The organism is Salinibacillus xinjiangensis (assembly GCF_009649735.1).
In the GTDB taxonomy this organism is placed as follows: domain Bacteria; phylum Bacillota; class Bacilli; order Bacillales; family Alkalibacillaceae; genus Salinibacillus; species Salinibacillus xinjiangensis.
Genome location: NZ_WJNH01000001.1, coordinates 230,687 through 288,357 on the forward strand (window position 1 = coordinate 230,687; position 57,671 = coordinate 288,357).

The 57,671-nt window shown below is 40.1% G+C and carries 57 protein-coding genes (2 of these 57 running past the window's edge); 3 read left to right on the forward strand and 54 right to left on the reverse strand.

The window, feature by feature from the left end:
* The 9 genes from GH754_RS01030 to GH754_RS01070 form a co-directional block, all read right to left on the reverse strand.
* Nucleotides 1-16, reverse strand: the 5' end (the start) of a protein-coding gene (locus GH754_RS01030) for a thiamine pyrophosphate-binding protein (RefSeq protein WP_153726877.1). It extends 509 nt beyond the left edge of the window; only the first 16 of its 525 coding nucleotides appear in the window; its start codon is at nt 14-16; its stop codon lies off the left edge, out of view.
* Nucleotides 17-29: 13 nt separating this feature from the next.
* A complete protein-coding gene (locus tag GH754_RS01035; RefSeq protein WP_228550087.1) occupies nt 30-800 on the reverse strand; it encodes an RraA family protein in 771 nt (256 codons plus the stop codon).
* A gap of 34 nt (nt 801-834) precedes the next feature.
* A complete protein-coding gene (locus tag GH754_RS01040; protein WP_153726879.1) occupies nt 835-2,229 on the reverse strand; it encodes a hypothetical protein in 1,395 nt (464 codons plus the stop codon).
* A 53-nt stretch (nt 2,230-2,282) separates the two neighbouring features.
* On the reverse strand, nt 2,283-3,485 hold the full coding sequence (locus tag GH754_RS01045) for an acyl-CoA dehydrogenase family protein (RefSeq protein WP_323741791.1): 1,203 nt from the start codon (nt 3,483-3,485) through the stop codon (nt 2,283-2,285).
* A 186-nt stretch (nt 3,486-3,671) separates the two neighbouring features.
* Nucleotides 3,672-4,316: an aspartate/glutamate racemase family protein gene (locus GH754_RS01050; RefSeq protein ID WP_153726880.1), complete on the reverse strand. Its 645-nt coding sequence runs from the start codon at nt 4,314-4,316 to the stop codon at nt 3,672-3,674.
* A 71-nt stretch (nt 4,317-4,387) separates the two neighbouring features.
* Complete coding sequence (locus GH754_RS01055) at nt 4,388-6,085, reverse strand: IlvD/Edd family dehydratase (RefSeq protein WP_153726881.1); 1,698 nt, start codon at nt 6,083-6,085, stop codon at nt 4,388-4,390.
* A complete protein-coding gene (locus GH754_RS01060) occupies nt 6,086-6,484 on the reverse strand; it encodes a MaoC/PaaZ C-terminal domain-containing protein (protein ID WP_153726882.1) in 399 nt (132 codons plus the stop codon).
* Nucleotides 6,465-6,938 (reverse strand): MaoC family dehydratase N-terminal domain-containing protein, encoded by a 474-nt coding sequence (locus GH754_RS01065; protein ID WP_153726883.1) that lies wholly within the window; start codon nt 6,936-6,938, stop codon nt 6,465-6,467. The genes GH754_RS01060 and GH754_RS01065 overlap by 20 nt, the downstream gene beginning before the upstream one ends.
* A 2-nt stretch (nt 6,939-6,940) precedes the next feature.
* Entirely contained in the window at nt 6,941-7,615 is a 675-nt protein-coding gene (locus GH754_RS01070; RefSeq protein ID WP_153726884.1) for a GntR family transcriptional regulator, read from the reverse strand.
* A 176-nt stretch (nt 7,616-7,791) separates the two neighbouring features.
* On the opposite strand from GH754_RS01070, the gene GH754_RS01075 reads away from it, so the two are divergent.
* Nucleotides 7,792-8,769, forward strand: coding sequence for a 2-hydroxyacid dehydrogenase (locus GH754_RS01075; RefSeq protein WP_153726885.1), 978 nt, complete (start codon nt 7,792-7,794; stop codon nt 8,767-8,769).
* A gap of 33 nt (nt 8,770-8,802) precedes the next feature.
* On the opposite strand, the gene GH754_RS01080 is transcribed toward GH754_RS01075, so the two are convergent.
* From GH754_RS01080 to GH754_RS01115, 8 genes are read right to left on the reverse strand one after another with little or no spacing between them, the layout of a single operon-like run.
* Nucleotides 8,803-10,101 (reverse strand): (Fe-S)-binding protein, encoded by a 1,299-nt coding sequence (locus GH754_RS01080; RefSeq protein WP_153726886.1) that lies wholly within the window; start codon nt 10,099-10,101, stop codon nt 8,803-8,805.
* Entirely contained in the window at nt 10,094-11,509 is a 1,416-nt protein-coding gene (locus GH754_RS01085) for an FAD-binding oxidoreductase (protein WP_153726887.1), read from the reverse strand. Before GH754_RS01085 ends, GH754_RS01080 begins: the two co-directional genes overlap by 8 nt.
* A 34-nt stretch (nt 11,510-11,543) precedes the next feature.
* Entirely contained in the window at nt 11,544-12,902 is a 1,359-nt protein-coding gene (locus GH754_RS01090; protein WP_153726888.1) for an SLC13 family permease, read from the reverse strand.
* A 53-nt stretch (nt 12,903-12,955) separates the two neighbouring features.
* Nucleotides 12,956-13,747: an SDR family oxidoreductase gene (locus tag GH754_RS01095; RefSeq protein WP_153726889.1), complete on the reverse strand. Its 792-nt coding sequence runs from the start codon at nt 13,745-13,747 to the stop codon at nt 12,956-12,958.
* A gap of 35 nt (nt 13,748-13,782) precedes the next feature.
* Entirely contained in the window at nt 13,783-14,652 is an 870-nt protein-coding gene (locus GH754_RS01100; protein ID WP_153726890.1) for a fumarylacetoacetate hydrolase family protein, read from the reverse strand.
* Nucleotides 14,653-14,683: 31 nt separating this feature from the next.
* Nucleotides 14,684-15,754 carry an Ldh family oxidoreductase gene (locus GH754_RS01105; protein ID WP_153726891.1) on the reverse strand — a complete coding sequence of 357 codons (1,071 nt, stop codon included), beginning with the start codon at nt 15,752-15,754 and terminating at the stop codon, nt 14,684-14,686.
* Between the two features lie 31 nt (nt 15,755-15,785).
* Nucleotides 15,786-16,955, reverse strand: a complete 1,170-nt coding sequence (locus GH754_RS01110) for a UxaA family hydrolase (RefSeq protein WP_153726892.1) — start codon at nt 16,953-16,955, stop codon at nt 15,786-15,788.
* The gene (locus GH754_RS01115) at nt 16,952-17,257 is read right to left on the reverse strand and encodes a UxaA family hydrolase (protein WP_194841248.1); all 306 of its coding nucleotides are present in this window, start codon (nt 17,255-17,257) and stop codon (nt 16,952-16,954) included. The genes GH754_RS01110 and GH754_RS01115 overlap by 4 nt, the downstream gene beginning before the upstream one ends.
* A gap of 590 nt (nt 17,258-17,847) precedes the next feature.
* Between GH754_RS01115 and GH754_RS19770 the strand changes: the two genes are divergently transcribed.
* Nucleotides 17,848-17,970, forward strand: coding sequence for a hypothetical protein (locus GH754_RS19770; RefSeq protein ID WP_267206645.1), 123 nt, complete (start codon nt 17,848-17,850; stop codon nt 17,968-17,970).
* A 67-nt stretch (nt 17,971-18,037) separates the two neighbouring features.
* Here the strand turns inward: GH754_RS19770 and GH754_RS01120 are convergent, their stop codons facing one another.
* From GH754_RS01120 to GH754_RS01260, 29 genes are all read right to left on the reverse strand, one after another.
* On the reverse strand, nt 18,038-18,619 hold the full coding sequence (locus tag GH754_RS01120; RefSeq protein ID WP_153726894.1) for a uridine kinase family protein: 582 nt from the start codon (nt 18,617-18,619) through the stop codon (nt 18,038-18,040).
* A gap of 25 nt (nt 18,620-18,644) precedes the next feature.
* Entirely contained in the window at nt 18,645-19,568 is a 924-nt protein-coding gene (locus tag GH754_RS01125; protein WP_153726895.1) for a DMT family transporter, read from the reverse strand.
* Between the two features lie 234 nt (nt 19,569-19,802).
* Nucleotides 19,803-21,491: a serine hydrolase domain-containing protein gene (locus tag GH754_RS01130; RefSeq protein WP_153726896.1), complete on the reverse strand. Its 1,689-nt coding sequence runs from the start codon at nt 21,489-21,491 to the stop codon at nt 19,803-19,805.
* Between the two features lie 348 nt (nt 21,492-21,839).
* Nucleotides 21,840-22,682 carry a MurR/RpiR family transcriptional regulator gene (locus tag GH754_RS01135; protein WP_153727177.1) on the reverse strand — a complete coding sequence of 281 codons (843 nt, stop codon included), beginning with the start codon at nt 22,680-22,682 and terminating at the stop codon, nt 21,840-21,842.
* A 149-nt stretch (nt 22,683-22,831) separates the two neighbouring features.
* On the reverse strand, nt 22,832-23,671 hold the full coding sequence (locus GH754_RS01140; RefSeq protein WP_323741792.1) for a carbohydrate ABC transporter permease: 840 nt from the start codon (nt 23,669-23,671) through the stop codon (nt 22,832-22,834).
* An 18-nt stretch (nt 23,672-23,689) separates the two neighbouring features.
* The gene (locus GH754_RS01145) at nt 23,690-24,583 is read right to left on the reverse strand and encodes a carbohydrate ABC transporter permease (protein ID WP_153726897.1); all 894 of its coding nucleotides are present in this window, start codon (nt 24,581-24,583) and stop codon (nt 23,690-23,692) included.
* Between the two features lie 118 nt (nt 24,584-24,701).
* On the reverse strand, nt 24,702-26,081 hold the full coding sequence (locus GH754_RS01150) for an ABC transporter substrate-binding protein (protein ID WP_407690643.1): 1,380 nt from the start codon (nt 26,079-26,081) through the stop codon (nt 24,702-24,704).
* 84 nt (nt 26,082-26,165) lie between these two features.
* Nucleotides 26,166-27,080, reverse strand: a complete 915-nt coding sequence (gene murQ, locus GH754_RS01155) for an N-acetylmuramic acid 6-phosphate etherase (protein WP_153726898.1) — start codon at nt 27,078-27,080, stop codon at nt 26,166-26,168.
* A 5-nt stretch (nt 27,081-27,085) separates the two neighbouring features.
* The gene (locus GH754_RS01160) at nt 27,086-28,066 is read right to left on the reverse strand and encodes an N-acetylglucosamine kinase (RefSeq protein ID WP_153726899.1); all 981 of its coding nucleotides are present in this window, start codon (nt 28,064-28,066) and stop codon (nt 27,086-27,088) included.
* A 310-nt stretch (nt 28,067-28,376) separates the two neighbouring features.
* Nucleotides 28,377-28,550 (reverse strand): hypothetical protein, encoded by a 174-nt coding sequence (locus GH754_RS01165; RefSeq protein WP_153726900.1) that lies wholly within the window; start codon nt 28,548-28,550, stop codon nt 28,377-28,379.
* Between the two features lie 269 nt (nt 28,551-28,819).
* Nucleotides 28,820-29,902 carry an SGNH/GDSL hydrolase family protein gene (locus tag GH754_RS01170; RefSeq protein ID WP_153726901.1) on the reverse strand — a complete coding sequence of 361 codons (1,083 nt, stop codon included), beginning with the start codon at nt 29,900-29,902 and terminating at the stop codon, nt 28,820-28,822.
* An 812-nt stretch (nt 29,903-30,714) separates the two neighbouring features.
* Nucleotides 30,715-31,467, reverse strand: coding sequence for a glucosamine-6-phosphate deaminase (nagB, locus tag GH754_RS01175; protein WP_323741793.1), 753 nt, complete (start codon nt 31,465-31,467; stop codon nt 30,715-30,717).
* The gene (gene nagA, locus GH754_RS01180; protein WP_153726902.1) at nt 31,468-32,664 is read right to left on the reverse strand and encodes an N-acetylglucosamine-6-phosphate deacetylase; all 1,197 of its coding nucleotides are present in this window, start codon (nt 32,662-32,664) and stop codon (nt 31,468-31,470) included.
* Nucleotides 32,665-32,699: 35 nt separating this feature from the next.
* Nucleotides 32,700-33,455 (reverse strand): SIS domain-containing protein, encoded by a 756-nt coding sequence (locus GH754_RS01185; protein ID WP_153726903.1) that lies wholly within the window; start codon nt 33,453-33,455, stop codon nt 32,700-32,702.
* Nucleotides 33,456-33,457: 2 nt separating this feature from the next.
* Nucleotides 33,458-34,168 carry a KDGP aldolase gene (locus tag GH754_RS01190; protein ID WP_153726904.1) on the reverse strand — a complete coding sequence of 237 codons (711 nt, stop codon included), beginning with the start codon at nt 34,166-34,168 and terminating at the stop codon, nt 33,458-33,460.
* Nucleotides 34,161-34,898: a creatininase family protein gene (locus tag GH754_RS01195; protein WP_153726905.1), complete on the reverse strand. Its 738-nt coding sequence runs from the start codon at nt 34,896-34,898 to the stop codon at nt 34,161-34,163. The genes GH754_RS01190 and GH754_RS01195 overlap by 8 nt, the downstream gene beginning before the upstream one ends.
* Before the next feature lie 18 nt (nt 34,899-34,916).
* Nucleotides 34,917-35,909, reverse strand: coding sequence for a phosphotriesterase family protein (locus tag GH754_RS01200; protein WP_153726906.1), 993 nt, complete (start codon nt 35,907-35,909; stop codon nt 34,917-34,919).
* An 86-nt stretch (nt 35,910-35,995) separates the two neighbouring features.
* Nucleotides 35,996-37,288: a PTS ascorbate transporter subunit IIC gene (locus tag GH754_RS01205; protein ID WP_153726907.1), complete on the reverse strand. Its 1,293-nt coding sequence runs from the start codon at nt 37,286-37,288 to the stop codon at nt 35,996-35,998.
* Between the two features lie 29 nt (nt 37,289-37,317).
* Entirely contained in the window at nt 37,318-37,584 is a 267-nt protein-coding gene (locus tag GH754_RS01210; RefSeq protein WP_153727181.1) for a PTS sugar transporter subunit IIB, read from the reverse strand.
* A gap of 2 nt (nt 37,585-37,586) precedes the next feature.
* On the reverse strand, nt 37,587-38,024 hold the full coding sequence (locus tag GH754_RS01215; RefSeq protein ID WP_153726908.1) for a PTS sugar transporter subunit IIA: 438 nt from the start codon (nt 38,022-38,024) through the stop codon (nt 37,587-37,589).
* Between the two features lie 27 nt (nt 38,025-38,051).
* Nucleotides 38,052-40,175 (reverse strand): BglG family transcription antiterminator, encoded by a 2,124-nt coding sequence (locus GH754_RS01220; protein ID WP_153726909.1) that lies wholly within the window; start codon nt 40,173-40,175, stop codon nt 38,052-38,054.
* A 558-nt stretch (nt 40,176-40,733) separates the two neighbouring features.
* Nucleotides 40,734-41,513 (reverse strand): acetylglutamate kinase, encoded by a 780-nt coding sequence (gene argB / locus GH754_RS01225; RefSeq protein ID WP_153726910.1) that lies wholly within the window; start codon nt 41,511-41,513, stop codon nt 40,734-40,736.
* 11 nt (nt 41,514-41,524) lie between these two features.
* Nucleotides 41,525-42,763: a bifunctional glutamate N-acetyltransferase/amino-acid acetyltransferase ArgJ gene (gene argJ / locus GH754_RS01230; RefSeq protein WP_228550089.1), complete on the reverse strand. Its 1,239-nt coding sequence runs from the start codon at nt 42,761-42,763 to the stop codon at nt 41,525-41,527.
* A gap of 250 nt (nt 42,764-43,013) precedes the next feature.
* Nucleotides 43,014-44,051, reverse strand: a complete 1,038-nt coding sequence (gene argC / locus GH754_RS01235) for an N-acetyl-gamma-glutamyl-phosphate reductase (protein ID WP_228550090.1) — start codon at nt 44,049-44,051, stop codon at nt 43,014-43,016.
* Nucleotides 44,052-44,226: 175 nt separating this feature from the next.
* The gene (locus GH754_RS01240; RefSeq protein ID WP_194841249.1) at nt 44,227-45,540 is read right to left on the reverse strand and encodes a M14 family zinc carboxypeptidase; all 1,314 of its coding nucleotides are present in this window, start codon (nt 45,538-45,540) and stop codon (nt 44,227-44,229) included.
* 305 nt (nt 45,541-45,845) lie between these two features.
* The gene (locus GH754_RS01245; protein WP_153726914.1) at nt 45,846-46,421 is read right to left on the reverse strand and encodes a DUF6241 domain-containing protein; all 576 of its coding nucleotides are present in this window, start codon (nt 46,419-46,421) and stop codon (nt 45,846-45,848) included.
* Nucleotides 46,422-46,577: 156 nt separating this feature from the next.
* Nucleotides 46,578-47,810: a dicarboxylate/amino acid:cation symporter gene (locus tag GH754_RS01250; protein WP_153726915.1), complete on the reverse strand. Its 1,233-nt coding sequence runs from the start codon at nt 47,808-47,810 to the stop codon at nt 46,578-46,580.
* 81 nt (nt 47,811-47,891) lie between these two features.
* Nucleotides 47,892-48,284 carry an aspartate 1-decarboxylase gene (panD, locus tag GH754_RS01255; protein WP_153726916.1) on the reverse strand — a complete coding sequence of 131 codons (393 nt, stop codon included), beginning with the start codon at nt 48,282-48,284 and terminating at the stop codon, nt 47,892-47,894.
* A gap of 538 nt (nt 48,285-48,822) precedes the next feature.
* Nucleotides 48,823-49,437: an NUDIX hydrolase gene (locus tag GH754_RS01260; RefSeq protein WP_153726917.1), complete on the reverse strand. Its 615-nt coding sequence runs from the start codon at nt 49,435-49,437 to the stop codon at nt 48,823-48,825.
* 124 nt (nt 49,438-49,561) lie between these two features.
* Between GH754_RS01260 and proC the strand changes: the two genes are divergently transcribed.
* A complete protein-coding gene (gene proC / locus GH754_RS01265) occupies nt 49,562-50,368 on the forward strand; it encodes a pyrroline-5-carboxylate reductase (RefSeq protein ID WP_153726918.1) in 807 nt (268 codons plus the stop codon).
* Between the two features lie 93 nt (nt 50,369-50,461).
* Here proC and GH754_RS01270 read toward each other — a convergent pair whose 3' ends face one another.
* The 8 genes from GH754_RS01270 to allD form a co-directional block, all read right to left on the reverse strand.
* Nucleotides 50,462-51,112, reverse strand: coding sequence for a bifunctional 4-hydroxy-2-oxoglutarate aldolase/2-dehydro-3-deoxy-phosphogluconate aldolase (locus GH754_RS01270; RefSeq protein ID WP_153726919.1), 651 nt, complete (start codon nt 51,110-51,112; stop codon nt 50,462-50,464).
* 35 nt (nt 51,113-51,147) lie between these two features.
* Complete coding sequence (locus GH754_RS01275) at nt 51,148-51,996, reverse strand: SDR family oxidoreductase (RefSeq protein ID WP_153726920.1); 849 nt, start codon at nt 51,994-51,996, stop codon at nt 51,148-51,150.
* A 1-nt stretch (nt 51,997) separates the two neighbouring features.
* The gene (uxuA, locus tag GH754_RS01280; RefSeq protein ID WP_153726921.1) at nt 51,998-53,071 is read right to left on the reverse strand and encodes a mannonate dehydratase; all 1,074 of its coding nucleotides are present in this window, start codon (nt 53,069-53,071) and stop codon (nt 51,998-52,000) included.
* 40 nt (nt 53,072-53,111) lie between these two features.
* Complete coding sequence (locus tag GH754_RS01285; protein ID WP_153726922.1) at nt 53,112-54,128, reverse strand: zinc-binding alcohol dehydrogenase family protein; 1,017 nt, start codon at nt 54,126-54,128, stop codon at nt 53,112-53,114.
* An 18-nt stretch (nt 54,129-54,146) separates the two neighbouring features.
* The gene (locus GH754_RS01290; protein WP_153726923.1) at nt 54,147-55,421 is read right to left on the reverse strand and encodes a TRAP transporter large permease; all 1,275 of its coding nucleotides are present in this window, start codon (nt 55,419-55,421) and stop codon (nt 54,147-54,149) included.
* A complete protein-coding gene (locus GH754_RS01295) occupies nt 55,418-55,924 on the reverse strand; it encodes a TRAP transporter small permease (protein WP_153726924.1) in 507 nt (168 codons plus the stop codon). The genes GH754_RS01290 and GH754_RS01295 overlap by 4 nt, the downstream gene beginning before the upstream one ends.
* A 73-nt stretch (nt 55,925-55,997) precedes the next feature.
* Complete coding sequence (locus GH754_RS01300) at nt 55,998-57,017, reverse strand: TRAP transporter substrate-binding protein (protein ID WP_153726925.1); 1,020 nt, start codon at nt 57,015-57,017, stop codon at nt 55,998-56,000.
* Between the two features lie 67 nt (nt 57,018-57,084).
* Nucleotides 57,085-57,671, reverse strand: partial view of an ureidoglycolate dehydrogenase gene (gene allD / locus GH754_RS01305; protein ID WP_153726926.1) — the 3' portion only. 424 nt of this gene lie beyond the right edge of the window; the window shows 587 of its 1,011 coding nt (coding positions 425-1,011); the start codon falls outside the window, past its right edge — the gene reads right to left on this strand; its stop codon occupies nt 57,085-57,087.

Consider the following 57,671-nt stretch of genomic DNA (forward strand, 5'->3'; position numbering starts at 1 on the left):
CCTGAAATTTGGCCATGAACGGTACCTCCTTACCATTTACTAGGCGGTAATATTTTACTTATTTCCTCAATTGATGCCCCACTTTCAAATAACTTAAGCACCTCATCTTCCTTTTTGACCGCTTCCTTTGTTTTCTCTAAAACAACCTCAATTTTTTCAAAAGGTACAACAACTACACCACTATCATCGGCAATGATTAGATCCCCCGGATTCACTCGGACATCTGCAATCGTAATTGGGCCATTGATTTCCATTGCCTCTACCCTATACTTTCCTGTTATCGGTGTTTGGCCTGTACTCCAGACTGGATAATCTAGTTTATATATCGTATCAATGTCTCGAACACCACCATCCACGATATTTCCTGCCATTCCCCATTTTTGAGCTACAAGAGTGGACATTCCGCCTTGAACAGACACATCTCCAAGGCTTTTAGCATCAAATACAGGTACATCTCCCTCCTCCCCTAACGCATACACATCTCGGTCGGCAAGCTTAGCACGTTCCTTTTGTAAGTATCCGTAATCAGGTGTAATGCTTTCGGGAATATAACGAATGGTTATTGCCGGTCCTACAATCTTTTTCCCCTTTACAACTGGCTTAAGACGACTTGCGGAAATCGCTCCTTTGATTCCAAGCGAATCCAATACATCTGAAACTGTAGGTGTTAGCCCTTCAAACTCCTTAAAAGCCTCGACAAGCTCCTTTGGGGGTCTCGGAAAATCTACCTTTTGAATTCTCTCAGGGGGAATCAATCCCATTAATTTCTTTTCATATTTATTTAATTCGTCTACCTTCATTAACATCACCTCGCAAAATATTTTCAAAATACAATTAAATTGGAATTTCATTCATAATCGAAATCGTGATGGAAGCTATGACTATAAGTATTAGGACATATTTTATATTCCAAATTCCTATTTCAAATGCTTTAGTGTGAAAGAGATTACCCGTTATTAGGTTTGCGCCAGAAACTGGGGATAGTAACGGAATAATTCCCCAACTTAAAACAAGCGTTAACACTAGCAATTCTGGCTTTAAGCCAATAACTTCAGGTGATAATGTCGTAGCAAAAATCGATACGGGAAGTATTTGATGGATAAAGAATGCGATGATTACAGAACTTACTAGAATAATAAGGACAGTAAAAATAACGGAATATTGACTTATGCTAAGGAAAAACTGAGATAAATAGTGTGGCAAACTCGTAAGCTGGATCATTTGTGAAAAAAAAGTAGCGGAAATAATCATGATGGATTCGTTATGGACATTAGGAACAACTTGAACAACATAATCTTTCATAGAAAAGAATAACTTTTTTATCTTCCCGATTAAGAGTGACCAGATTAAAGGGTATGTAAAGGCAACCATTGTAATTAATAGTAGGACATTGTACGGTAACCATCTTTCCAAAAAGAATAAAGCTAGGAATAATCCAACAAATACTACAATTAGTTCTACCCCTTTTTTATGCTTGATTTTGGGTATTACTTCTGTCTTTTCCTCATAAGTAGCTGCCATGAACTGGTAGGAACCATTCTTTTTTTCATAATTAATATAGAGAAAGTTTAAGAAAAATGATGTGACATAACTAATCACAACCATACTCAAACCATACCCCATAAATGAAACAAAGCTAACCCCGACTAAATGTAGCGTAATGGCAACTCCCGCAAAATAAGGGGACCAAAAGGCCGCTAGCGAAAAACCCTGTATGAGACTTTTGGCAAAAATTTTATGAGCATGTTCAAATCGGTTGGCAAACAGATCGTATGTAACCCTTAACGATCCCATATTTAAAAACGAACTGATAATACAGGTAATAGCGGTAACAAACGCTACAATCTTAATATCTTTTTTTAAGTAATTTCGAATAAAATCATTCATGTATGCAATATAGCCGCCGTGGCGAAGCGGATAAGACAAAAGTGGTACAGAGATGAATAACGCCACTAAACCAACATTGCTAAGTATAGCCTCCTCCCAATACATGGTGCTTTCCCCATAGAAGTAGAAAAGAACATTTCCCAATATGACGAGGATACCGCTCATGACCTTTGGAAAAAGTGCCATACTTGGCCATGATATAAGGAAGGTCACGACAACCAAACCAACGAGGATATGGGTTAGATCCATACTTGTTACCGAATACAGTATATAGACAAAAGCGACTAGCAGTAATAACAATCCCCGCAGAAGAGTAGTCGTTCCCTTTAAATGCTGCATCATATTCTCACTGTCCTAACAATATGATTTTGTTCAAAACCGAACACTGAACTAAATTATTGAATATCACTACTCAATGTAAATTTCCGTTTGATATGGTGTCGATTTGCATTTTTGTATCCTAACGCATCATCCGCAATTAATATGCGTTGGATATTAGCCGATCCTTCCCCAAAGTGGAGCATGTTTGCGTAATTGACATACTTCATAATCGGGTATTCATCTGTTATCCCTACTCCTCCAAATATTTCAAGAGCCATTCGTGTCGCCTTTGCCGCAACCTCAGAAGCAAAATACTTAGAGTAAGCGCTTTCCCTCGTGGCAGTCTCTCCTTTATCCTTTAAATAAGCACTTCTGTATGTTTGGAGTCTTGCCGCATCAGTTTCAACGGTCATATCGGCAATAAGATGCTTAATCATTTGGTATTCACCAATCGGATTGCCACCGACCACTCGTTCATTGCAATACTGAATCGACTCTTCTAGACAGCCTTGGGCAATTCCTACGAGTCTCGCCGGTACCGTCAAACGACCGTAATCCAGTGCATTCATAGCAATCTTAAATCCTTCTTCTTCTTTCCCTAGCAAGTTCTTTTTTGGGATTCGATAATCCTCCAGGAAGACCTCACAGCTTCGCATCATATTCCCTAATGAAGTGATGGGAATCGGTTTCGCTTCAAATCCTGGGCGATCCGTTTCAATAATAAAAGCAGAAATTCCCTTATGTCCCGCATTCAAGTCCGTTTTAGCAAACAATACCCCTACATCTGCTTCATTTGCAAAGGTAATAAATGTTTTGGAGCCATTTAACACATACTCGTCTCCCTCGAGTCTTGCTGTCGTTTTCATCGAGCCTGCTGCATCAGAGCCACCACCTGATTCCGTTAATCCAAACATCCCAATAAAATCTGCTTGAATTAAACGTGGAACATATTTCTCAATTTGCTCTTCAGTCCCCCAATTCAAGATGGTAAACGGACAGGTCATAGCTTGCATATTAAAGGCATAACCAAATGCAGGATGGGCTTTTGAAATTTCCTCAGCTAATATAGCAAGATTCAAGAACCCTAGTTCAGACCCGCCGTACTGTTCGGGGAAACAAGCACCAAACATCCCTGTCTCACCCATTTTTCTTAAAATTTCTTTTGGGAATTTTCCAGCTTGTTCATATTCTTTTACATGTGGAAGAATTTCTTTTTCGGCAAAGTTACGCGCCATTTCTTTTACTTGAAGGTTCTCATCACTTAGGTCAAAATTCACTTGAATCAATCTCCTATCCCTATGATTTTTGATAAGGAAATGTATTGTTCATGAATCTTGTATTATGTAGTAGAAGATTATAATGGGGAAAATAGATGTGTATTTATTATTATGAATTATTAGAATATTTATTAAATTAAATGTTATTATAAAACCTAATTTTTTTCAACTTTTTTATAGAAATTTTTAATTTTTATTGACTGGTTGTAAGTATCTGAGGCAGCGTTTAGCACTTTCTTTTGGTCCTGTAAGGATTGGGATTGAGCTCTCCACTTTTGTAGCCAGATGTGAAAGACTGTATTGAGACAGAACAATCGCATCGACCTCAGGTTCCAGCTGTTTCATCATGTCTAGGACTAGCTCATCATGATTGTCTTGATCTCCTCTGTTTAAAGCTTGTAGTCCCTCTGTATTCACCATCGTTTGTATTTCTATGCTAGGTTTCCTTTGACGTAAGTAATGAATAAGAACAGGTGGTGTTTCCTCAACGGTTGAAATAAGGCCAATTCGCTCATATTGTAGGGCTACATCTAACATGGCCTCATCGGAACGAAATAGTCTAACCTCCGACATTGGCTGAAAAATGGTTGTTAAATTATTAAAAGCAGAACATGTAAATTGTATACAATCTACCTTAGATTCTGTTACCAAATGGATGAGTTTAGAAAAACGACGAATAATTTGTGGGCTTTGCGTTTGTTCTCGCTTGATCATGGATAATAATTCCGTATCCATCACATGCACCAATTCCACTTCAGGCGCTATTTCATAAAATGCCTTTTCGATTGGGGGTACCGAAGAAGTTAAGGCATGGATTAGTCCAACCTTCATGAAAATCCCTCCAAATTTTTATTCAAAAAAAGAACCCCCAACCACAATGGGGAAAAAGAATCATAACTATTTTACTCGTTCTCTGCCTTCACCAAGAAATCGAAATCACAGCCTTCATCAGCCTGTAACACATGCTGCTGATACAACCTAGTATAACCTCGTTCAGCTAAAGGTCTTACTGATTTTAAATTGGCTTTTCGTTGATTGAGTTCCGTATCCGAGATATCCAATGCTAGTTTTCGAGCTTCCACGTCCAGCTCAATCATATCCCCAGTTTCAACAAGGGCTAATGGACCTCCAACCGCAGCCTCAGGTGCCACATGTAAAACAACGGTTCCAAAAGCCGTACCGCTCATGCGACAATCAGAGATACGCACCATATCCCGTACCCCTTGTTTTAGCAGTTTTTCTGGGATTGGCAGCATCCCCGCCTCTGGCATTCCTGGTGCACCAACTGGACCTGCATTTTTCAACACTAAAATATCATCCTTGTTCACATCCAAATCTGGGTCGTCGATTCTCTCCTCCATATCCTGAATAGAAAAAAATACAACCGCCCTACCTTTATGTTTCAATAAATCCTTAGATGCAGCCTTAGGCTTAATGAGGGCTCCATTCGGCGCTAAGTTTCCCTTTAATACAGCAATCCCTTCACCTTTATGTAAAGGCTGTTGAACAGGATAAATAATATCCCGATACACATCAGAAACTGCTTTGACTCCCTGTAAATTTTCTCTGATGGTATTACCCGTAACCGTTAGTTCATCTAAATGAAGATAATCCTTTAATTCTTTCATAACAGCCGGGGCTCCGCCAGCATAATAAAGTTCCTGCATCTGATATTTACCTGCTGGACGTAAATTTGCAATAAACGGCGTCTCTTTCCCGATTTGATCAAATAAGTCCATTGGTAGTTTAATGCCTAGTCTACCCGCAATCGCTACTAAATGGATAACCGCATTCGTGGAACCCCCAATGGCCATAATCATTCGAATGGCGTTTTCAAAGGCTTCCCTTGTCATAATTTGAGACGGTGTGATGTCCTTAGATACAAGCTGCACAATCTGTTTTCCCGTTTCCTGAGCCGCTGCCAGTCGCTTATTTTCCGTAGCAGGTATCGCCGCTGCTCCTGGAAGCATCATCCCCAGTGCCTCAGATACAACAGCCATCGTACTTGCACTGCCCATCACCATACAGTGTCCTGCCGTTGGGGCTAGGGATTCATTGATTTCCTCCAGCTGTTCATCATTAATGGTCCCACTACGGTATTCCTGCCAAAAAAAGCGGCAATCTGAACAGGCACCTAACGTTTGTCCTTGGTATTCTCCATTTCCCATTGGTCCACCTGTAAACATAATGGCAGGGATGTCGGCACTCGCTGCTCCCATTAATTGAGCGGGGGTCATTTTGTCACAGCCACCAATTAAGACGACTCCATCTAACGGCTGGGCTCTCACCATTTCTTCTGTATCCATCGCGGCTAGATTACGAAATAGCATGGTTGTAGGTGTCGTAAAGCTTTCCCCTAGAGAAATCGTTGGGAACTCAAGAGGGATTCCCCCTTCCATAAGCACTCCTCGTTTGATTGCCTCTACTATTGGCCCAAAATGAGTATGACAGCGATTGACTTCACTTTCGGTATTACATATGCCAATGACAGGCTTTTTAAAATCCTCCGTACTATGGCCAAGATGACGTGCAAATGCCTTCCGTAAAAATTGACTAAAGCCCGCGTCCCCATATGATGCTACCTTTCTTCGCTCAGTCATCTAATCTCCCCCTTTAGATAAACATTTTATGTTTGCATATCCAGTTGCAACTTCATCCTGATGCTGGTTAAAAACAGAAATTTGAACATCATCTGTTTCGGATGGCATGGCTTTTACGGTTAATGAATCTCCCTCAAACACTTTGGCTTTAAAACGGGCATGGAAGTCTTGAACCATGCCACCCCTTTCTAATACTGGGGTGAAGATTTTACTCATAAAAGCCATCGTGAGCATGCCATGAGCAATCACACCTAGTAGTCCAAATTCTCGAGCTTTTTGATCATCAATATGGATGGGGTTAAGGTCTGTAGAAGCTTCTGCATATTCGCTTAATTGTTCCTTTGTAATGGGTGGCAACTGGATTTCTTTTTGAAGTCCTTCAGGTAGATGGTTTTTCATTAGCCTCCACCTCCTTAAGTACTTTCTCTGTGAAAATTAATGTTCGAATAGAGGTGAAGATTTGCTCTTCTAACTTTTGATCCTTACATCCATACTGCTTGACCTTCAATATCCCCAAAGCTCCCTTTTTACCCTGCTTTCTATCAAATGAGTAAAGCTCATAACAACAATAAATCTCATCCCCAGCATACAAGGGGCGCTTATAATGAAAGGTTTGTTCCCCGTGAAGCATTCCCTCTTTTGGAAACTCCACTCCTTCAATTTGCCCGTAATCCAATGTTCTTGGAAAGGTAGGTGGAGCTATAATTTGCCCATGTGGGGACGTTTTAGCATATTCTTCGTCCAAGTAAATGGGTGAATCATCCCCAATGGCTCTAGCAAATCGTTTAATAGATTTGGCTTCAATTACATTTTTAACAGGCTGGGAACGAATTCCGAAAAATGATTCCCACATCATCATCCCTCTTTTCCATTCTTACTTTTATCCATCACAGACAACAAACTGCTTTTGTTACGTTGGATATGGTAGCGTAATGTTAGCTTTACCATCTCAGGCTCTCTTTTTTTCACAGCCTCAAAAATCATCCGGTGCTCATCTTTAGCCTGATCATAACAATGGGATAAAATATTTGGACTAGAAAATGGCAAAAAGCCTAGCCAGAGCATATCAATCTGTTGCTTTACTCTGACCCATGGACACCTCTCTCTGAGCAGTTTGTGAAAATCATTATTTAATTGGATATAGTCCTTTACATTCTCATTAGTAATGGTTAAGCCTTCCATTTTTAATAATAGTTGCTCTAATTTCTGTTCATCCTGTTTCGTAATATAAGGCAAAGCTTTTTCAACGGCTAATACTTCTAAAAAGGATCGGACTGTATAAATCTCCTGAATATCATGACTCGTAATAGGAGTCACAATGGCCCCTTTTCGAGGTTCAACCTTGACTAATCCTTCTAATTCAAGCTGTTTCAACGCTTCTCTAATCGGCATCCGGCTCACGCCTAGCCTTTCCGCCCACTCCTCTTGTATTAGCCGCTCTCCCTCGGTAAAAATCCCTTGAAAAATTGCCCTTCGTAGCTCATTGGTTACACGCAACTGAATGGTTGATTTGTTTTCTTTTGTTGTCAATTACCCTTCACACTCCTTTCAGTTATGATGTAGCGTAATGTTTAGGACTCGCCTCCTTCTGAAATGCTCGATTATGTGTTTGAATTTTCACTATATTTGAATTCTAAATCAAGAATAAATGTGATAGTCTATTAAAGTAGAGGATAAAATCTATGAAAAGGAAGGAGCAATACTAGTTGAAGCCTAAAATTTTAATTAATGACCATATTCCTGAAGCAGCACGTGAACTCCTTAAAAAAGAATGTACGGTTTTTGAAACTGACAATTTGGATATGGAAAACGAACAACATATTCAGATGTTACAAGATATTGAAGGTATCATCGGGCCTAAGCCCAAAATCACCGAAGAACTCCTCAAGTACACCCCAATGTTAAAGGTTGTCAGTACAGTTTCCGTTGGCTATGATAATTTTGATATAAAGGCTATGACAGATAGAAAAGTAATAGCCACCAATACCCCTGGCGTTTTAAATGAAACAACAGCAGATACTATTTTTGGTTTATTACTTACTACAGCTAGACGGTTTAGTGAGATGGATTCTTACGTCAAACAAGGCCATTGGACCACAAAGGCAATCCCTGAATCTCTTTATGGTGTAAATGTCCATGGAAAAACGTTAGGAATTGTAGGGTTGGGAGGAATTGGTGAAGCTATCGCGAAAAGAGCTAATAAAGGCTTTGATATGAACATCCTTTATCATAATCGTTCTCGGAATGCGAAAGCCGAAGCTGAATATGGAGCAAAATACCTTCCCCTCGATGACCTACTTCGGGATTCTGATTTTGTTTGTGTGATGACTCCACTTACTCCTGAAACCAAAGGCCTGTTTGGCGAGCGAGAATTCCGCGTCATGAAGCCTTCCGCTATTTTTGTTAATGGCTCTCGTGGAGAAGTGGTAAACGAAGCAGCGCTATATCACGCCCTACACGATCAAGAAATTTTAGCAGCCGGATTGGATGTCTACTCCAAAGAACCTATTGACACAACAAACCCATTGTTGACACTTAAGAACATCGTTACTTTTCCGCATATTGGCTCCCGAACGCTTGAAACGAGGGAAGCCATGGGATTGCTGGCTACTGAAAATCTATTAGCCGCCTTGCGTGGAGAGCGCCCACCTAATGCTATCAATCAGGAGGTATTTCAGCCCTAGACTTCTAGGCTGAAATCCTTTTTTTTGGATGATTTATAATCCACAGGCCTCCCCTAACAGCTCCACAAGATGATAAACTTTGATTTGATCTGATTTTCCTTCGCGTTCCACTCCTAGCTTCATTTGTAGATGACAGCCTGGATTTGTGGTGACAATTCCATCTACTGAAACTTGATTCACATCTTTCATCTTTTCATCTAAAATATCCATTGATTCATCGTAATGAACAAGATTATAGATGCCAGCAGACCCGCAGCACTTGTTGGGTTTTTCCATGGGGATGAAGGTAATCCCTGGAATGGACTTAAGTAGAGCTAATGGCTCATCAGTGAGCTTTTGAACATTGGTCATATGACAGGAAGGCTGGTACGTTACCGTTAATTGTACATCTTTTTTAAAGGGTAGCTCTAGCTGAGAAAGCACATAGCTGATATCCTTTGTTTTTGAAGCAAATGCCTTAGCCCGCTCATACCATTCCATATCATCTTCAAATAAGTGATGATATTCCGACAGCATGGCCCCACATCCACCGATACTGTTTACGATGTAGGCGAAATCTTCCCGTTCAAATGCTTCTATATTTTGCTTCGCCAGCTCCTTGGCTGTCTGCCGATCGCCTCGATGGCTATGTAAGGCCCCACAGCAGGTTTGTTGATCCACAATCTCCACTTCACATCCAGCTGCTTGAAGAAGCTTCATGCTCATATTATTGATATCCCGAAATACGGTATCCATAATACATCCAGGAAAGAAACCAACTTTTAGAACAGGCTGATTCTTTGGAAGTAAATGGTGTTCTCGTCTCCGCTGAAAAGGTCCTGCTGGCTTTGGAGTGATTTTGTCAAACTTGCTAAGACGCTCTGGGAGGACATTGATTAATTTCGTTGCGTGCAATGCCTTTTTCATTCCTGTAAGTTGATAGAAAAACATGGAGGAGCCTATTTTATTCAGTCTACTAGGGTACGGAAATATATGATTAAATAGGAAGTCTTCTGCACGTGCAGATACCCCTTTTCTTTCCTCCTTCTTTTCTTCAAATAGAACTACCTTGGCTGATTCTAATATTTTCCCGTATTGAACATTGGTCGGACAGGCTGGCTCACATGCGCGGCAACCTAAGCATAAATCAATTGGTTCCTCTAATCGTGAAAGTGGGATTTTGCCCTCTGCTGCTAGTTTGACAAGATTAATTCGTCCTCTTGGTGAATGGGATTCCTTTCCCATCGTCTGATAAGTGGGACATGCAGGTAAACAATACCCACACTGCACACAGCTAAAGGTTTCGTCGTAAGCTAATTTATCTTTAAGATTTTGTTTCGCTACTTTAGTCATTTCTTAACACAAGCCTTTGTCCTGGACTCGGAAATATTTTGCCAGGGTTCATAATGTGGTTGGGATCCCAGCTCTCCTTTATACGTTTCATCATCTCTAAACCAACCTCCCCTAATTCCATTTCCATAAAAGGAGATTTCATCGTTCCTATACCATGCTCACCAGAAAGAGTTCCACCAAGCTCTACAGCTGCATGGAAAATTTCTTCTACCGCTTGTTCCACACGTTCCATTTCTTCATGATCACGAATGTCCGCAATGATATTGGGATGAAGATTACCATCTCCTGCATGGCCAAAAACGACGAGGTGAAGGTGATATTTTTCTCTAATTTCTTTTAATCTCTCAAACATGGCTGGAATTTGACTCCTTGGAACAGTGGCATCCTCAGAAATTTTCGTAGGTTTGATTTTAACAATTGCAGGAGAGACAAGCTTTCGGGCTTTCCATAATTCCAATGCCTCTTCCTTGCTCTTGGCCACCTTAACCTCCTTCGCACCCATTTCTTCACACGTTACTCTGACCTTTTCAATTTCTTCTTTAATGGCCACTTGATGGCCGTCCAGTTCAATTAATAGAATGGCTTCCACATCCGTTGGCAGTCCTAGTGGCTGATAGTCTTCCACCGCCCTAATTGAAGCTTGGTCCATCATCTCCATCTTAGCAGGAACAATTCCCGTCTGAAGAATGGTAGAGATTGCTTTCCCCGAGTCCACAATATCGTGAAAGGTTGCCATTAAGGTTTCTGTTGCCTGTGGCTTTGGAATTAAACGTAAAATCGCCTCTGTAATAATGCCTAACGTACCCTCTGAACCTACAATAAGCTTAGTTAAATCATACCCTGTCACATTTTTAACCGTACGTCCGCCCGTTTTAATAATATCTCCCTCTGGCGTTACAACCTCTAATCCAATCACATAATCCTTCGTTACTCCATACTTTAACCCCCGAGGACCACCCGAGTTTTCGGCTAAATTCCCTCCAATTGTGGATACGTTTGAACTACTAGGGTCTGGCGCATACATAAGGCCGTACTGATTGGCTTTCTGGTCAATAGATGACGTTAATACCCCAGGAGAAACGACAGCAATCATGTCTTCAGGATAAATTTCAAGTTTTTGATTCCACTGTGAGCAATCTATCACCGCTCCCCCTTCAACTGGTAGTGGACCTCCACTTAAACTGGTTCCTTGTCCCCTCGGATAGATGGGAACGCCATATTTATTGGCTAGCTTCACCAAAGTCGCTACTTCCTCTGTTTCCGTTGGCTGGATCACGACATCTGGCAAATACTGACCAAAGGAAGCATCATAGGAATAACAGTAGCGGTCCTCTTCCTTTGTTAAAACTTTTCTATTGTCGATTGCATGGGATAGCTCCTTTAAGAAGCCATTTAAGAGTTCAATCATTCTATCGACCTCCTTTCTTAAAAGCGTACCTTATCTACAAAAATAGTTGCAATCCTATGAGTCTCCAATAAGGTAGAATAATTACGAAAACCACTACAATTAATAGGAAGAACATCGCCACACCCATCTGAGCAATATCCCTAACCGTAAATTCATTTTTGTCATACACCATTAAAATTGGAGTTGATTGTGCAGGATAAAATTTCACTCCATCAACCGTGAGCGCAACTAACAGGGCGATGAGAATAGGATTTAGCCCTACCGACTCCGCGACTTCACTGAATAATGGAACGAGTATGGAAATACAAACCACAATACTAGGGATAAAAATATTAAAAATCATCGTAAATATAATGACGATGACAACAATCATGATATAGCTCCACTGATCAGAAAAAACATGAGTAATTAATTGTGATAGATCAGTAAACACCCCATAATCACTGACAACTTCAATTAAAGACAGCATAGAACCAATGATGATTAAATTTTCAAAGGCATTGGACTGTTTGATATCCTCCCAATTTAAATTGGGGGTAAATATAAATAAAAGGACTGCCCCTAATAATGCACCCACGACAGGAGGAAATTGATGAACTGAATCACTCATCCAAAACCCTACGACAAATAGCAGAATCCCAATCATTTTCCAGTCATCTCGTGAAAATTCAGGTGGTGCCAGTCTTTCAATTTGCCTAACATCCATACTCTCAGTATAGGTTTGTTTCAACGGATATCGAATCAAAATATATCCTAAGCCAACAAACAAAACTGTATAATAAGGAATCGCCATCATCAAAAACCATGACCACCAAGTGATTCCCCCTAATAAACTAGCTGTTAAAATAGAAGATAGTCCCCCTGTTAAAAGAGCGGAGGAAACTAATGGGTTTAGCATACCTAGTGTTAAGCCAATCCGTTTTTCTTCCTTTTCTAACCCTCTAGCTTTTATGAATGTTTTCAAAAGGGGATGAAGCATGGCATTTCTAGTAATGGATGACGGTAAAAATAATGAAAGGGGTATGAGTGTGATGGTTAACATTAGCGAAAAAGGTAACATCAATTTCGTCATAACCCTATCAAGCAAATACATAAATCCCTTCCCAATGCCTGAATTGGCTACAGCAATGCCAATCCCAATGACACCAATGAGAAAGAAAAGAATTTGGGATTGGAAACCGGCCAAAATGCGATCCTGCATTTCAACCGGAACGTGGATAAACAGCAAAAACAATAAGAGAAAGCTAGTATAAATCGGAGGAATAAGCTCAGTCGCATAAAGGAGGACTGATGTTATTAAGATAAGGAATACGGCTTCTCTAGAATGTAGAAAAAAGGCATACAGATTTAAGGAAAGTAAGATGAAAATTACAATCTTTCGCCAAACATTCATTAGATTCCCCCGCCCTATATAGCACCCATGAACTCCAATCCCAAAATTTCCTATTATAAGGCTTTTACAAGTCCCCCATCCACAAGCAAGGACTGACCTGTAATATACGTGTTAGCACTGGAGCATAGGAAGACAACTAACTTCCCGAATTCCTCTGGCTTCCCATATCTTCCAATCGGAATGTTTTGCTCAGTGGACGATTTAACTTCTTCATACGTTACACCTAACTTGTCAGCACGAATGGCATCCAATTGAGCTACACGGTCGGTGCCGATTCTACCTGGCCCAATCGTATTTACTAAAATATTATCCTTTGCCAACTCTTGGGACAGGCTCTTCGCTAACCCAACCACACCCGCTCGGTATGTATTGGATAAAATTAAATTATCTAATGTCTGTTTAATAGAAGAGGAGGTAAAGTTTGCAATGTGACCTCCGCCGCTGTTTCGCATGTATGGCAATACTTCTCGAACTAAACGGGTGAAGCTTAATAGATTTAACTCGAAAGCCTTTTGCCATTGTTCATCAGTCAAGCTATCAAATGTGCCTGCAGGTGGGCCGCCAGAATTATTGATTAATACATCAACAGTGCCATGCAGCTCTACCGTTTTTTCTACTAGGTTTTTTATCGAATTGTAGTCGGTAATATCACAGGGAACATAGTGGACGTGATCATTTCCACTCACGCTCTTTAATTCCTCTGCGGTTTTCTGCAATTCTTCTTCATTTCTACTAGAGATCACAACTTTTGCGCCTTCCTTTGCGAATTCTAAGGCTGTTGCTTTTCCTAATCCTTTACTTGAAGCAGTTACTAGAACTGATTTTCCTTTTAATTGAAGATCCATGTTTAGCCTCCTAGTTTATTTATGAATATATTCATCTATGCTTTTAAGTCTTTCACATGATTCTTAAGCGTCTCGAATCCATCAATCTGGCATTCTACGACATCGCCATCGCGAATGACAATTGCTCCTGGGGTACCGGTTGATATAATATCCCCGGGCTTTAGGGTCATGACCTTGGAATGGAAGGAAACGAGATACCAAGGACGAAACGTCATGTTGGAAACCACATTTTTCCGATGAATCTCTCCATTAATAACGGTTGCGACATTTAAATCATGAACCTCCTCCACCTCATCCGGTGTAACAAGCTGTGGACCGAAGCTGAAAAAGGTATCAAAGCTTTTCGCACGAGTTAAGTATCTAGGATTTTTTTGCAAAATGTCTTCAGCAGTCATGTCAATGATAGTCGTAAACCCAGCAATCACATCTTTTGCATTTTCCTCTGAGACATTTTTGCATTCCTTGCCAATAATAATCCCGAGCTCAGATTCTGCGGTAGTTCGCTCCGATTGGTGGGGAATTTCAATTGTTTCATCTGGGCCAACGATCGCTGTATCTGGTTTCATAAAGCTTGCTGGTTCTGTATTTGGGGCCTTTTCACATAAATCTGTGGCATGTTCCACGTAGTTTAAACCAATTCCCCAAATTTTATGGGGATGTCGGTATAAGGGACCGTAGCTTACTTCATTCGCTTGGATAGCAGGAAGTGAAGCTAACTCCTTACTCCCTTTTGTATCATACCAATCCCTCATCCCTTCAAGCTCACCGTTTTGAATTACATCAAAGACAGGGGTTGACCAGTTCGTACCAAGAGAAGCATTTACCGTTTCTAAAGGGTAAACTTTCTGGTTATCGACGATGGCTCCCATCTCATGATTATCTTGCAAAATAGTAGCTAAACGCATCATATCCTCTCCTTTTTTCTTAATAAATGGATTATGGTTTGCTAGATTCTAGAGGGTTTGAAATATTGAGTTGATTAGCTATACTAGATAATTCGTCTATTAAGGGGATTGAAAGGGGAATGCCTGTGTGTTTCCGTTTTTCATAGGTATGTAACTCGATTTCCCCAGGAAGAAAAATTTGTTCGACTTCATCTGTTAGCGGAATTTGCTTCATTTCTTGGATCATTTCATCCATTCGTTCCTTAAACTTGTTTATGTCCTGAAATAGGTCTGCACGAGTAACAAAAAAGAAATGACCTACATTTTGTTTGTTTTGAAAATCTGTAAATAAATCACTAATATGCGGCCCATATGCTGCTCCAGTAAATAAGGCGGATAAGGTTTCCACTAAAAAGGTTAAACCATATCCTTTAGGGCCACCCATAGGAAGAATTAGTCCTTCTATTGCTTCATTTGGGTCCGACGTTGGCTTGCCCTCTTTTGAGATTGCCCATCCTAAAGGGATTTTCTCACCATTCAACTTGGCCAAAATGATTTTACCCTTAGCAACCGTACTCGTGGCCATATCGAAAATAATGTCTTTTTCTTTCCCAGTTGGGATTCCATAAGCTATGGGATTTGTGCCAAAGAAACGACCTTTTCCTCCCCATGGCGCCATGACAGCTGGTGCGTTCGTTGTGGCCAGGGCAATGCATTCATGCTGGACGGCATATTGAACATAATCAGCTAGCATTCCACAATGATTTGAATGGGTGATACCTACTATTCCGACTCCAGTTTCTTTTGCTTTTTCTACTGCCAATTTGATGCCATCTGTAGCAGCAACGATACCTGGTCCATTATCAGCATCTATTAAAGCACTTACAGGTGATTCCCTCATTCGTTGTATGGTAGGCTTTCGGTTCACAATCTTTTCCTGAAATCGTTTTACGTAAATATCCACCTTCGATAAGCCATGGGAGTCAACACCTCTTAGATTAGCTAACACTAAATGTCTGGCTATGAGCTGGGCATCTTTATTCGTTAACCCAACTTTTTGAAAAATAGCTGTTGCAAAACTTTCTAGGGACTCTGCACGAAAAGAAATCTTGGCTTCTTTCAATCATCTTCCCACCAATCAATCTATAATCTATTTATGGAACACGAGTAATACAAAATTGCTCATCATGGCCTAAAATTTCGGCTTTGACAGTTTTGCCAGAAGCAACTTGAAGGATTTCCTGATAGATTTCTTCTCCCATTTCCTCCATTGTACTTTCTCCGGTTAAAATTTTCCCTGCGTTAATATCAATATTTTCCTTCATTTTCGTATATGTTTTAGGGTTCCCTGTCACCTTTAGAACCGGTATACCTGGGAATCCTGTTGGGGTTCCTCGCCCAGTTGGGAAGACTACGATTTGAGCTCCTGCTGCCACTTGGCCTGTCGTGACCTCCCCGTCATGGCCAGGAGAGTCTAACAGATGCAGTCCTTTTACCTTTGGCTCTTCTCCGTATCGAATCACCCCACTAAATGGAGCATTTCCTGACTTTTTCATACTTCCTAATGACTTCTCTACAACACTTGACAAACCTCCATCATAATTACCTTTAGAGATGAGGTGGTTTCGGTTTTTGTTGCTTGAGTTCTTCGTTTGCTGTAACAAACGGTTCTCCATTTTTTGAATGACTTCGCATATTTCATTTGCAACTGAGTCACTCATAGCTCTTCTTGCTAGAATGTGCTCGGTACCAAGAAGCTCTGTAAGCTCACTTAATATAGAGCTTCCTCCTTGCTCGACTACCTTATCTGACGCAATCCCGAGTGCTGGATTGGCGAATAGACCTGACGTCATGTCTGAACCACCACAGTTTAGGCCAATCATGAGCTCACTGATAGGTACCTCTTCACGTTGTTGAAAGGATGCCTTTTGCTGCATTTCACGGGCGAGCTTTGTCCCCTGCTGAATCGCTTGTAAGGAGTCACCTTCCTCTTGAATGACGACCGTTTCTAGCATTTTTTTAGTAGGTGCAATGCCATCGGCCAGTTCATAAGGTGAAAAGCGCTCACAGCCCAACCCAACCACAACCACCCCTGCAAAATTCGGGTTTTTACCGATTTGGATTAAGGTTTTCGCGGTGATTTCTAAATCCTCACCAACTTGGCTACAGCCAACCGGGTGTCTAAAAGGGACCGTCCCTGGTACTTGGTAGGCAATCCGTTCCGCTACCTTTGCCGAGCAAAAAACAGAGGGAATAACAGCTATCAGATTTCGAACGCCAACCTTTCCATTCTCTCTCCGATACCCCATAAAAGTATCTGTCATTCCTTTAACCCCCTGTCACAGTACATGTTATGCGTATGAATCCAACTTCCAATTGGTACACTTGAGGTGGTTTTGCCGATTTCCTCACCATATTTGTAAACGCTCTCATCCTTCGCGAAGGTTTTCAACGCAAATTTGTGTCCAAAAGCAACATCATCCCTAAGTTCTACTTGAACTACTTTATTACCGATTGATACTAGACACATATCCCCAACTTTCAAATCAGTTAAGGCTATCCCCACATTGTCACGTGCATCAATGACTAAACTATTCTTCTCACCGGCTGTAGTCTCCTGTTCCATATATACAATCAACTCCTTTTCAATCATTTTATTAATGATGTCGTATCAAAATGATAGCGAGCATGATAAAGGTTGATTCCATTTCACACTTTTCACAACCACTATTAGAATTCCGCTTACATAACATTATACAATATATTTAGAAATTTCAAATAATTTTATGTGCTTTTATAGAAAATTTTTATTTTCTAGTCGTAATAATGATTCTATTGTACTAGATGTATTCTTTGTTTTTAATCAAAGCTGTTTTCGCAAAGCTTTTTGCTTTTTATTAATGCGAAATTGATGTAAAATGCGACGTAACACTAGCGTAGATGTTTTCAATGACCTATAAGATGAGTGCTAAACCATCGCTCCGGAAATACACTTCGCTTTCCGCGGGCGAGCGCTGAGCCTCCTCACTACGTTGCGGGGTCTCAGCTGTCTCTTTGCTCCCACAGGAGTCTCCGTGTATTTCCTCCGCTAAAAACAGTGCCTAATTCTTTGATTTAGAGGTGGACTATTGGAATACAAAGGCTTTTAACCACGCAATAATCAGAACACTTCAATAGTGGAGGCAGAATACGAAGACTCCTATGGGAGGAAGCGTGGTGAAGACCCCGCAGGAAGCGGTCTTTGCTTCCGAGGAGGCTGAGGCCGTGCCCATGGAAAGCGAAGTATTCTGCCGGAACGGTTTGCATGCACTTGTATTATTCAGTAAAGAACGAATCTAAATTTTAGTTACGTCGCAGTTTATATCTTTTCTGTCAAAAACCACAATCTGTTAAAAAACAGCGTTAATCAAATATAACTTGTATCGATCACAACATCACATAAATATTCTATTTCTAGAGCCGTAAAATATCTTTCCTCCAACGGGATCCATTGATGAATAAATTTCTCCAGCATCTTTTGACCGTTACGTTTTAAAATCCTTTCTTTCTGAATGCTTGGATTGACTGTTAAGAATGTTTTGTAGTCATATAAGGATTGTAAAGCGGGATGTAAAGCATACACCCCTTCTATTATATTTATTTTCTTTTTAGGAAAATGAAGAGCTTCGGTCAGCGATCCAATGCTGCAATTATATTTACGATAAGTGACGGGCTTATTCTCTTTAAGTGGCTGCATAACCTCTTTGATAAAACGCTCATAATCTACATTACCACCAGGCTCAGCTAGCCGTTCTTTTGTTTTCCGTTCAAATGGCAGAAAGAAATCATCCATATGGAAGAGATTACAATCTATTTGGGCTGAGATTTCTTCAGCCAAGGTACTTTTTCCACTTGCGCATCGACCATCTATTGCGAGTATGATAGATTTGTTTTGGCTTTCAATCTTCCCCAATAGCTTGAGGATAGAACTATATGTAATTTTTTTCATAATAATACCCCCATTAATGAAAACTCTAATTCACCTTATTGGTCACTTCTCTATTAGCAGCCAAACTCCTCTTCCAATACTCCACAGTTCCTGATCCAATCAACACCCCACAAACAATCAACACCAACCCAATCAAATGACTTACCCGAATCGTCTCTCCCAAAAAGAGTGCCGACCCAAATATCGCAAACATCGTATTAAAATTAATAAAAATAGCCGATTCTGCTGGACCCACCTGTTTAATTGCAGAGTTATAAACCATATGCCCAACAGCCGTACAAATAACAGCACTAAATAAAAATACAGACCCTAATTGCCAATCTATTAAAAGGGATAGCTGTGATAGAGAAGAATCCTCAAATAAGCTAATAATATAGATGTGAAATGAACCGATAAAAAGCATATAACCTGTCAATAACCTCGGATCAAAGCTTGGGTTTAGCTTACTAATTAAAATAAAGGAATAGGCCTGAACAAGCATTCCAACAAAGACGATCACATCACCGAATGACATACTTGTAACTCCACCTGAACCAGAAAGAGTTGTGGTAACAACACCAATAAAACCTAAAATAAAACCTATAATTCTAAACTTTGTCATTCGTTGACCGAGAAATATAATCGACAGCATCATGGTGGTTAAGGGACCCATTCCTAAAATTAATCCCCCGTTCACACCAGAAGTGGCGCCTAATCCAACAGCAATCGCACTATGGTGAACAATTACATTGAATATGGCTATATATAGTAGGATGCCCAATTCCTTTTTATTAGGAAGTCGAAAAATGCCTAAAAAGTAGGTCAAAATTAAAACAACTACTCCCGCGGTGAAGATACGAAAGGAAGTTAATAGAATGGGTTCAACGTTGTCTACGAGCACCTTAATGGCAGAAACATTAAATCCCCACATCATCATAACGAAAACGAGCAGTGCATATGTCTTTTTCAAAACGAAATCACCAAATTTCTAAAGTTGTAAAATACTTATCTACCAATATAAATATAAACGTTGTACGAGGTTAGGGCAAACTAAATTGAAAGTGACAACTATAGATGATATGACTTAAAAAGGTCCTTATTCATCCTTTTAATGAATTCAGCAGAAACTTAACACTAAAAAACTTGCCCTTTCCTATTAATGGAAAAGGCAAGTTCTAGAGTAGTTACATCCCCACCCAAATATTTAATAATTCCTTCGTTCCCAGCCATCAGCCAAAAATTCAGGAGTAAAAGTCTGACCATCCGCCGTCGTTAGGCTCGCATTGTAAATATACCAACCCCTATTGTTCGTATAATCATCTGTCTCATAATGGAAGCGAACGAATTTCGTGTCCGCTGGTAATTGGATTTGGTTAGTTTGCCAATTTGAACTTCCTGTAAATGATTTAATTGCTGTCCACTGTTCTCCATCAGTAGATATCTCAACTTTTCCGAAATCATAACCGTTTTCTAATCTAAACCAGGTATCGAAGTTAAGCATTGTCTCTTGGTCTAGATTTACCTCAGCTGTTAGGGTATTGTCTAGATGATCACCATAGCCCGCGAACCATGCTTTATCTTTATTCGGAATGGCTGCAGGAATAGCGTCTGCTACTTGTCTTGCAAATTGGCGTCGCGCTGGATTGGTTGATGTTGTTTCTCGAGTTGGGTGGACGCGATTTGTTAATAATATCGCAATCGTATTATTGTGTTTGTTGATGACCATAGAGGTACCTGTATAGCCTGTATGACCAATTGAAGAACCAGTTAGTGCATCCATGTACCAGCCTTGGTCAATCTCATAGCCGAGTCCATGGCTATCTGCAGGAAACTGCGGAATTTGATTTTCTACTAATAACTCAACAGTTTCGGGCTTCAGTATTTGTTTCCCTCCATATTTCCCATCATTAACAAACATATGAGCAAACTTAGCTAAGTCTGTTGCTGTTGAAAAAACCCCTGCATGACCTGCGACTCCATCTAAAGACCAAGCATTTTCATCGTGTACGCTTCCCCATACTAAGCCTCTATCTGGAAATGCCTGATATTCAGTTGCGGCAATCCTATTTTTAAGTTCATTTGGTGGATTATACATCGTATCATGCATTTTTAACGGCTCAGTAATATGCTCATAAACAAATTGATCAAGACGCTTGCCTGATAATCGTTCCACAAGAGCACCTAGTGTAATCATATTTAAATCACTGTAGGTATAAGACTCACCAGGTTCATTTTTTAATGGGTAGGCGAAAACATATTGTAAACGATCCTCTCTCGTTTCACCTTGGGTATAAAGGGGAACCCATGCCGTGAATCCAGACGTATGTGTCATCAGTTGACGTATGGTCACATCCTCTTTTCCATTTTGAGCAAATTCAGGAATGTGTTCAGAAACTGGATCATCGAGGTCGAATTGGCCCTGTTCATATAAAATCATAGCTGCTGTAGTGGTAAAAACCTTACTTATAGATGCAAGGTCGAATATCGTATCCTTTTGCATCTTAATTGGGTTATCCATTTCCGTTTTCGAACCATCTAAATAACGAGCAGCATATCCGTAAGATTCATGCTGAACAATGTGCCCTCGTCTCGCTACAATCGATACAGCTCCAGGCATAACTTCATCTTCAATCATGGTTGACATGACTTGATCAATCTTGTTTAAGGGACCCTGCATCATGCCAGCACCTCGGGCCGAGCCTGGATGAAGGACGGGCGAACTCTTCCCGGGACTATTCCATGAAAAGACCGGATGTGGAGGACGAGTGAACTCCTTATCAGGTGGTGTCTCTATAGTTGGTGAGCCCCCTAAACCGAAAACAGCACTAGTCGGTAAAAGCAATGATGTGGTTAATAAAAGTCCCATTATGGGTATTACTTTTTTCTTATTCATTTTAACCTCCCCATTTCAAAAAATTTGGTTATTGCTGAGCTTTGGAAATCTGGGTGAGAGCAGAATGATTAATGAGGGTTTCATGGTGTATTCATACGAAGTAAAAAACAAAACTATCGTAAGCTGTTCAAGTCTTCATCACCTCCAGGGAACCACTTACAATGAAGGATGATTCTAGCTTACATTGGACAACCTCAGATGTCTATCCCACTTTTTTACTGTTGTCTATCCCGTTTTCACAGCAAATTTGGTCATTGGTATAGGGCTAGATACCTTTATCTTACCTATTATCTCTTAATTCCATTATAAAAAGGCCCTCGAATAAGGACCTTTTTCTCCTTTTCCCTACTATTCACCCTTCACAAAATCAATCGCCTTCCGAATCTCCTCATGATAAACCGTCGCCTCTTCAAACTCCTCCGTCACCACACTAATAAACAAAATATCAATCATATGTAATTGCGCGAGCCGAGAAGAAGTTGCCCCACTGCGAAAAGGAGCCGGAACTTCACGCGATGCAGAAATAAACAAATTAATCTCTGCCTGATCAACCACCCGCGAAGTTCCGTAACGAGTCAAACTAATGGCAACGGCTCCTTTTTTCCGAGCAAGCTCCATCACCTTAGCTGTTTCACTCGTTTCACCAGAGAAGGAGATCCCAAACACTACGTCATTTTCTTTCACATTCGCAATATACATGGCCGCGTTATGAATATCTGTAAAAGCCGAAACTGCTTTGTTCATCCTCAGGAATTTTTGTTGAGCATCCTGAGCAATAATTCCGGAAGCACCAACGCCAAAGAAATGAATTTTTTCAGCCTTTTTTAAAGCTGCTACGGCCTTTCCTAAGGTATCATAGTTGGCTAGTGCAGCTGTCTCCCGAATAGCGGTTAAGCTATTGTTTGTCATTTTCTCCACAATCGATTCCTGATCTTCCCCTGGCTGAATATCACTATAGGCAGAATCAGGCTTAGATGGCTTATGTAAATCACCAGAAATTCGCAGCTTTAACTCTTGAAACCCATTCAAACCAAGGGATTTACACAAACGAATTACTGCTGCACTACTGGTCGAGCTCACCGTCCCAAGTTCAGTTGCCGTAGAGTAAATTGCTTCTTGCGGGTGCTTTACAATATATTGAGCCACTTTTCGTTCAGATGGCGGAAGTCGGTCCATCACTTCATCTAACATGACCAATCCACCTGAAAGTGAAGAGTTGGTTTTCAATTTATCCTTCAAGTTCATCAATCCTTTTTTTAGAAAAAGTAAGCTTTCGCAGATAATACTTGCGAAAGCCACTTTGTTTTGTCTGTTTTTATTTTACGAAATCCAAGAGTATTTTACCCTTTCAAAGCTCCTTCTGTCATTCCTTTTGTAATTCTACGTTGGAAAATAGCATAAAGGATAATGACAGGAATAATCGCAATCGTTAAGCTGGCAAATAGTGCCCCCCAGGCATTCGTATACTGGGTTTCATTACTGATAAAGTCAATCGCTAGCGCTAATGTGTATTTTTGTTCACTTTGAAGGAAAATGAGTGCCATAAAGTATTCGTTCCAGAACTGGATGGCATTCATAATCGACACCGTAATAATCGCTGTTGTGGATAGTGGTGTCACGATTTTTAATAATATCCCGTAACTTGACATACCATCTATTGCAGCTGCTTCCTCTAACTCTTTAGGAATGGAGTTCATAAAACTAGTCAGAATAAAGATCGAAAATGGCAACTGTGACATGGCATACACTAACGATAATCCTATAATACTATCGAGCAGGTTTAGCTTCATTAATAGGAAGAAAAGTGGAATCCACCCTAGTACCATCGGAATCATCATGGCCGAAATGTAGAGGGTAAAAAGCGCTCCGCTCCCTTTGAATCGAATCCGTTCTAACGCATATGCGGTAGGAATCGCTAAAATAAGCGTTATAAATATCCCCAGAACCGTAACAATTAAACTATTAAAAACACTTATATCAATATTAAATTCATTCCATGCGGTTACAAAGTTTTGAAAGCTGAATGTTTCCGGAAGCCCCCATGGATCCTTATAGATTTCAGCGTTATTTTTAAAGGAGCCGATAATCATCCAAATAATCGGGTATAATACGATGACTGCCCAAGCAATGAGCGGAATTCGTATCCCTGTACGAACGATAAAGTTACGTATATGTTTCACTAATCTCCCTCCCCCATCTTAATATTCTACCTTCTCTCTTCTCATAAAGAACTGTAAGATTAACACCGTAATCAGTGAAATAATCAAAATGACAACCCCAATGGTCGCACCATATCCAAAGTTAAATTGTTTAAAGGCTTGCTGGTACAAGTAGGACCCCATAACGTGTGTTGCATTGTTTGGTCCACCCTGTGTCATAACTTGAACAATAATGAAGGATCCATTCAACGTCGTGATTACGATATACAGAATAGAAACCTTAATTTGCGGCCATACAAGTGGCATCGTAATTTTCCAAAACTGCTGCCATTCGCTAGCACCGTCGATTTCCGCTGCTTCATAATAGCTTTTGGGCACATTGGAAATTCCTCCAATAAGGAGTAGCATGAACAAACCAATACCCGCCCAAACGGATGGAAGAACTAAGCTAGGAAGTGCCCACTCTTCATCCCCGAGCCATGGTCTTGCCCATTCCTCTAAGCCGATCATTTCTAACCCTGAGTTCACAAGTCCTAGTCCTGGGTTGTAAATAAACATCCACAAAATCCCGATAACGACAACGGACATGATATTTGGGAAAAAGAAAATCACGCGGTAGAATGGTGCTTCCTTAATCCGTAGCTGGGTTAAGGCAACCGCAAAGAAGATGGCTAGAATCATAATCCCAATTACTTTTGTGACCACAAGGAAGTAGTCATGCAGAATTGTGCTTGGAAAGATTTCATCATTAAACAATTTGATATAATTGCTAAAGCCTACAAAGTCTTTATCTGCGGCAGAGCCGGACCATTCAAAGAATGAGTAATATAAGCCACTAAAAAGTGGATAGAGGGTAAAAATAGCAAATAAAATAAATGTTGGAACCAAACAAAAAGCTAAAAACAAATATTTCTGCTTTTTCGTCTGTACCATCCAATCACCTCCTGTGAAGTTTGTGTAGGTCTTGGGGTGCCTGTCACGTGACGAATTTAATCTTCAAATTCGCCACGTGACAGGCACCCAGGGATATCCCGGGTACCCTATAAAATGATTATTCGAGTCCGGCGCGATATTCTGCTGCCGCTTCCTCTGCTTCTTGAACAAATTCTTCAGCTGTAATGTTTCCTAGCATTAGTGATACAAGTGAGTTACTAATAGGTGTTTCAAGGTCAGCACTCATTGGATGAGGCTTTTGATAGATTTGAACTTGCTCAGGGTCGTTAATCAATTTGTTTGCATCAATTAAGTAACCAGGAGCATTACTGTCTGCCAAATCAACACCTGTAATGTTCATGATTGCACCAGTGTGCTCAGAGAAGGATTTTGCATATTCCCTTGTGAAAACAAACTCAACAAAAGCTTTTGCAGCTTCTGGATTTTCAGCTTGCTCAGCAATTGCTAATGGACGTAAATCAGGAACAATTGCCATTGGCTCGCCAGCATCGTTCATTGGAGATGGAATGAATCCATATTCAAAGTCTTCAGGCGTATCATTTGCCATCTCATTTGGTAACCAGAATCCAACTGGAATGTATGCATTATCCCCTAGTAAGAAGTTCATTTGAGATTGAGTATGGTTAAGTGCACCGAAACCTTCATCAATGAATCCAGCTTTTTGCATTTCTTCAACCTTCTTCATCACTTCTAGTACAGGTTCACTAGTCCATGCGCCTTCTTTACCTTGGATAACATCAGCAAGTAGTTGGTCCCCACCAGCTGCTCCAAAGGCAGGATATAGTACCCCTCTTAGGAAGTAGTATGGATATTGACCTGTTGTAACAAATGGAGCGATATCTTCATTTGCTTGGATTTCTTCCATAGAGCTCATGAAGCTTTCAAAGTCAGATGGCACTTCATAGCCCTCTGCTTCAAATTTTGCTTTGTCATACCAAGTTCCCCAAGTATCGAAAACAAGTGGTAGGCTGTAAGTTTTACCATCATAGTCAGCAGGATCAACGATAAAGCTGTCTTTAAGCTTTGAACCGTCAGCTAATTCAATGCCCTCTAACCATTCTGTTAAATCCATAAGCTGTCCATCTTCAACCATTTGCGTTTCACTTGAACCAGCACCATCAATGTAAACAACATCTGGTGGATCGTTAGAAACCCAACGTGATCTCATTTCTTCGTTAATGTTAGGACCTGCATGCTCTGTAATGGTTACATCTGGATACTTCTCTTGGAAATCACCAATAACTTCCTTCCACCAAGAATCTCCGTAACCCCCAACGAAGTATTGAATTTCTAGTTCGCCTGAAATTTCACCGTTACCAGTGTCTTCAGAGCCTTCATTCTGTGTATCTTCTTGTTCTGTGTCTTCTGTTTGATCATCGCCTTCACCTTCTGTGTCAGATGAACATCCTGCAATGACACCAAGAATCAGAATCATCGCCAACAACAAAAGATATGGACTTTGTAGAAACTTCTTCACTGCTTTTCCCCCTTGCTAATTATTTTTTTATTGAAAATCATTAATCGTAGAAAGCAGTATTCTACATTAATGACCTTTCAACCATTAATTGGAGTGTTGCTCTGCAATCTCAATCGCTTGGCGAACATACCCATTTGCTTGTTGAATGGCTTCCTTCGCCGTCTCGAGTGAAACATTGGCTTCAAGCATAACAATCGCCGGTTTCACTTCTTTATTAGCTGCAAATAATGCCTTACTTGCTTTTTCATATGGCACCTTCGTAATATCCATGATGATGCTTTTCGCTCTTTCAAGTAATTTATAATTGCTTGCATGCACATCCACCATAAGGTTTTCATACACTTTTCCAAGCTTAACCATAGCGGTTGTACTAATCATATTGAGGACCATTTTGTGGGCAGTGCCAGCCTTTAACCTAGTTGAACCAGTTAACACCTCAGGCCCCACCACCACTTCAATTTCACAATCCGCATATTGACTAATTAACGAATCATGATTACAGGATAAGGATACTGTATAGGCGCCTACTTCCCGAGCACATTTCAGTCCGCCGATCGGATATGGAGTTCGTCCACTCGCAGTAATTCCGATTACGACATCATCCTTAGTGAGTTGTTTTGCCTCAAGATCAAGTCTACCTTGTTCCTCATCATCCTCAGCATTCTCAACGGCACTTTTGACAGCCCCCCCGCCACCAGCCATAATCGTTTGAATCATCTCAGGTGGCGCCATAAAGGTGGGTGGACATTCAGATGCGTCCATAAAGCCTAATCGTCCGCTCGTTCCAGCACCTATATAGAAAAGGCGTCCACCATTTTTAAAAGATTGATAGATTTGATCAGTGGCCTTTTCCACTTGTGGTAAAACCTGTTCAACGGCATCTGCAACTTTTTTGTCTTCTTGATTAATCGTTTTCAAAATATCAATCGTCGACATTTGATCCAATTTCATGCTGTTTTTATTTCTTTTTTCTGTTGTTAGCTTTGATAATTCGGTCATTTATCTCACCTTGCTTTCTTAGCAGATTCAACCAATTCGTTGACAATCACAGCTGCTCCGTATGCTGGTGGTCCATATGATGGTTGATAGATTCCTAGTTTTTTCGTTTCTAAGTATTTGATAAAGGCTGATTTCAACACATTTGAGTACGTAAAAATTGAACCTGTTGTTGTAATCGGAGTCTGTTCATGAAATTGGTGCTGCGACTTTTGGAATAAACTTTCAACATGAAGAGCAAGCTCAAAGGCTGCCTGCTCCAGGATTTCAATCGCCACCGCATCACCCTGTTCGGATGCTTGAATGACGAGCTTGGCAAACCTTGCAATGTCTTTCTTTTCATGCTGACGTCCGTAAATATAACTAACAAGATTTTCTACCTTATCTAGTTTCAGTTCTGTTAGAATGGCATCTGTTAGGCTGGTCTTTTTTCCACGTAGGTCATGAGCACGAGTAATATGGTTAAGCGCTTTCAAACTAATTTGAAAACCACTTCCTTCATCCCCTAAAATATGGCCCCAGCCACCGCTTTTGTACACATCACCGTTTTTGGTCATTCCTGTTGCATTTGATCCTGTACCAGAAATCACTAAAATTCCTTCTCGTTCATCTGGTTTCAGAGCACCTCTAAGGGCAATATATGTATCAGAATGCACAGAAAAAATGACCTTATCCGATAGCTTTAGGTTTGAGGAGATTTTTGTGAACTCTTGTTTCACTTTTTCCTCTTCCTCCATACGACCTACACCAGCTAAGCCTGAGCAGACACCAAGGATTTCGGATGAATCGATCGAAAACTGTTCCATTCCTTGTCGAATGAGATTCTGAAGTCTTAGCCTCATTTCATGAAAGCCGATAATTTGCGGATTAGTCCCCTCTCCTTGCACGGTCATCGAATGCTCATCATGATAACTAGATTGGGCGCCAACCTCACTAAATAAGCATGTGGTCTTAGTACCTCCACCATCAATTCCTATTACAAAAGTCATGAAAAGGCCTCCATGTATGATTTGATTTTATTATATGGTTATTGAAATATTATGTCAATGTTTATCACATTATTCGTTATTTTATTTCAAACTGGGTCAGAGGGACAGGTCCCTTGTCCCAGTTTTAATCTCAATAGCAAGCACCGAGCCTAAGCTGGGACCCCGTGTTTGCTTTCATAAATTCCAATTCTAGTACAAAAAAAGAGCAGCACTAAGGCTGCAATTTAAAAAGTAGGAAACGTATTCTAATTTACACTTTCAATTAGGAAGGAGAGGGAGCAAGAGTGGAATGGACGGAACTCTTGCTCATCTAAAAACGCTTGGAAATGGGAGCATCTAACTTCAATAAGTGCCGTTCTTCCAAATCAATTATTCGGCGATTGGTTTTTGCTACTAGATCTACCAACTGCGCTATGTATTTTTCATGCTGCTTGATTCGGTTTTCTATTGTTTGGCAACGGGGACACGATTGGTGGGCCAACATGAATACGCCTCCTTTACTTTCAATATCTTATTTATACCATGAAAAGGATTTGGTGAAAAATCGGCGAAATTGAAAAACAGTGGAAGATTTTATGAGAAAATGTCGAGATATGACACAAATCTACAAAATATGACCCTATTTTGGGCTAAAAAACATAAATTTAGTAAAATGAAATTAAAAAACAGGACTTTTTTAAATTACTTGAATAACAAGTAATATCAAATCCTTGTAACGTACAAAAGACCCCAAATCCCCTGGGGTCCTCAAAGTTAATTTGTAATCACCCGAACTAGTTCTCTTTCACTACCCTCTGCATTTTCATTAGTCAGTAGTGATGGCTGGATAGTAATAACATGTTCGCTGTCTGCTAATTGACTATTGAGTAAGAATGTCTTTTCACTATCTCCATCAGATGAATAGGTATCAATGCTACGAAGGTATTCACCATCTAAATAAATATCTACAATTCCGTGGTCTGAACCCATTTGGAATGTTAATCCGATAATTTCCCCTGTAAAATTAAACGACAGTGGCTCGTCCACTTGTCCCCCATCCGAAATCACTTGGATGGAACTGAACCGTTCAGCACCCGAATGTAAGAATTCCTCTACTTGGTGATTATTTCTTTTATTTTGGAACATATGTGCACGAATTCGTTCAAACAACTCATCACTCGCCAATTGGTGACCCTCATCATTTAACTGATCTTCTAGGATGTATTCACTATTTGATGATTTTGATGACTCTATTACGTGTTTTATATCTACATAAGTAAGTCCGTAATATTGTGTAAGGTTTTGAATTTGGTCTACCTTTTCGTAATCCACTCCATATTCGATTACCGGAATAATTTCAGTATTTGGATTGTTGCTCATGACAGTCCTTAATAAGTTTTCAAATACAAGTCGAAAATTTTGATCTCCCTGTTCATCATTAGAGCCATACGGAGCTATGGTCAGCAGTATCAAATCATAACTCTCTAGCTCAGCATTTGAGTAGTCAGCAAGTAAACGAAAAACTCGGTCTTCTTCTGTAGTTAGAAAATCCACATTTGTTTCTGAATCGTATTGATTATGTATGGACTTCTTAAACCGATCAATCCACAAACTATCAGGTTCATCCATCTTATATCGATTTCCCATAACTAATATATCAATAGACTTGCTTTCTTTTAGTTTATCGTAGAGCCCTAAATCTTCACTTGATTCTGTCTTACTACTTGATGCAGTCAAACTACGGTCAGTCTGGAGATTTTCTAGCTTAATTTCTTGATATTTTGGTCCTACAAAAACTATAAGTATGAGAGCAATTAACATCGTAATGATCAAAAAAATACCTAACTTCCTTTTCAAAGCCATCTCCCCCAACAACATACATACTAAGATTTATTTTACATTTTTCTGGTACCATTGTCACGAGATGATAGATTTCGTCAGATTTTTTGAAAGAAAAAACAGCATATGATTCATATGCTGCCGAAAAGAAGGTCTTCATTTTCTTGAAAGAGAGAGTCATAGATACATCGCAACAAGACCTAATACCCCTCCTAGAAAAGCCCCAATAATGAAAGATTTAAAATTCACATACTCTGGGTTAACCATTAGGTATTCCCCCTTTATTGGTGGAGTCTGTATTGCTATTCTATTTTTATTCTCTTTCTACTTTTAATATACCATTATTTAGTAAATGGAAGTGGGGATTTCCTTACAGTCGTGTGAATTTTTTCTAGGTGACGGTAGAGCATGGTGGAAGATGCTGAAGTGCGTTTATAAAAAGCTAAAGACTGAGGTGATTTTGATGAAGGAGGTGAGATATGCTGAAGTTATGTGTGTATCGGCTAAAGTTCACATGCGAGATGCTAAAGAATGAAATGAATATGCTGGAATAGTTGGGAAAAACGCTGAAGCATGATCGCGGGTGGTCAAATGCTGAAGTTCGGGTCGCAATTGCTTAAGTTGAACCTATAAATGCTAAAGATCAATGATTTTGCTGAAGAACTCCTGCCTTGCGCTGAAGATTGAAAGCATTATGCTTAAATCCCGGTACACCAAGCTCAACAAACACCTAAAAATGCTGAACCGCCCCGCCGAAATCCCGCACCCTGGCCCCACCACAAACCCAAAAAAGGCCTACACCCCTCTCAGGCATAGACCTCTTCTCCAACTCAAACCATCTGAAGTGAACCTTTCAAATCCTTGCACTCTGCCAAAGCATCAGAATCCGCAATTACGGTCACATTTGGATGCTGATGAAGTGCTGAAGCCGGGAAGGATTCATCAATTTCCCTCGTAACGAGCTGCTTCATAGCACCTGCTTTGTTTTTACCAGATACCAATAAAACAATTTCTTTACTCTTTAAAATACTCTCAATCCCCATCGTAATTGCAGAGGTAGGTACTTCATCCATCGAGTCAAAGAAACGAGCGTTTGCTTGTCTTGTCGATTCTGCTAGTTTTACGATATGTGTCTTACTTTGAAAAGAAGTACCGGGTTCGTTAAAACCAATATGACCATTGACTCCAATTCCTAGTATTTGCACATCGACTCCAAGCTCTTGAACTAGCTTTTCATAGTCCGTACATTCCTGCTCTAAACTCTCTGCTTTCCCATTTGGTATATATGTGTTTTCCGGCCGAACATTGATATGTTTAAACAGATTTTTTTCCATGAAGTAACGATAACTGTTAGGGTCGTCTGGGCTTAGTCCCACATACTCATCCAAATTGACAGTACGAACCTGTTCATAGGAAGTTTGATTATCCTTATGATCCTGAATGAGTCTCTCATAGGTTCCAGTCGGTGTACTTCCTGTTGCTAAACCTAATACAGTTGAGGGTTTCTGAGTAATTTGTTTGATCAATAAATGAGCAGCATACTCACTCATTTCATCATAGTTTTTTACAGCTACAATTTTCACTTACAAAACCTCCTCCCGTTGAAAAGCAACAAGGCCTCGGCATATCGTTAAGGCAACATCATAGTTTTCGTCTAAAATGACAAGGTCGGCATCCTTTCCTTCTGTAATACTTCCTTTACGGTCGAATAGCTTCAATTCTTTTGCTGGATTTACGGATGCCATTTGCATGAGCTCTTCTAGGTTTGTGTCAGTAAACGAAAGCATATTTTGAATAGAACGATTCATCTTCAAAACGCTGCCTGCCAATGTTCCATCCGTCAAGGTCGCTTTATCATCTTTAACGGTAACAGATTGTCCACCTAAATCGTATACACCACTTTTTAGGCATTTGGCTCTGATTGCATCGGTAATGAGAACCAATCGATCCTTTCCAATCTGCTGATAGGACAGGTTCACCATTTCAGGGGCAACATGAACGCCATCTACAATCAATTCCGTCATCAAGTCGTCCTTCAAATAGGCAGCCCCTACAACCCCAGGTTCACGGTGATGAAGTCCACGCATTTGGTTAAATAAATGGGTGGCATGTGAAACGCCTGCATGGATGGCATCCTCCACTTGCTCAAATGTAGCATCAGAATGGCCAATTGACGCGATCACACCAGTTTCTTTTAAATGCTTCGTGAGTTGAAGGTCAGGATCTTCTTCTGGTGCAAGAGTAACAAGCTTGATTAAATCACTTGCTTTCGTTTGCCATTCTTTAAACACTTCCACATTTGGCGTATCGATGTATTCACTTGGCTGAGCCCCAGCCCGATTGGGTGATATAAACGGACCCTCTAAATGAATTCCAACAACTTCCGCCTGTCCAGGTTTATTGTACCCGTTCTCCTCATAATATGAAACATTGGTTAGCGCATGCTTAATCGCTTCATGGCTTTGCGTCATCGTAGTCGCTAAAAAGCTAGTGGTTCCTTCTTTCGGCAACGTTTTGGTCATGACATTTAAAGCATCAGCGGTTGCATCCATGACATCAGCACCACCCGCCCCATGAATGTGCACATCAATAAATCCAGGTAACATGGAATGCTGTTCGGAAAGTTGAATTTCCTTATAGTCACGAACAGAATCTGCATTTAGTGTATCTACATGACCGACTTCGGTGATTTTATTTTGTTCAATTTTTACATACCCACGCTCATAAGTTTCGTGTTCTGCAAAAATCTTCATCCCTTTTAAGAGAATTTTTTCGTCCATAAAAAGCACCCCGTTTAACAATATAACATATTCCTTTAATTCAAGCCCTCAGCATTTAACGAAAGCAAAGGAATTCGCTTCTCATACTTTTTAATCAAGGCTTCGTTATGTCCATCAGAACCTTCAATGTTTCCACTTAAAAAGACAGGTGGTTCAAAGTTTGCATCAGCCATCACTTTAATGGATTCCGCAAAAATACTATTTAAAATCGTCGCACCTACAACAGTAGAGGTTGGAGCAAACGGAACTTTTACCTTTTCATATGATAAGATAGCATCCCCTTTTACGGAATAGTTATCAATCACAAGATCAACCGAATCAGCTAAATGCTTACCACTCTTGTGACGAGATGGCTGACTCTTGGAATATTCAATAGATGTAATGCCAATCACAAATGCACCTTTCTCTTTCGCATATTGTGCCACATCTACAGGTACAGGATTCCGACCTGATGTAGATAGTACAAACACCACGTCATTCGGTTGAATTTCTTGATCCTGTAAAAAGTTTTTAGCATAATCATTTTTCCGCTCCAATTGAGAGGAACGTAGCGCGCCCTCGTGAAGCATTAAGGGCTCATATAAAATTGGATTAATCGGCACCAATCCACCCGCACGGTAAAATACTTCTTCAGTTAAAATATGGGAATGGCCACAGCCGAACAGCTGTATGATACCACCATTTTGAATGCTGTCTGCAACTTTTTGGGCTGCTTGCTTCAGTTTGTCCTCTTGATTATCAATCACAAGGTTCAGACGTTCTTCTACTTTTTGAAAATACGTATTTAGCAACGTTATCCCTCCAAGGCTTGCATAATTTTTTCGACTTCTGCCGGAATCGTTCTACCAGTTTCTTTATCGATGGTTGAGCCGAAGATATGAGGCATGAAAAATTCGATTTCGATATCTTTAACAGCCTGAATGATTTCTTTTATGTTAGACGCGCTAATACCACCCGCAGGTTCAATGCCACGGATTCCCTTTTGAGCCGCTACCTTCGTTAAGTAAACGAGCTCTTCCAAATGGGCTTCTCCCTTTAATGGCATAAATTTGATGGATTCAATACCCATAGCTTGTGCAATTTCCACGAGTTCTTCCACTTTCATCTCTAAACCAGATGGTAACTTGACGGTTCCTACACTTCCACTTGGTACTACTAAAGCATTGACCAATTGCGGCATCCCTTTTCCAGCTAAATAGCCATTGGCATAAGCGCACTGGTCAAAAGGCTGGTTGATATGCCCTGGGTTTGATAAAGCCGCAATATCCACTACTCGTTTCGCAAACTCAGGGTTTCCACCTCCACCAAGGCCAATAGAAACCACATCTGAGGCAGCTTTTATTTCTTTTACACGGCTTGCACCTTTATCTATATTATCAAAATCAGACGCTACTATACCCGGAACAACAAACCCTTTTCCGGCAGTCATTACTTCCTCCGTATTTTTTTGATCCTGAGCGAGAAAGTTAAACAGAACAAAATCATATAATTTATTTTTAAGCATTTTCGTTTCCTTCTTTCATTTGGTCAATCAGCTTCACCATGTTTTCCAACGCAACTTGAATGACTTTTTCACCTTTTTCTTCCGTAGCAAGCGTAGCATCCCCTAACACCGCTGACTTCGTAAATTCCTCCCAAGGTGTTGGCGTCACGTCAGCTGACATCGGGATATTTGGAATATCATTAATCGCCTTGTTCATGTCCACAAACTCAGGCGCTAGGTAAAGCATAAAGGATGTTTCAATCTCACAAGCGTGAAAATAAGTGCCATGACTAGACTTTGTTTCGCGAATTTCAGGAACAACCTTATTCATACCAGGATAGAACAGGTAAAGGACCTTTAACTCAGGGTAGATTTCGTAAAGCTTTCTTGCCGCTTCCTTCATGGCAACCGCATTGCCCAAATGACCGTTCACCATGGCAAACACCTTAAATCCTTGCTCATACAAGCTCTTGCCAATATCCACAATGAAGCTGATTAAGGAATCATTGGAAATGTTGATGCTTCCCGGAAAATTTTTCAAGCTCCATACTTGTCCATATGGCAAGGTTGGGAGAATATATCCATTCACACGCTCAGCCAATTTTTCGCTTAAACGTTCTGCAAGTAAATTGTCCGTACCTAGTGGAAGGTGGGGGCCATGTGCCTCCACCGCTCCTATGGGAAGGATCGCTACCTTTTTATCTGCAATCCGATCTTTGACCTTATAGGAATTTTCATATTGAAATTGCATGGGATCACCTCAGATGACTTATTTTTTAAATGTAAAGCAACGTGCTGGATTCTCAACGAAAAACTTCTGGATTAATTTTTCACCGTCAAAGCCTTTTTGGTTAGCCTCATCAATAAATCTTGGCACCCACTTGGCAATGATGTACTCCAGGCCTAAGCCATAATCGTAATGCTTATAGTAGGTTTTACGAGCTGTATCACCAGACACTAAAATTTGATCCTCATAGCCTTTGCTAACAAGGTCTAAAATACATTGAATGCGTGTGGATTCGGGAGCATATTTGATTTTGGCAATGCCATCAAAACTTAAATATGCACCAGTTTTGGCGATTTGTTCATGGTAGTATGGGTCAGGATTTCGATCCATGTGACCAATGCTTAAATATTCAAGGTTTACATTTTCTGATTTCAGCAATTCAATTTGCTCTAAGCCCATCGTGCCTGCTTCAGTGTGTGAGTGAACAGGTGCCTTTGTGATATGATGAGCACGGGCAACCGCACGCAATGTTTTGATTTCTAGCGGAGATATGCGATTATATCCGGTTCCGAACTTCACTTGACCAGCTTTAAAAGGAGTACCTTCTAGGCCTTCCTCTACTTCGCGAACAACAAAATCAGTTAATTCATTGATGGTTGCTTGATCAATCCATTCTGCATAAGTTTCATAGTTTCCAATAATCGGTTTTAGTTCTTCCTTAATTCGCGCATCCCAAAGAAAGCTTTTATTAAAGCCGGCAGTTCCAACAATGTGTAGATCCAGTTCATCAGAAATTTCTTTGACCGCTTGCACATCGCGGCCATAATCAATCGCTGTTGCATCGACAATGGATTGGCCACCATGACGTTGGAAATCCTCAACATCTTTTTTGGATTTTTCTTTATCATCTAGTAATAAATCATCTGCACCTTTTTGCACCCAATAGTCAGGACGGCAGACAATGTGTTCATGTGAATAGGTGAAACCTAATTCTTCTGGTTTAATATCCCCTCTTAACGTACGAATAAAGCTCATTTGATCCTTCCTCCTTAACGTGTTCAAATTCTATGATGGAAAAAACCGACATCAAGATGCCGGTTTTATGAAATTTTTATATTCAATTAAAATAATGAAGCTATTAATTTAATGATTGGGCCTAGTACGAACATATCTGAGTCAGCAGCCCACATGGCTGTATCTGGAATAGTAGAGTCTAGTAACATTCTAACGGTAATATATTGACCCCATGCGACAACTGTTGCAGTGATGAAACCACCCATAAGGGCACCGCGCACACCACCTGTTGAGTTACCAAACACACCTGCTGTTGCACCGTGGAAGAATAATACAATCATAGTTGGTACAAACACATACCCGATGGTTCCACCAAGCACAACTAACCAAATTAAGCCACCTGCGAATGCACCTAAGAAACCTAGGATTACGGCATTTGGAGCTGCTGTAAATACTACTGGAGCATCAAGTGCTGGTTTTGCACCAGGTACAAGCTTGGTTGCAATTCCGTTAAAGGCTGGAACAATTTCACCAATAAACATTTTTACCCCGAATAGAACCACTGCGATACCAGCAGCAAATGTAAACGATTGAATAATAGAGTAAATGATAAAGTTTTGATCTCCGGATTGAGCAATCAACTCTTCAGCGCCAGGAGTTCCTTTCACAGTTAAAACAACGGCACCTACTAAGAACAAAATACTCATCGTTAGAGCGGTAATAACGTTTGAATCTCTTAAGAACTCAAGTCCCTTTGGTAATTTAATTTTTTCAGAGTCATTTTCTTTGTTACCGAACCATTTACCAAACCATGCCGCAAGCAGAGCAACAATCGCGGAAGTATGACCTAACGCAATGCTATCGTTCCCCATAACCTTACGCATATAAGGCTGCACGATGGCTGGTTGGAATGTCCAATAAATCCCCATAAATACAGATAAGAATAAGACCAATACACCAAATGAAACATCTGTTGTGGTATCAATGATAATTCCAGCGAAAATTGTGGTTGTCCAGAACATCATATGACCAGTTAGATAGATATACTTGAAACGAGTAAAGCGAGCTAATAAAACGTTCACGATAAAACCAATAAACATAGCAAGTGTTACGGCTGAACCATACTCATTGTTAAAGGCTTCTTGCCCCATAAATTTTCCTAAAGAGGCGCCTTCAATTCCGAATACCTCTTTCCACATCGGTTCAAAAATACCTAAAGACCCTGTAATAACACCAGCACCGGCATTAATAATTAAAAATCCAATCATTGCTTTGAATGTACCGCTAATGGTTTGACTTGCTGATTTTTTTTGTAAGAGTAAACCTAGTAAAACGATGAAACCTAGTAAAATTGCAGGTACACCAAAGATGTTAGACGCTATCCATGAAATGACTTCCATTGTTATGACCTCCCCCGATCAAATATTAATTAGTTCATGTTGGCTTCTAAAGCTGTTTTAATTTCCTCTGTATCAAAGTAGTTATTCACGATTACGATTTTAGAGCTGTGCCCTTCTAAAGACTGTGATAACTCATTGCTTGTAATGATATAATCTGGACTCTCAGCTGCAGCACTTGAAACATCTGTGTTTTCTACCTCTGCATCAATACCCATTTCACGTAAAACCGTTTCCACATTCATTCGTAAAATCAAGCTAGTTCCTTGTCCTAATCCACACACACATAAAATTTTCATCATTAATTCCCTCCAATGATATGATTGATTTCATCATGATTATTGACTTCTAATAGCTTATCGATGTTTGCAGGATCACCTAGTAAACCCATTAGCTTTTGTAAAACACTTAAATGCTCATCACTCGATGATGCCCCTAAACCAAAGACCAATTGAACCGGGTCATTGGAATCATGTCCGAATCGAACTGGCTCCTTTAATCGGATAAAAGATACACACGCCTCTTTTACTCCATCCTCTGGCCTTGCATGTGGCATAGCGATGTTTGGTGCAAGGACAAAATAAGGTCCATTTTCATTAAAGGAATTCACCATCGCCTCGACATATGAATCCTCAACTAATTCGGATTCATAAAGTAATTTTCCTGTTTCTCGAATTGCTTCCTCAGGGCTATTAGCGTTTACGTCTAATGCCACCAAGGATTTATCTAAAAATTTCAAGATTGACACCTCCATGTTTCTCCGTTGTTATGCTGTTTTAGATATGGAATGGTTTATCATTTTAAGCATTTCTTTCGTAGATGTTGCTTTTTTCAGCTTTTTAACTTCCTCAGAGTTAGAAAATAACTGCGTGAGTTGAGATAAAGCTTTTAAATGAGTTTCGTTGTCCATGGCAGCAAGCACAACGAGGAAATGAACATCATGCTTGGAATCCTTAGAAAATGAAACCTGCTCGTCTAGCCTTAACAAACTCATTCCAAGTTTGCGCACCCCATCCTCTGGTTTGGCATGCGGGATGGCAAATTTCGGTGCAATAACAATATAAGGCCCAAATTGTTCTACATTTTTGATCATGGCTTCGATATAATGCTTGGTAATAAAACCGTTTTGAAGAAGGGGTTGAGCGGCTAATGTGATCGCTTCCTTCCAATCTCTAACAGACTTCTGAATCTGAATCATATCGGCTTTAATGAGTTCAGTTAAGCTCGGTTTATAATGCTCATTTAGCGTAACCTCTGGGCGTTTTACATAGTGCTTCAGTTCTTCATATAGTTTGTTGCGGTCTCGAATGTCTGCGTGTCGTTCAATAATATCCATCAAACCATCAATGGAAAGTGCTTGTGACGTTGAATGGTTGTATAAAAGGTTAACCTTTTTCAACAGCCCTTCCTTTTCCGCATCAGTTAAAATCGGATTCACCACAAAAACGGGATGGTCTTTTTTCGTAACAGGTGTAGTGGAAATGACGAGATCTACATCAAATGACCCTTCCTCATACTCCCGTACAGATACGGTTTCCGTAATATCAATCGTTGAAAAAAGCCCCTCAAGCTGTTGCTTTAAAATTTGTGAGGTTCCGACACCGGTTGCACACACGACTAAAGCTTTTTTTCTTTCCGACGTGGTAGCACCCTCTTTTCTCATCCATCCGCCTAGGTGCATCGCTATAAAAGCGATTTCATTTTCGTGCAAGGATTTGCCAACCATTTGTTCAAAATGATGAACCACTTTTTTCGTGATCATAAACACTTCTTCATACTTGGCTTTCACTGCATCTAAAAGTTGATTTTCGACCTCAAGCCCATATTTAATTCTGTAGTAGGCCGGCTTTAAATGAATAAGAAGATTTTTTATGAGTAATTCCCGATTTTGAAAAAGCAAACAGGCGTATTTCTGAAAATCATTAACCATCTTCTCTGCAACCTCACGCAGGCTATCAGATAAGGATTCATTTAACAAATCATCACTTGAGTAGTTGATTCTTGCCCCTAATAAGTGGGTTGTTAAATAGAATTGCTCCTCTTCAGGAACGGGAAAATGATAGTTCTTTTCCATTCTTCTACTTATATATTGAGCTGCCTGAAACGCTTTAGTTTCACTCAATACTTCCTTCTCAACGGTATCCACTCGAACAATATGGCCCTGCTTAATCCGTTTGCCAAATAAGACAAGTCGTAAACTCATGCTGTGCAACACATCATCAGTAAACTGAATGTTCAATTCCTTTTCACTTTCCGATATTATGTTGTACAACGTCTTTAACAAGCTAATATCAAAGAGCTGTGTCTCCTCACCTTTGTTCAAAGAGTTTACGTGCATTTGAATTTTGGCTAACAGTGATTGCCAGTTTTGTTCAGGAATCGCTAGTGATAAATAGTAGACGATCGCCTTTCGAATATCGGTCTCCTCACCTAGCATGGTGTAGCCTAATTTACGATCAAATTCGAGGTCAAGACCGAACTTCTGGATGTCTTCCTTTAAGGCTTTAATATCTTCTATCGTTGTATTGCGACTAACTCTTACCTTTTCCATTAAACTTTCCAGATGAAGCTTTTCTTCACTGGCCATAATATAAATGGCAATCCAAGCTTTACGCTCACTAGCCGAATATTCGTAGTGCCAGGCATGCATCTCCCCGAGCTTGTCCGGGATCCTATCCTTCGTCTCATCGGTTAGAATAAGTCCAGCAGAACGAACCTGTTCAATCTTGTCTAATCTCTGGCTTTCCAACCAATGATTAATCTTATCGATGTCATAATAAATCGTTCGACGAGATACATTGAGTCTTTCTGTTAATTCTTTAATGGATAAATAAGAATCGGCATGAATTAATTGCATTAATATAGCAGTACTGCGCTTGTCTAGTGACATTTTGTCCTACCTCCTTGCACAATTAGTTTGTGCAAAAAAGTTCGTTAGCAATTGCTTAACTTTATAATAACCCCTTTGACCTGATTGTGTAAGACCAAATGGTGGTGAGGAGTTTGTGCAAAATTGGGCTGGGGTGGGTGAAAGTTTGTGCAAGAGGGGTGAGGAGATGAACTTGGGTAAATGGATTCTGTTTATTTTTGTTGGAATTCAGTCTGTTATCACTTTTTATCAGTCAGTTTTGTTGATAATCACGTCACAAGGGGGTCGTATCCAGTCGTGGCACTTAGGGGGAATTTCATTCAGTCAGGATGTTAATTAATCAAGTTTTTCATTAAAATAAATCAATCACTCTCTACTGGTAATCACGCCACTTTTTTCGGTAATTATGTCAGTTTCAAATTATTCCTGTCAGCTCGCTTTTCTCAGGTCATAATGCGCTTAAATCAAGTCACATCTCAATATAATCAAGTCAAGAACATTCACATTTCGGTCTGAACCTTATTTAAATACACAAAAAAATTGCCCAAAGCACCTATGCACCTTGGGCAACGTTAACTATCAGAGCACAACCTTAGTCCCAATCTCATTTCCACTCGTAAAAGAAACAAGACTCCCCTTTTCTTTTCCATTTAAAATAACCACTTCCGGCACCGCAAACATTAACGCCTCAAGTGCCGCTTTTACTTTCGGGATCATCCCTTCTTTAATATCACCAGACACAATCATCTCTTCTACTTCTGGTTTGGTCACTTGGGTTAAAATTTGCTTTACTCCTTCTACCTCTTTATAAATACCTGGAATGTTACTGACAAAACAGAGCTTGCCGCCGAGTGCTTTGGCAACTGCCGCCGCTGCTACGTCGCCATTAATGTTGTACCGCTCCCCCTGTTCATCTAAGCCTATCGGAGAAATGACTGGAATTAGGTCCTGTTCCACGACTTGTTTAATCAAATAAATATTGACTTCCTCCACCTGACCAACATAGCCTAATGCCGAATCTTGCAATGGAGATGCTTGTAGTAAATCTCCATCGACACCACTCATCCCAATGGCCTGACCACCAGCCTGTTTGAGTGTTCGAACGACCTGCTTATTTACCTTACCGCTTAGGACCATCTCAACTACATCCAGCACATCGCTCGTCGTCTTTCGCATCCCATTTACAAAAGTCGTTTCAATGTTTAACTGTGTTAGGAGTTCAGAGATGAGCGGACCTCCACCATGTACAATAACAGGCTTCCATTCGCCACGCCTTTGTATGTCCACAATATCCTGATAAAAGGAAAAAGGTAGTTCCTCTAAGACACTACCTCCAAATTTTATGATGAGATATTTCATCTGACCACCACCTACGTTCGATATGAGGCATTGATTCGGACATATTCGTATGATAAATCACAGCCCCATGCATTACCTTTGCCGTTTCCTTGATGAAAATCGATGTATAAAGTTACATGCTCTTTTTCCAGTTCTTTTTTCGCTTCTTCTTCATTAAAGGACAGCGGAAGTCCTTGATTCACCACTTTGACCGAACCAATCGCAACGGTTAGCTGATGTGGGTCGAGTGTTTCACCAGAATACCCAACAGCCACAACAATTCGACCCCAATTCGGGTCCTCACCATGAATGGCCGTTTTCACTAAGTTGGAGGAAATCACCGTTTTAGCAATATTTCGCGCTGCTTGATCACTTGCTACTCCATTTACTTGGACTTCAACCAGTTTCGTAGCACCTTCGCCATCTCGTGCAATCTGCTTAGAGAGAGATTCGCACACAAATTTCAATCCATCTACAAAGGTTGACCAATCCACATGGTCTTTGGTTAACGGTTCATTTCCAGCTAACCCATTGGCCATGGCAAGCACCATATCATTTGTACTCGAATCCCCATCAACGGATATACAGTTAAAGGTCTCATTTGTGATTTCCTTTAAAGCTTGATGTAGATCTTGATGATGAATATTCGCATCTGTCGTAATAAAGCCGAGCATTGTGGCCATATTCGGATGAATCATGCCAGACCCTTTTGCTACCCCACCAATTGAAATCTGTTTCCCATTAATCTCTAATTGAACGGCTACATTTTTCGTAAAGGTATCGGTTGTTAAAATCGCCTTTTCAAAATCAGTTGGAGCATTGGATGTCATAGCATCAGGAATTTGGGTAATGCCTGAATTGATTTTATACATTGGTAAAAGGTCACCAATTAAACCTGTTGAAACTACAGCCGCATAATGCTCTTTTATGCCAATTGCTTTGGTAAATTGTGACCGCATTTCATAGGCATCCAGCATGCCCTGCTCACCTGTACAAGTATTTGCCTTTCCTGAGTTGACAATAATCCCTTGTAGCTTCCCCTCTTTTGCTACACTTTCCTTCGTTACAATAAGGGGGGCTGCCTGAAAAAGATTGGTTGTATATACGCCCGCTGCTTCAGCCGGCACTTCTGAGTACAACCATCCTAAATCCTTCCGTTTCCTCTTAATCCCGCAGTGCATGCCGCCCGCGGTAAATCCTTTTGGCGTTGTGACTGACCCGTTGGCTAGAACCTGCAATTTTTTCTCAGCCACCTCGTAAAAAGTACTCAATTTCGTCCCCCCTTTAGTTATTGGTGGAGTCATTTAGGTTGGAGTGCTGAAGATATGGGTGGTTTAGCTAAAGATTACTGTATTCTTGCTAAAGTTGGCCTGATTTGCTGAAGTTACCGTTGATTTGGCTAAAGTTTACATAGTTTCAAATAAAGCCGTACTGTTAAAAGCTAAAACAGACACGCCATATGCTACACATCCCAATTCGCACCACTTCTATGACAACCACTTACACACAAACACCCACATATCATGGATAAACCGGTATTTGATTCAACCCCGTTTGAATATCCCACCCGCATAATAGATTCATATTTTGAATCGCTTGACCTGACGCACCTTTGACCACATTATCAATGACGGATACCACGGTTAGTTTTCCCGTCCGTTCATCTACCAAGACTCCGATGTCACAGAAATTGGATCCGTATACTTCTTTCGTTGCCGGCCAAGTTCCTTCGGGTCGTACCCGAACGAATGGCGCGCCTTCATAATAATTTTCATAGACGGATAGGATGTCTGCTGTCGTTTTTTCTTCTAATAAATCTAGGTATATGGTGCATAAAATCCCTCTTGTCATGGGGATTAGGTGTGTAGAGAACGTAACTTGAACCGGCTCTCCATTCACCTCGGACAACACCTGCTCAATTTCCGGAATATGTTGATGTTGACCCAGTTTATAGGCCTTTACATTTTCATTGATTTCCCCAAAATGGGTCGCAAGTGACGGGTTTCTTCCAGCGCCTGAAGCGCCAGATTTTCCATCAATGATGATCGAGTTTGTTGACACTAATTTTTGTTCGACCATAGGGATTAAGGCTAAAAGTGCTGCCGTTGGATAGCAGCCAGGGTTGGCAATGAGTTTTGACTGCGCAATATCCTCGGCAAATACCTCACATAATCCATAAGCCGCTTCCTGTAAATAGGCCCCGTTAGTGTGCTCAGCCTTATACCACTTCTGGTAGTCGGCTGCAGACTTCAATCGAAAATCACCTGATAAATCAATGCACTTGATCCCTTTTTCCATAAATGCGGGAATCCAATCCTTACTAACTCGCGATGGTGTTGCAAAAAATAAAAGGTCCACTTGATCTGCAATGGATTCAACATCTAAAGTTTGGAGCTGTTCTTCATATATGTTCTGTAAATGCGGATAAAGTTCTGTGATGAGCTTTCCGCTTGTGGAATTTGAAACAATGAGATTTAAGGTGACATTTGGGTGTTGTTGAATATGTCGAATCAGTTCAATACCGCTATAACCATTGGCGCCAATAATCCCGACGTGCAAATACATAACCTCCTGACAAATGTATATTTTCGTATAATTATACTTTCGTATTTATAATTATGCAATGGTTTGTGTGGAATTTTTGAAAAGTTTTTAAGTAAATTAGGAATTTTATTTTTTAATATAAAAAAGTACTAGGCTGCTTAAAAAAAGCCGCCTAGTACTTTTTACTGAATTAATCCCTTGTCGTCGGATCACTTATACGATTTGTAGACTCTGGAATATCATCATACACCTGAGTATCCACTTCATGAATAGAACCATCAGCTAAGCCTTTAAATACTTCAAACAATGGCTTTGTAACAGTTTCTTTCAGCATACCATTTTGCTTTTGACCAAGGGTTTGACTTTGTCCCTTAATTTCCATGAGCATTATGGCAGCATCATTTAGTGCGAAAGTTCCAAGCGCTGTACCTGGTAAGTTAACATCAGGATATTTTTGAACTGCACCGAAATGAGAGTTTCCTTTTTGTAGGCTTAAGGCAGTTAAAGCATTCACCTGCTTAGCAAGCTTCTGCACATCCTCATCTACTTCATAGGTTTGTCCAGTAAATGGATCTACATATTCCTGTGTAGCCACAACAGCTGCTACTTGAAGAGGTACGGAACGATTGTCCTCGTCAGATAGCGTATTAAATCCGCGGTGATGTAGGTCTACGTATACATCCGGCTGGAATTCTTTAAACACACTCGTAACCGTTCTCGCTTCAGCGGTAACATAATAGCCACCGTAATTACTGTTGTTTGTTGAGCGGCTATTCAGGCGTTCGGCTACTTCTTCTTTATCGGCATCCTCAATGGCAAAATCCATATTCGGATTGTAATCTCGGTTTTCGTCATAGCCTGGAATGCCGTAAACCACTCGCCCATCATTGTTTTGAGCTCGCTCGCTACCATCCTCATTATAGTACCAAGGCGCCTCAGTATCTGCGGCTAACCCAATTTCCTCTGGATTCCACGTTTGATGTGTATAACGTGTCGGATACCAAGAATCTTCATAGAAGTTGTCCGCACCCTCTGGGTTAATTCGTGGCATAATCCAAATCGAAACTTCATCTAGAATCTCTTTTACCTCTTTCCCACTGCTTGAAGCAAGTTTCTGAATGACATCAACAGCAGCCTTTGTACCCACTTGCTCATTTCCATGAATCTGTGATGTAATGAGTACTTTTTTCTTGTCAGGATCATTATCACCAAACTTAGCTACATAAAGTGGGAAGCCTTGCTCATCATCCGTGGTGTACCCATCAGGTGACTCATTTGAGTAACCTGCAATCTCAAGCTTCATCTTCCCATTTGAAACACTTTCAAGGTGGTGGAGCTTTTCATATAGTTCTCCATTACTCATAAAACTGGAAAGCGAAATATTTTGATCATCCTCGATGTAGGGACCATTAGGTGTGGACTGTGGATCTGCAGAGATACTTGATGACATGGTGACGGCTAACGCAAACGTAGTAGGGAGAATAACTTTTGACAACTTTTTCATATACATTCCTCCAACTCTATATTTTCTCAAAATAGTTTTGAGATTTACTATAGATGTTAATAGAGTCGGGCTCAATAAAGTTGTCAAAACAAAAAGAATATGTCCAAAAAACTTTCTACCCTTTTTAACAAAATACAAGAAAATTTTACCTTGTATAAATCGATAGTATAGTGTCTATCTAACTAGAAAAATGCTGAAGTGAGCGAAAAGGCTTAGCGAGTTGTAGATGAATGGGTCGGCGTTTGTCGAAGGAAAGTGATAGATTTTTTTAAACATTAAATAACGAGCAGTGCCTACACTCCTCGTTATTGTTGACTTTCAATATATTCTTGTTCTTCCTCAGCAGATAAAATACCGGTTGCTTTGCCTATGGTTCCATTTTGTATCCTCCAGATGGCATTATGATCATCATCTACTTCTGAAAAGTTTTGCTGTTGCCATTTTTCAAGAATCTCTCGATAGGTTTCCTCAAAATGAACGTCCACTTCGTCTAAAGCAGCTAAGAGCCACTCTACTCGCTGAGGATGTAATTCATAAAAGCCCCATTTTTTCTCAGCACGCACCTTTTGGTGAGACATGCCGTGGATAAATTCTTGAAAATGCTCATCCTGCATTTCGTTCATCTGGGTTTTAGTTCCAAAGGGATTTTCACCTTGTTCTTCAAATTCTTTTAAGTCTTCTTTGGTTATGGTACCTTGAATGTCTTCACGCTCTGCTGTTATTTCAGATGCAGCTTCTGTTTCCTTGTTAGAACTCGTTTTTGTTTCTTCTTTATCCTGTGTATTCTCGGCACCCAAGTTGTCTATCCAATAAAAAATTCCCCAGAAACTGCCGGCTACAAAAAGGATTGAACAGAGAGTAATGATGATGGTCTTTTTCATCTTATCCACTCCACTACTAAAAATTGCTGTTTATAGTGACTTAGTGACAACTTTATAGTATAATCAGTTTTTTTACAAATATAACCTTTTAATGGGGAAAATATAAGGGAAAGCCTAAAATAATAGACTTTCCCTTGTAACGTGAGCATTACTATTCTAACCTACTACTCCCTGACTGTTCACATAAACATCTTCATCAGTTGTTCTCTCTGATTTCGACAGAATCACTGCTGCGGAAGAATCCCCAATAACATTTGTTGAAGTTCGGAACATATCTAGAATTCGGTCAATACCAGCAATTAAGGCAATTCCCTCAAGTGGAAGGTTAACAGATGCTAATACCATCGAAAGGATTATCATCCCTGCTCCTGGAACCCCAGCAGCACCAATAGATGATAGCACCGCGGTTAAAACGATCGTTAAATACTGTAAGAAAGATAAATCAAGACCATACACCTGTGCGATAAATAATGCGGCAATACCGTGATATATAGCCGTTCCATCCATATTGATGGTAGCACCTAAAGGAAGCACAAAACTACTGACTTTCTTAGGTACATTCAAGTTTTCCTCCACATTTTTCATCGTCACAGGGAGTGTTCCTGAACTACTACATGTACTAAAAGCAACCAATGCAGCTGGAGAAATCCCTTTAAAAAACGTAACTGGACTCATTTTCCCAAATTTAGAAACCGCAATGGAGTAGACGATGGCAATATGTAAGAGAGCAGCAACAGCCATAGCGAGTAACACTTTGATTAGAGGAAGTAACACAGAAGGACCATTGATGCCAACCACAGGTGCAATAAGACCAAAAATACCAATTGGAGCTACCTTGATGACAGCATTAGTAATGGAATACATAATCTCAGCAAAGCTGTCAAAGAAGTTTTTTACTGGGGCAGCTTTTGACCCTAATTTTGTAATCCCAATACCAATAAAAATCGCAAAGAAAATAATTTGTAGGATGTTCCCCTCAACTAAAGAGTTAATAGGGTTAGTGGGTATAATATTGAGTAAAGTTTCCAGCACACCCCCCGTTTCATTCGGTTCAACCGTTTCACCTGTTGCTTCTAAGGTCACCCCGTTACCAGGTTGAAAAATGTAAGCAACCGCCATACCAATGGTAATCGCAAACATCGTCGTACATAAAAAGTAAACCACAGTTTTTCCACCAAGCTTACCGAGTACTTTCATATCTCCAGTACTAGCCACTCCAACAATGAGCGTACTTAGAATAAGTGGAATCATAATAAACTTAATTAAACGTAGAAATAAATCTCCTAAAGGCTGGACATATTCAGCATTTTGTCCAAATACCAAACCAACTAAGATGGCTAGGATAAAAGCAATCAGCATTTGTGTTACTAAATTGTTTTTTAGTTTCATAGAAACGCTCCTTTATTTCGGAATATTCTTAAAATTTTATGTACACCCAGCCTATTAAAAGCTGGGTGGAAATGTGGTAGACTACATTTTTACCCCTTCAGGCCAATGCAAGTCGTGCTCTTCCACACTCGTAATCTCATTTTCGCCATCAACAAACACAACTTTTGGCTTCAAATCCTCAATCTCCTCATCTGTCATCATACCTAAACTCAAAATGATGACAATGTCACCAGGGCTAAACAAATGTGCTGGCGGTCCATTCAAGCAAATGCGTTTAGATCCCTCTGGAGCTGGAATCGCATACGTTTTCCATCGAGTTGCATTCTTTAAGCTTGTAACCTGTACCATTTCATATGGCTTAATGTTTGCTTCCTTCATTAATTTAGCATCAATCGTAATACTTCCAACATAATCAAGTTCTGCCTCTGTTACCGTAGCTCTATGAATCTTTCCTTTACACATTAAGCGCTGCATGAAAATTTCCTCCCTGTATAAGTGAAAAATAACTGACGTATTATAAGTGTAAAAGAGTGTGTTTACGTTTGCAAGGAGGTCAGGTCGTTCGTACCTGTTGTGAATTTATCTATTAATCTACGTTACATAAGAACTATGAGAATGTAGTGGATTTTATTGAAGGCAAGTTCAAATCGAGTTGATAAGGCTAAAGAGTTTTCGCTCATGGTTGGTCGCCTTTGGCATTGGTTTTGTTTTAGTATATCAAATATAGTAGAAAACTAGGAATATGTGTGGAGGAGTAGATTTATGATGGTGTTTTGGGTGGCGTGGGGGCTACTGTGATGCTGAAGTTTCCCTTGTTTTTGCTAAACATTATGTGGGAAATGCTGAAGAGTGGGGTTTATGCTAAAGGTGAATCTCATTACGCTAAAATTCGGCGTATTTAAGCTAAAGTTTTCTATACAAATCCTGTAGCAGGACCCCATTATGCTAAACTAGCTAAAACATACAACCGGGATCACTAAAAAAAGTGCCTGCACTATGCAGACACTACAAACTATAACAGCTCTCGAATTTTCTCTATCACATACTTATAATAACCCCTAGAATGAGGAACAAAGTCATCAATGGATAAAGAAATGGTCATATTTTCAACCTCATGACCCTGATAAGAAGCAGTATCAACATCAAACTTCTCCCCGGGTGCCTGTAAAATCCGCTGGAAATCGTCTAAAGTCATGCAAACAATTCCGGCTACTTCCTCTTGGTTTAGATTTAACCTCTCTAACTCATCTTGATATAAAAAAGCGTAAAGGTGGCACACTTCTCGGTCTTTCTTTTTATCTTTTCGAATCAATGTGTCCTGATAAATCCCCAAAGACACTAAATCATCAAATGCAGGATTCACACCAAGTTCTTCCTCGATTTCTCTTGCTCCTTCAATTGGTCCTTCTCCCGACGTTAAATGTCCTGCTGCAGTAATATCTAGCAAATTAGGGTAATTCACGTCAGGATTTCGTCGTTGGAACATAATATAAGGGGTTTTATTTAAATGTGTATAAAACCAGCATTGAAATGCGGCATGTAGGAGTTCTTGTTCATGAACTTTTTTTCTTGTTTCTTGTCCTATCACTTGATAGTTTTCGTCTAGGATATCTAGAATTTCATCCATAGTTATTTCTCCTTCTAATGAGATTGATCAACTACAATTATAGCGAAAGAGGAATTGGGATGAAAATATCATATTTATTTGCTAACATAAACCCCAGTGACAAAATAAAAAGGATGATACATAAATGGAACAAACAATCGGCTTTATTGGCTGTGGAAAAATGGCCCAGGCGATGATTGGCGGTATGCTTCAGGATGAACAAATCAAACCGAATCAAATTATCGCTAGCTCCTCAACCGAAAAAACCTTACAAAAGGTAACGGACAAATTTGAAATAAGAACAACGTTGGATAATCAAGAAGTTGCAGCCGAATCTGATATTTTATTTTTAGCAGTGTCACCAAAACTATATAAGAATGTGATTCAGGAAGCACGTACTTCTGTAAAATCATCGGTGATTATCGTAACGATTGCCGCTGGAGTCTCGATTGAACATGTGCAACATACTTTCCAGTCGAATGTGAAGGTAGTGCGCACCATGCCGAATACACCTTCTTTAGTTCAAGAGGGCATGAGTGCAATGTGTGCGAGTGATGAGGTTACGAGTGAAGAATTGGGAACCGTCCAAACTTTATTTGAGACTTTTGGAAAGGTTGAGTTGATTAATGAAGAACAAATGGATGCTATTCCAGCCATTAGTGGTTCGTCGCCTGCATATGTGTATATGATGATTGAAGCCATGGCAGACGGCGGGGTGCGACAGGGGCTTACACGAGACCAAGCATATCGCCTAGCTTCCCAAGCTGTAGCGGGTGCAGCCAAAATGGTACTAGAAACGGGGATGCATCCTGGAGAGTTAAAAGATCAGGTAACCTCACCAGGAGGGTCAACCATAACCGCTGTTTCAGAGCTTGAAAAACAACAATTTCGTGGAGCTGTTCAATCGGCGATGGAACAATGCTCGCTACGGGTGAAGGAATTAAGTGAGTAAAAACAAGGGCCAACTCCCACAACTGGGGTTGGCCCTTGTTTTTGATGAATTTATTTTAAACAACTTTAACATTATCTGTGTTCGTATATTAGTTTATTTAGAATTTCTTACCTCGGCAATCTTCTCCACATATTGTTGAGCTAAATTTCGCAATGCCTTCCAGTCCTCTTGTTCAATTAATGACTTATCGACAAGTGAACCACCTATACCGACTGTAACTGCACCAGCTTGTATAAAAGCACCTATATTGTCCAAATTCACTCCACCAGTAGGCATCATCGGAATTTGGCTTATTGGTCCTTTAACATCTTTGAAAAATCGAGGACCAACAACTGATGCTGGAAATACTTTTACCATATCTGCTCCCCATTGATAGGCTTGATGGATTTCAGTAGGAGTAAACACCCCAGGAATCATTAGAATACCTTGTTTCTTTGTAAATTCAATCGTTTCCCGATCTAGGATAGGAGCAAAAATAAAATCTGATCCGGCTTCAATTGCTTCTTTTGCTTGTTCCTTATTTAACACGGTTCCAGCACCAATCATAACTTTGTTTCCGTGTACTTGTTTTAACTCATTAATCAATGCAGTTGAATGATTTGAGTCCATTGTTATTTCAATACCAGAAACCCCACCGTCAACAAATGCTTGTATGAGTGGAGGGACTTTTTTGGGATCAACCTTTCGTATTACTGCTACAATACCGGACGATAACAATCTATCTAAAGAAGCTTCGTTACTCATTAAAGGTCTCCTTTCTAAATCCTCGTTACAACCATTCACACTCCAGAGTATGCCATGAACCCACCGTCAACAGGTATAGTAACGCCGGTTACAAACCCGGACATGTTTTCGTCTACTAACCAAAGCAAAGTACCAAGTAAATCCTCTGGCTTACCGAATCGTTGTTGTGGGGTATGACAAATAATTTTATTGGAACGCTCAGTTAAAGACCCATCTTCGTTCAACAATAGATTTCGGTTTTGTTCTGTTAGGAAAAAGCCTGGTGCAATCGCATTTACACGAATCCCCACGTCAGCAAAATGAACCGCCAACCATTGGGTAAAGTTTTCAATACCTGCTTTAGCCGCACTATATGCTGGAACTTTCGTCATAGGAGACGGTGCACTCATAGATGACATATTAATAATTGTGGCTCCCTTACGATTCACCATTTTTTTCGAAAAGACTTGGGTAGGAATAAAGGTTCCGACTAAATTTAAATTAAAAACAAATTGGAAACCTTCAGTTGTCATATCAAAGAACGTGGAGATATCGTGGTCCATTAGATCCTCTGGCTTTAAAGTCTCTTTTGTGGTTGTTCCATCAGGATGATTACCCCCAGCTCCGTTGATTAAGATATCACAAACGCCTAGCTTTTCGTTAATGATATTTTCTGCTTCACGAACACTTTCAATATTAAGAACATCACAGGAAACTGCCAGTGCTTCTCCACCTTCTTCCTTTATATCCTGTTCTACTTGCTTTCCTGATTCTTCATTACGGTTTAAAATGGCAACCTTTGCCCCCTGACGTCCAAGCTCTCGGGCCATGGCACCACAGAGTACTCCGCTTCCTCCTGTAACGACAGCCACTTTCCCTTTCACATTTTCATTTAGCGTAAGCATGTTATTTCACCTCTTTATTGACTCTCTGTAGGGAATCCCAAATGCCCCATAAATACATAACCCCTAATCCGCGGTCATAAAGGCCATACCCTGGCCGGCATTCTTCTCCCCAAATATGACGACCATGGTCTGGACGTGCATAACCAGTGAAACCAATTTCATGATAGGCCTTCACGATTTCATATACATCGACGGTTCCATCCTGAGTACGATGGGACGTTTCAATAAAGTCACCATTTTCATAAGTTTTGACATTACGTATATGGGCAAAGTGAATACGGTCAGAAAATGATCGAACCATCTCAGCTACATCGTTCTTTAGGTTAGCCCCTAATGAACCACTGCAAAGGGTCAAGCCATTATATGGATCATCAACAAGCTTTAAAAATCTCTCAAGATTTTGTTTGTTTGTTATAATACGCGGGAGTCCAAATACTGAGAATGGCGGATCGTCCGGATGAATCCCCATTTTGATATCATTTTTCTTCGCAACTGGGATGACCTTTTCTAGGAAATATTGAAGGTTTTCCCATAAATCCTCTTCTGTAACGTTCTTATATTTTTCAAATAAGTCCGCTAAATGGGCAAGTCTTTCCGGCTCCCATCCTGGCATGGTATAGGTTGAGTTTTTTGAAATCGTGTTCACCAATTCTATTGGGTCAATGTTCTTCAACTTATCATTTTCAAAAAATAATGCAGTAGATCCATCTTCCATTTCCTTAAATAAATCGGTACGAGTCCAGTCAAAGACCGGCATAAAGTTATAGCAAATTACTTTTACTCCAACTTTTGCTAGCTTTTCAATGGTTTTAATATAATTCTCAATATATTCATCACGTGACGGCAGTCCAAGTTTAATATCTTCATGAACATTCACACTTTCCACTACATCAATGTTTAAACCATGGCGGTCAGCTTGTTCTTTAACTTCTAGAATTTTTTCCATTGGCCATTCCTCACCGGCTGGGACATCATGTAAGGACCAGACAACCCCTTCTACCCCAGGGATTTGTTTAATATGTTCTAATGGGATTCGATCGTTTCCCTCTCCAAACCAGCGCATTGTCATCCTCATAGACCTTGCCTCCCTGCTTACCTTATCAAATTAAATAGCTTTATAGTTTAATAACAACTTTTCGAACTTCTGGTGGAGCATTATCCATTAGTTCAAATGCTTGCTCAGCTTCTTGTAACTCAAATTGATGACTCACTAAATCCTTTACATCAAACTCCAGTGTGTTAAATAATTCAACCACTTTCGGGAAGCGATGTGTTTGTAAACGTGAACCACAAATAGTTAACTCTTTTTTCGTTATATTTACTTGAGCAAGTTCAGAGACTTTCGTATCAAAACCAAGTAAAACCACTCGTGCGGCTACAGAAGTTACAGCTACCGCTTGCTCTACTGTTTTAGGCAATCCAACCGCGTCGATTACCACATTCGCACCCATTCCACCAGTCCACTTATACACCTCTTCTTCTACATCTGAGGTCTGAGGATTGATAACATAATCCGCACCCCACTCTTTTGCAAACTCAAGTCGTTTATCATTGAAGTCTGAAATGGCAACCTTTGCACCAGCTTGTCTTGCCATTTTCAAACTACATAATCCAATCGGTCCAGCGCCAAAGATAAAAACATAGTCCCCTTCTTGCACTTGACCGCGATAAATAGACTGTGCCCCAATCGTAAAAGGTTCTATCAAGGCAATCTCTGACCAATTCAACTGATCATTAACCTTATGGACAAGATGCTCTGGCATCACCATCACTTCACGGCCGCCACCTTCTCGGTGTACACCGTAAACCTGTACGTTTTCACAAACATTTGGACGGCCTTGTCGGCAAGCGTAGCATTCTCCACATGAAGTCATTGGTTCCACCACAACTTTGTCTCCAACAGATAGGCTAGTAACTGCCCCTCCTGTCTCCACAACTTCTCCTGCAACCTCATGCCCAATTACACGAGGATAGCTCGCAAAAGGATTTTGCCCATGGAGAATATGCATGTCAGATCCACAAATTCCCATAGCCCTCATCCGTATTTTAACTTCATTTGAAAGCTCTAAATTAGGTTCATCCATTTCTACAACATTTAAGGTTCCTGGTTCCTTTACTTGAATGGCTTTCATGACCAATCCTCCTCTTTATTAATCAATTAAGCTTGGTAAGAACAGGGTTAGACTCGGAATGAAACTAACCGCTAGTAAAACTAGTAAACTCACAGCTAAGAATGGTAGTAATGCTTTAGATGCCTGACCAATCGATACTTTCCCAATACTAGATGCCACGAATAAACAAACGCCTACTGGAGGAGTAGATAAACCAATCATAAGATTCAGCACCATCATAACCCCAAACTGAACCGGATCCATTCCAATTTGTGTGGCAACTGGTAGTAAAACCGGGAACAAGATAACAAGTGCTGCAATTGTCTCCATAAAAGTACCTACAAATAACAGCAACACATTTAGTAGTAGAATTACGATAATTGGGTTTTCAGAAATTGCTAGTATCGAATCTGCTACTAATTGCGGAATTTGCTCACTAACTAGAATCCAACCAAATAGATTCGCCATCCCCACTAGCACCATAATCCCAGCCGTACTAACCATGGAATCCAATAGAATCTTTGGTAGCATGTGGAACTTTAAATCACGATAAACAAAAATTCCTACAATTAAGGCATATACAACCGCTACAATCGATGCTTCAGTTGGTGTAAAGTAACCACTTAAAATACCGAATAAAATTACAACCGTCATCATTAGAGCCCAAAAAGCGCCAAAGAATGACTTAGTAATAACTGGAAGTGTTTGGCGTTCACCTTTTGGATATTTCCTCTTTTTCGATATGAAATACGTAGCTACCATTAAACTAAGCCCGAGCAGAATGCCGGGGATGGTACCCGCTAAAAATAAATCGCCGATTGAAACTGTTGCAAGAGTTCCTAAAATGATCATAGGAAGCGAAGGTGGGATTATTGGCCCAATTGTCGAAGAGGATGAAGTTACAGCTACTGAAAAAGGCGCATCATACCCTTCTTTTTTCATGGCAGGAATCATAACGGATCCAATGCTTGCGGTATCTGCTAATGCTGTCCCAGTGATACCTGCAAACCCCATGGAAGCACCAACGTTTGACAGCCCTAAACCACCTCGAATATGTCCAACTAGCTTTTTCGCAAAATCGATGATTCGTTCTGTAATACCACCAGCATTCATTAAGTTACCCGCTAAAATAAACCCTGGAATACAAAGTAAAGTAAAGGAGTTAATGCCCCCGAACATTTTCTGAGGGATTATATTCAAAGGAATATCGGCGATCAAAATATAGACCAAGGATGATAAACCTAAACTAAAGGCAATTGGTACACTAAGAAATATTAGAATGATAAAAGTTACAAATAATATTGTGGCCATCATAGGTTAACACCTTCTTTCTCTTCCTGCTGATCCAGCTCTTTGTGCTGATCTAGTTTAAGTACGGCATATATATTGAAAAAACTGTAAAGTGCTAAAAATACAAATAAAATAACCATACTTAAGTGAATGTAAAACATTTCGATTGATAAAGTTGCAGACGATTGATTTTGACCTATTAATGAAAACTCATAGGCAAAAGACACTAAGTAAGCAGAAAACAAACCTAATATCAGGTAAATCAAGGCCTCGACATATTTCCTCACCTTTTTTGGAAGAAAATCTACAAATAAATCCACACGAACATATTCACGTTGTTCCATTGCGATTGGTGCAGCAAAAGCAATGGAAAAGATAAATAAGAAACGTGAAAGTTCTTCTGTCCACACAAAACTAAATGGTGTATAACGCCCTGTTATTTGGATGATCACAACGAGAACGAGGGCAGAAAAACTAGTAATTGTTAAAATTTTGAGTATCCGACTAAGAATGTTAATAGCTTGCATGTTGCTCACCCTTTATTGAATAATGGGGTAACATACCACCCTTTAAAGAGAGGTATGTTACCTGAATAAATTTTTATTTTCCTGCTTCAACAATCTTGTTATAAAGCTCTAATTGTACTTCAGTTAAGCTTTCTTCAACAGCTGGTTTCATTGCTTCTGCGAAAGCCTCTTGATCTACTTCAACAAATTCCATTCCTTTATCTTTTAGATCTTGCTCAATTTCAGCAGTTTCAGTTTCATATAACTCTAGACCATATGCTTGAGCTTCTGCTGCAGCCTCTTGAACAGCTGTTTGCATATCTTCACTTAGTGAATTGAACTGTTCGTTACCAACCACAACATAAATCCAAGAATAAACGTGCTCGGTAACGTTTACATAATCTTGTACTTCAAAGAAACTAGCACTTTGAATCAAGTCGACTGGGTTTTCCTGACCATCAATAACTCCTTGTTGTAGTCCAGTAAATACTTCACTAAAGTCCATAACTTGTGGTCTTGCTCCCGCTGCTTCCCAAGCATCCATAAATAAAGGTACGTTTGGTACACGCATTTTAAATCCTTCTAAGTCTTCAGGTGATTCAATAGGTTCACTAGAAGTTAAGTTTCTTGGAGCACGAATATGATAGTAAAGTGGTGTAACGCCAACGCCATCTTTAACAGCCGCTTCAATTTCGCTACCGATTTCACCTTCAACAACGTTTTGCAGGTGCTCTTGACCATTAAATGCGTACGGAACTGCCATTAGTGCTGCTTCTGGAGCCCAGTTCGCCATGGTTTCACCAGAGATTGTCATGTCTACTGTGCCAGCTTCAATTCCATTTAAAACCTCAGTTTCAGAACCTAATTGCTCGTTTGGATAAATCTCAATTTGTAGCTTCCCATCTGTTTTCTCATCAACTAACTCAGCAAACTTTTCTGCTGTTTTATGCCATTGGTGCTCTTCGTTAGATAGATGTCCCATTTTCCAAGTAATTGTGTCTCCTGAATCTTCTCCTTCATCTCCTGAACCTGAAGTGCCTTCATCACTGCCACCACATGCTACTAATACCAAAATTAGTGCAGATACAAACAAAAAGCTAAGAAATTTCTTCATGAATAGTGACCTCCCATTTTTTAATAGATTAGTATAAATATATAAAGTAAAGGTTTTTCACCTTGACTTACGAATTGAGATAGTTGTAAATACTCTCTGGCACCGGAATACCTTCTTCTTGACGAGTTTCTTCTTTAAGCTGTTCTGGCTCACCGGGTACCATAACAGATTGAAAACCTTCCGCTGGTTTTACTTCATGTAACTCATCTATCATTTTGTCAATGTTTTGCATGAATTCATTTTTATCAATGAATAAACCAGGATTAATCGTAATAATCGTGTGACTTAAGTGACGATAGTTTTTGTAGTCTCCATACATAGTAGAAATGCTTGGACCAAAGGCAGACCCAGTTAGAACACCTGTTAGTACATCCACTACAAGGGCAAGACCATAACCTTTTGGTCCACTTATTGGAAGTAAATGTTTGACTAAGTTTGGATCTGTTACTGGGGAACCATTTTCATCTACTCCCCAGTTGTCTGGGATTTCTTTTCCAGTCTCTCTCGTATGAAGCACCTTCCCCAAGGCAACATTACTTGTTGCCATATCTAGGATAATTGGTCGATGTTTACTTGCCGGGAAACCGTAAGCTATTGGGTTTGTCCCAAAATAGGAATCTGCTCCACCGAAAGGGACTACCGCGCTATCGGTAT

What these genes read in the sequence shown, in the direction of transcription:
- GH754_RS01035 (WP_228550087.1), bottom strand. Translation starts at nt 800, where the DNA reads ATGAAGGTAGACGAATTAAATAAATATGAAAAGAAATTAATGGGATTG.
- GH754_RS01040 (WP_153726879.1), bottom strand. Translation starts at nt 2,229, where the DNA reads ATGATGCAGCATTTAAAGGGAACGACTACTCTTCTGCGGGGATTGTTA.
- GH754_RS01050 (WP_153726880.1), bottom strand. Translation starts at nt 4,316, where the DNA reads ATGAAGGTTGGACTAATCCATGCCTTAACTTCTTCGGTACCCCCAATC.
- GH754_RS01055 (WP_153726881.1), bottom strand. Translation starts at nt 6,085, where the DNA reads ATGACTGAGCGAAGAAAGGTAGCATCATATGGGGACGCGGGCTTTAGT.
- GH754_RS01060 (WP_153726882.1), bottom strand. Translation starts at nt 6,484, where the DNA reads ATGAAAAACCATCTACCTGAAGGACTTCAAAAAGAAATCCAGTTGCCA.
- GH754_RS01065 (WP_153726883.1), bottom strand. Translation starts at nt 6,938, where the DNA reads ATGTGGGAATCATTTTTCGGAATTCGTTCCCAGCCTGTTAAAAATGTA.
- GH754_RS01080 (WP_153726886.1), bottom strand. Translation starts at nt 10,101, where the DNA reads ATGACTAAAGTAGCGAAACAAAATCTTAAAGATAAATTAGCTTACGAC.
- GH754_RS01085 (WP_153726887.1), bottom strand. Translation starts at nt 11,509, where the DNA reads ATGATTGAACTCTTAAATGGCTTCTTAAAGGAGCTATCCCATGCAATC.
- GH754_RS01090 (WP_153726888.1), bottom strand. Translation starts at nt 12,902, where the DNA reads ATGAATGTTTGGCGAAAGATTGTAATTTTCATCTTACTTTCCTTAAAT.
- GH754_RS01095 (WP_153726889.1), bottom strand. Translation starts at nt 13,747, where the DNA reads ATGGATCTTCAATTAAAAGGAAAATCAGTTCTAGTAACTGCTTCAAGT.
- GH754_RS01100 (WP_153726890.1), bottom strand. Translation starts at nt 14,652, where the DNA reads ATGCGTTTAGCTACTATTTTGCAAGATAATCATGAGATGGGAGCCATC.
- GH754_RS01110 (WP_153726892.1), bottom strand. Translation starts at nt 16,955, where the DNA reads ATGACAGATACTTTTATGGGGTATCGGAGAGAGAATGGAAAGGTTGGC.
- GH754_RS01115 (WP_194841248.1), bottom strand. Translation starts at nt 17,257, where the DNA reads ATGGAACAGGAGACTACAGCCGGTGAGAAGAATAGTTTAGTCATTGAT.
- GH754_RS01120 (WP_153726894.1), bottom strand. Translation starts at nt 18,619, where the DNA reads ATGAAAAAAATTACATATAGTTCTATCCTCAAGCTATTGGGGAAGATT.
- GH754_RS01130 (WP_153726896.1), bottom strand. Translation starts at nt 21,491, where the DNA reads ATGAATAAGAAAAAAGTAATACCCATAATGGGACTTTTATTAACCACA.
- GH754_RS01135 (WP_153727177.1), bottom strand. Translation starts at nt 22,682, where the DNA reads ATGTTAGATGAAGTGATGGACCGACTTCCGCCATCTGAACGAAAAGTG.
- GH754_RS01145 (WP_153726897.1), bottom strand. Translation starts at nt 24,583, where the DNA reads ATGGTACAGACGAAAAAGCAGAAATATTTGTTTTTAGCTTTTTGTTTG.
- murQ (WP_153726898.1), bottom strand. Translation starts at nt 27,080, where the DNA reads ATGACCGAATTATCAAAGCTAACAACAGAAAAAAGAAATAAAAACAGC.
- GH754_RS01160 (WP_153726899.1), bottom strand. Translation starts at nt 28,066, where the DNA reads ATGACTTTTGTAATAGGAATTGATGGTGGAGGTACTAAGACCACATGC.
- GH754_RS01165 (WP_153726900.1), bottom strand. Translation starts at nt 28,550, where the DNA reads ATGTTGGCCCACCAATCGTGTCCCCGTTGCCAAACAATAGAAAACCGA.
- nagA (WP_153726902.1), bottom strand. Translation starts at nt 32,664, where the DNA reads ATGGACGAAAAAATTCTCTTAAAAGGGATGAAGATTTTTGCAGAACAC.
- GH754_RS01190 (WP_153726904.1), bottom strand. Translation starts at nt 34,168, where the DNA reads ATGCTTAAAAATAAATTATATGATTTTGTTCTGTTTAACTTTCTCGCT.
- GH754_RS01195 (WP_153726905.1), bottom strand. Translation starts at nt 34,898, where the DNA reads ATGCAATTTCAATATGAAAATTCCTATAAGGTCAAAGATCGGATTGCA.
- GH754_RS01200 (WP_153726906.1), bottom strand. Translation starts at nt 35,909, where the DNA reads ATGAGCTTTATTCGTACGTTAAGAGGGGATATTAAACCAGAAGAATTA.
- GH754_RS01205 (WP_153726907.1), bottom strand. Translation starts at nt 37,288, where the DNA reads ATGGAAGTCATTTCATGGATAGCGTCTAACATCTTTGGTGTACCTGCA.
- GH754_RS01210 (WP_153727181.1), bottom strand. Translation starts at nt 37,584, where the DNA reads ATGAAAATTTTATGTGTGTGTGGATTAGGACAAGGAACTAGCTTGATT.
- GH754_RS01220 (WP_153726909.1), bottom strand. Translation starts at nt 40,175, where the DNA reads ATGTCACTAGACAAGCGCAGTACTGCTATATTAATGCAATTAATTCAT.
- argB (WP_153726910.1), bottom strand. Translation starts at nt 41,513, where the DNA reads ATGAAATATCTCATCATAAAATTTGGAGGTAGTGTCTTAGAGGAACTA.
- GH754_RS01240 (WP_194841249.1), bottom strand. Translation starts at nt 45,540, where the DNA reads ATGAAAAAGTTGTCAAAAGTTATTCTCCCTACTACGTTTGCGTTAGCC.
- GH754_RS01245 (WP_153726914.1), bottom strand. Translation starts at nt 46,421, where the DNA reads ATGAAAAAGACCATCATCATTACTCTCTGTTCAATCCTTTTTGTAGCC.
- GH754_RS01250 (WP_153726915.1), bottom strand. Translation starts at nt 47,810, where the DNA reads ATGAAACTAAAAAACAATTTAGTAACACAAATGCTGATTGCTTTTATC.
- panD (WP_153726916.1), bottom strand. Translation starts at nt 48,284, where the DNA reads ATGCAGCGCTTAATGTGTAAAGGAAAGATTCATAGAGCTACGGTAACA.
- GH754_RS01260 (WP_153726917.1), bottom strand. Translation starts at nt 49,437, where the DNA reads ATGGATGAAATTCTAGATATCCTAGACGAAAACTATCAAGTGATAGGA.
- proC (WP_153726918.1), top strand. Translation starts at nt 49,562, where the DNA reads ATGGAACAAACAATCGGCTTTATTGGCTGTGGAAAAATGGCCCAGGCG.
- GH754_RS01270 (WP_153726919.1), bottom strand. Translation starts at nt 51,112, where the DNA reads ATGAGTAACGAAGCTTCTTTAGATAGATTGTTATCGTCCGGTATTGTA.
- GH754_RS01275 (WP_153726920.1), bottom strand. Translation starts at nt 51,996, where the DNA reads ATGCTTACGCTAAATGAAAATGTGAAAGGGAAAGTGGCTGTCGTTACA.
- uxuA (WP_153726921.1), bottom strand. Translation starts at nt 53,071, where the DNA reads ATGAGGATGACAATGCGCTGGTTTGGAGAGGGAAACGATCGAATCCCA.
- GH754_RS01285 (WP_153726922.1), bottom strand. Translation starts at nt 54,128, where the DNA reads ATGAAAGCCATTCAAGTAAAGGAACCAGGAACCTTAAATGTTGTAGAA.
- GH754_RS01290 (WP_153726923.1), bottom strand. Translation starts at nt 55,421, where the DNA reads ATGATGGCCACAATATTATTTGTAACTTTTATCATTCTAATATTTCTT.
- GH754_RS01295 (WP_153726924.1), bottom strand. Translation starts at nt 55,924, where the DNA reads ATGCAAGCTATTAACATTCTTAGTCGGATACTCAAAATTTTAACAATT.
- GH754_RS01300 (WP_153726925.1), bottom strand. Translation starts at nt 57,017, where the DNA reads ATGAAGAAATTTCTTAGCTTTTTGTTTGTATCTGCACTAATTTTGGTA.